General features: G+C 50.1%; 51 protein-coding genes (1 of these 51 running past the window's edge). 34 read left to right on the top strand and 17 right to left on the bottom strand.

Annotated features, from left to right (window positions below; genetic code table 11):
- Together AC6R1A_RS17190 and rnm are read right to left on the bottom strand one after the other, a co-directional pair.
- Window positions 1-427, bottom strand: the 5' portion of a protein-coding gene (locus AC6R1A_RS17190) for an L-threonylcarbamoyladenylate synthase (protein WP_334552436.1). 194 nt of this gene lie to the left of the window's left edge; only the first 427 of its 621 coding nucleotides appear in the window; the start codon lies at window positions 425-427; the stop codon falls past the left edge of the window.
- Window positions 428-472: 45 nt separating this feature from the next.
- A complete protein-coding gene (rnm, locus tag AC6R1A_RS17185; RefSeq protein WP_500628628.1) occupies window positions 473-1,336 on the bottom strand; it encodes an RNase RNM in 864 nt (287 codons plus the stop codon).
- Window positions 1,337-1,440: 104 nt separating this feature from the next.
- Here rnm and AC6R1A_RS17180 point away from each other — a divergent pair, with 104 nt between their 5' ends.
- From AC6R1A_RS17180 to AC6R1A_RS17145, 8 genes are all read left to right on the top strand, one after another.
- Window positions 1,441-1,605, top strand: a complete 165-nt coding sequence (locus tag AC6R1A_RS17180; RefSeq protein WP_500633792.1) for a hypothetical protein — start codon at window positions 1,441-1,443, stop codon at window positions 1,603-1,605.
- Window positions 1,606-1,770: 165 nt separating this feature from the next.
- Complete coding sequence (locus tag AC6R1A_RS17175; protein WP_500633791.1) at window positions 1,771-3,333, top strand: anthranilate synthase component 1; 1,563 nt, start codon at window positions 1,771-1,773, stop codon at window positions 3,331-3,333.
- A 4-nt stretch (window positions 3,334-3,337) separates the two neighbouring features.
- Complete coding sequence (locus AC6R1A_RS17170) at window positions 3,338-3,928, top strand: aminodeoxychorismate/anthranilate synthase component II (RefSeq protein ID WP_500633790.1); 591 nt, start codon at window positions 3,338-3,340, stop codon at window positions 3,926-3,928.
- A gap of 16 nt (window positions 3,929-3,944) precedes the next feature.
- Window positions 3,945-4,943: an anthranilate phosphoribosyltransferase gene (trpD, locus tag AC6R1A_RS17165; protein ID WP_500633789.1), complete on the top strand. Its 999-nt coding sequence runs from the start codon at window positions 3,945-3,947 to the stop codon at window positions 4,941-4,943.
- Window positions 4,944-4,955: 12 nt separating this feature from the next.
- Window positions 4,956-6,395: a bifunctional indole-3-glycerol-phosphate synthase TrpC/phosphoribosylanthranilate isomerase TrpF gene (gene trpCF, locus AC6R1A_RS17160; RefSeq protein ID WP_500633788.1), complete on the top strand. Its 1,440-nt coding sequence runs from the start codon at window positions 4,956-4,958 to the stop codon at window positions 6,393-6,395.
- 40 nt (window positions 6,396-6,435) lie between these two features.
- The gene (gene trpB / locus AC6R1A_RS17155) at window positions 6,436-7,626 is read left to right on the top strand and encodes a tryptophan synthase subunit beta (RefSeq protein ID WP_500633787.1); all 1,191 of its coding nucleotides are present in this window, start codon (window positions 6,436-6,438) and stop codon (window positions 7,624-7,626) included.
- Window positions 7,626-8,432 (top strand): tryptophan synthase subunit alpha, encoded by an 807-nt coding sequence (trpA, locus tag AC6R1A_RS17150; RefSeq protein ID WP_500628635.1) that lies wholly within the window; start codon window positions 7,626-7,628, stop codon window positions 8,430-8,432. The genes trpB and trpA overlap by 1 nt, the downstream gene beginning before the upstream one ends.
- A 338-nt stretch (window positions 8,433-8,770) precedes the next feature.
- Window positions 8,771-10,027 carry a dicarboxylate/amino acid:cation symporter gene (locus AC6R1A_RS17145; RefSeq protein ID WP_500633786.1) on the top strand — a complete coding sequence of 419 codons (1,257 nt, stop codon included), beginning with the start codon at window positions 8,771-8,773 and terminating at the stop codon, window positions 10,025-10,027.
- Window positions 10,028-10,080: 53 nt separating this feature from the next.
- Here the strand turns inward: AC6R1A_RS17145 and AC6R1A_RS17140 are convergent, their stop codons facing one another.
- The 5 genes from AC6R1A_RS17140 to AC6R1A_RS17120 form a co-directional block, all read right to left on the bottom strand.
- The gene (locus AC6R1A_RS17140; RefSeq protein ID WP_500633815.1) at window positions 10,081-10,647 is read right to left on the bottom strand and encodes an isochorismatase family protein; all 567 of its coding nucleotides are present in this window, start codon (window positions 10,645-10,647) and stop codon (window positions 10,081-10,083) included.
- Between the two features lie 194 nt (window positions 10,648-10,841).
- Complete coding sequence (katG, locus tag AC6R1A_RS17135) at window positions 10,842-13,016, bottom strand: catalase/peroxidase HPI (RefSeq protein WP_500633785.1); 2,175 nt, start codon at window positions 13,014-13,016, stop codon at window positions 10,842-10,844.
- 309 nt (window positions 13,017-13,325) lie between these two features.
- Window positions 13,326-13,808, bottom strand: coding sequence for an outer membrane beta-barrel protein (locus AC6R1A_RS17130; RefSeq protein WP_487901182.1), 483 nt, complete (start codon window positions 13,806-13,808; stop codon window positions 13,326-13,328).
- Between the two features lie 147 nt (window positions 13,809-13,955).
- Window positions 13,956-17,879, bottom strand: a complete 3,924-nt coding sequence (gene hrpA / locus AC6R1A_RS17125) for an ATP-dependent RNA helicase HrpA (protein WP_500633784.1) — start codon at window positions 17,877-17,879, stop codon at window positions 13,956-13,958.
- Between the two features lie 125 nt (window positions 17,880-18,004).
- On the bottom strand, window positions 18,005-19,348 hold the full coding sequence (locus AC6R1A_RS17120; RefSeq protein WP_500633783.1) for a MipA/OmpV family protein: 1,344 nt from the start codon (window positions 19,346-19,348) through the stop codon (window positions 18,005-18,007).
- 116 nt (window positions 19,349-19,464) lie between these two features.
- On the opposite strand from AC6R1A_RS17120, the gene AC6R1A_RS17115 reads away from it, so the two are divergent.
- The 3 genes from AC6R1A_RS17115 (at window position 19,465) to AC6R1A_RS17105 (ending at window position 22,325) form a co-directional block, all read left to right on the top strand.
- Entirely contained in the window at window positions 19,465-19,848 is a 384-nt protein-coding gene (locus AC6R1A_RS17115) for a VC1380 family protein (protein ID WP_500633782.1), read from the top strand.
- Window positions 19,841-21,745 carry an alkaline phosphatase D family protein gene (locus tag AC6R1A_RS17110; protein ID WP_500633781.1) on the top strand — a complete coding sequence of 635 codons (1,905 nt, stop codon included), beginning with the start codon at window positions 19,841-19,843 and terminating at the stop codon, window positions 21,743-21,745. The genes AC6R1A_RS17115 and AC6R1A_RS17110 overlap by 8 nt, the downstream gene beginning before the upstream one ends.
- 121 nt (window positions 21,746-21,866) lie before the next feature.
- Window positions 21,867-22,325 carry a tellurite resistance TerB family protein gene (locus AC6R1A_RS17105; RefSeq protein WP_500633780.1) on the top strand — a complete coding sequence of 153 codons (459 nt, stop codon included), beginning with the start codon at window positions 21,867-21,869 and terminating at the stop codon, window positions 22,323-22,325.
- Window positions 22,326-22,340: 15 nt separating this feature from the next.
- On the opposite strand, the gene AC6R1A_RS17100 is transcribed toward AC6R1A_RS17105, so the two are convergent.
- Window positions 22,341-23,750, bottom strand: coding sequence for a sigma-54-dependent transcriptional regulator (locus tag AC6R1A_RS17100; RefSeq protein WP_500633779.1), 1,410 nt, complete (start codon window positions 23,748-23,750; stop codon window positions 22,341-22,343).
- Window positions 23,747-25,633: a sensor histidine kinase gene (locus AC6R1A_RS17095; protein ID WP_500633778.1), complete on the bottom strand. Its 1,887-nt coding sequence runs from the start codon at window positions 25,631-25,633 to the stop codon at window positions 23,747-23,749. The genes AC6R1A_RS17100 and AC6R1A_RS17095 overlap by 4 nt, the downstream gene beginning before the upstream one ends.
- A gap of 460 nt (window positions 25,634-26,093) precedes the next feature.
- Here AC6R1A_RS17095 and dctP point away from each other — a divergent pair, with 460 nt between their 5' ends.
- From dctP to AC6R1A_RS17080, 3 genes are all read left to right on the top strand, one after another.
- Complete coding sequence (gene dctP, locus AC6R1A_RS17090; RefSeq protein ID WP_500630387.1) at window positions 26,094-27,101, top strand: TRAP transporter substrate-binding protein DctP; 1,008 nt, start codon at window positions 26,094-26,096, stop codon at window positions 27,099-27,101.
- Window positions 27,102-27,217: 116 nt separating this feature from the next.
- Complete coding sequence (locus AC6R1A_RS17085; protein WP_500630386.1) at window positions 27,218-27,832, top strand: TRAP transporter small permease subunit; 615 nt, start codon at window positions 27,218-27,220, stop codon at window positions 27,830-27,832.
- Between the two features lie 10 nt (window positions 27,833-27,842).
- Window positions 27,843-29,252 (top strand): TRAP transporter large permease, encoded by a 1,410-nt coding sequence (locus tag AC6R1A_RS17080; RefSeq protein WP_334552457.1) that lies wholly within the window; start codon window positions 27,843-27,845, stop codon window positions 29,250-29,252.
- An 80-nt stretch (window positions 29,253-29,332) separates the two neighbouring features.
- Here the strand turns inward: AC6R1A_RS17080 and AC6R1A_RS17075 are convergent, their stop codons facing one another.
- Complete coding sequence (locus AC6R1A_RS17075) at window positions 29,333-29,863, bottom strand: 3'-5' exonuclease (protein ID WP_487901174.1); 531 nt, start codon at window positions 29,861-29,863, stop codon at window positions 29,333-29,335.
- A gap of 349 nt (window positions 29,864-30,212) precedes the next feature.
- On the opposite strand from AC6R1A_RS17075, the gene AC6R1A_RS17070 reads away from it, so the two are divergent.
- The 10 genes from AC6R1A_RS17070 (at window position 30,213) to AC6R1A_RS17025 (ending at window position 39,196) form a co-directional block, all read left to right on the top strand.
- Entirely contained in the window at window positions 30,213-30,845 is a 633-nt protein-coding gene (locus AC6R1A_RS17070) for a DUF2760 domain-containing protein (RefSeq protein ID WP_500630384.1), read from the top strand.
- Entirely contained in the window at window positions 30,845-32,716 is a 1,872-nt protein-coding gene (locus AC6R1A_RS17065) for an Hsp70 family protein (protein WP_500633777.1), read from the top strand. The genes AC6R1A_RS17070 and AC6R1A_RS17065 overlap by 1 nt, the downstream gene beginning before the upstream one ends.
- Before the next feature lie 74 nt (window positions 32,717-32,790).
- On the top strand, window positions 32,791-35,610 hold the full coding sequence (locus tag AC6R1A_RS17060; RefSeq protein ID WP_500633776.1) for an Hsp70 family protein: 2,820 nt from the start codon (window positions 32,791-32,793) through the stop codon (window positions 35,608-35,610).
- A 45-nt stretch (window positions 35,611-35,655) separates the two neighbouring features.
- The gene (locus AC6R1A_RS17055) at window positions 35,656-36,342 is read left to right on the top strand and encodes a DNA-3-methyladenine glycosylase I (RefSeq protein WP_500633775.1); all 687 of its coding nucleotides are present in this window, start codon (window positions 35,656-35,658) and stop codon (window positions 36,340-36,342) included.
- A gap of 188 nt (window positions 36,343-36,530) precedes the next feature.
- On the top strand, window positions 36,531-36,758 hold the full coding sequence (locus tag AC6R1A_RS17050) for a hypothetical protein (RefSeq protein WP_500633774.1): 228 nt from the start codon (window positions 36,531-36,533) through the stop codon (window positions 36,756-36,758).
- A gap of 87 nt (window positions 36,759-36,845) precedes the next feature.
- Entirely contained in the window at window positions 36,846-37,394 is a 549-nt protein-coding gene (locus AC6R1A_RS17045; protein ID WP_500626151.1) for a septation protein A, read from the top strand.
- Window positions 37,395-37,489: 95 nt separating this feature from the next.
- Entirely contained in the window at window positions 37,490-37,885 is a 396-nt protein-coding gene (yciA, locus tag AC6R1A_RS17040; RefSeq protein ID WP_334552465.1) for an acyl-CoA thioester hydrolase YciA, read from the top strand.
- A gap of 90 nt (window positions 37,886-37,975) precedes the next feature.
- A complete protein-coding gene (locus AC6R1A_RS17035; protein ID WP_500633773.1) occupies window positions 37,976-38,272 on the top strand; it encodes a YciI family protein in 297 nt (98 codons plus the stop codon).
- A gap of 5 nt (window positions 38,273-38,277) precedes the next feature.
- The gene (locus AC6R1A_RS17030; protein WP_500633814.1) at window positions 38,278-38,676 is read left to right on the top strand and encodes a GspS/AspS pilotin family protein; all 399 of its coding nucleotides are present in this window, start codon (window positions 38,278-38,280) and stop codon (window positions 38,674-38,676) included.
- Between the two features lie 298 nt (window positions 38,677-38,974).
- The gene (locus AC6R1A_RS17025; RefSeq protein ID WP_500633772.1) at window positions 38,975-39,196 is read left to right on the top strand and encodes a hypothetical protein; all 222 of its coding nucleotides are present in this window, start codon (window positions 38,975-38,977) and stop codon (window positions 39,194-39,196) included.
- Here AC6R1A_RS17025 and AC6R1A_RS17020 read toward each other — a convergent pair.
- Window positions 39,188-39,436, bottom strand: a complete 249-nt coding sequence (locus tag AC6R1A_RS17020) for a DUF1289 domain-containing protein (protein WP_500628533.1) — start codon at window positions 39,434-39,436, stop codon at window positions 39,188-39,190. The two genes, AC6R1A_RS17025 and AC6R1A_RS17020, sit on opposite strands and share 9 nt — an antisense overlap.
- 171 nt (window positions 39,437-39,607) lie before the next feature.
- Between AC6R1A_RS17020 and AC6R1A_RS17015 the strand changes: the two genes are divergently transcribed.
- Complete coding sequence (locus AC6R1A_RS17015) at window positions 39,608-40,054, top strand: META domain-containing protein (RefSeq protein WP_500633771.1); 447 nt, start codon at window positions 39,608-39,610, stop codon at window positions 40,052-40,054.
- Window positions 40,055-40,176: 122 nt separating this feature from the next.
- Here the strand turns inward: AC6R1A_RS17015 and AC6R1A_RS17010 are convergent, their stop codons facing one another.
- Window positions 40,177-40,764: a TfoX/Sxy family DNA transformation protein gene (locus AC6R1A_RS17010; RefSeq protein ID WP_487901165.1), complete on the bottom strand. Its 588-nt coding sequence runs from the start codon at window positions 40,762-40,764 to the stop codon at window positions 40,177-40,179.
- Between the two features lie 374 nt (window positions 40,765-41,138).
- Between AC6R1A_RS17010 and AC6R1A_RS17005 the strand changes: the two genes are divergently transcribed.
- The 5 genes from AC6R1A_RS17005 (at window position 41,139) to AC6R1A_RS16985 (ending at window position 46,595) form a co-directional block, all read left to right on the top strand.
- Window positions 41,139-42,059, top strand: a complete 921-nt coding sequence (locus AC6R1A_RS17005; RefSeq protein ID WP_500626146.1) for an HDOD domain-containing protein — start codon at window positions 41,139-41,141, stop codon at window positions 42,057-42,059.
- Window positions 42,060-42,079: 20 nt separating this feature from the next.
- Complete coding sequence (locus AC6R1A_RS17000) at window positions 42,080-42,985, top strand: LysO family transporter (protein WP_500630379.1); 906 nt, start codon at window positions 42,080-42,082, stop codon at window positions 42,983-42,985.
- 153 nt (window positions 42,986-43,138) lie between these two features.
- Window positions 43,139-43,651, top strand: a complete 513-nt coding sequence (locus tag AC6R1A_RS16995) for a hypothetical protein (protein WP_334552474.1) — start codon at window positions 43,139-43,141, stop codon at window positions 43,649-43,651.
- A 160-nt stretch (window positions 43,652-43,811) separates the two neighbouring features.
- A complete protein-coding gene (panP, locus tag AC6R1A_RS16990) occupies window positions 43,812-45,458 on the top strand; it encodes a pyridoxal-dependent aspartate 1-decarboxylase PanP (RefSeq protein ID WP_500633770.1) in 1,647 nt (548 codons plus the stop codon).
- A 282-nt stretch (window positions 45,459-45,740) separates the two neighbouring features.
- Window positions 45,741-46,595 carry a MurR/RpiR family transcriptional regulator gene (locus AC6R1A_RS16985; RefSeq protein ID WP_334552476.1) on the top strand — a complete coding sequence of 285 codons (855 nt, stop codon included), beginning with the start codon at window positions 45,741-45,743 and terminating at the stop codon, window positions 46,593-46,595.
- 52 nt (window positions 46,596-46,647) lie between these two features.
- On the opposite strand, the gene AC6R1A_RS16980 is transcribed toward AC6R1A_RS16985, so the two are convergent.
- Entirely contained in the window at window positions 46,648-47,898 is a 1,251-nt protein-coding gene (locus AC6R1A_RS16980) for an iron-containing alcohol dehydrogenase (protein ID WP_334552477.1), read from the bottom strand.
- A gap of 264 nt (window positions 47,899-48,162) precedes the next feature.
- Between AC6R1A_RS16980 and AC6R1A_RS16975 the strand changes: the two genes are divergently transcribed.
- Entirely contained in the window at window positions 48,163-48,429 is a 267-nt protein-coding gene (locus AC6R1A_RS16975; protein ID WP_334552478.1) for a GrxA family glutaredoxin, read from the top strand.
- Between the two features lie 185 nt (window positions 48,430-48,614).
- On the top strand, window positions 48,615-50,297 hold the full coding sequence (locus AC6R1A_RS16970) for an aspartate:alanine antiporter (protein ID WP_334552479.1): 1,683 nt from the start codon (window positions 48,615-48,617) through the stop codon (window positions 50,295-50,297).
- 91 nt (window positions 50,298-50,388) lie between these two features.
- On the opposite strand, the gene AC6R1A_RS16965 is transcribed toward AC6R1A_RS16970, so the two are convergent.
- From AC6R1A_RS16965 to AC6R1A_RS16950, 4 genes are all read right to left on the bottom strand, one after another.
- Window positions 50,389-51,066: an ABC transporter permease gene (locus AC6R1A_RS16965; protein WP_500633769.1), complete on the bottom strand. Its 678-nt coding sequence runs from the start codon at window positions 51,064-51,066 to the stop codon at window positions 50,389-50,391.
- A 3-nt stretch (window positions 51,067-51,069) separates the two neighbouring features.
- The gene (locus AC6R1A_RS16960; RefSeq protein WP_334552481.1) at window positions 51,070-51,810 is read right to left on the bottom strand and encodes an ABC transporter permease; all 741 of its coding nucleotides are present in this window, start codon (window positions 51,808-51,810) and stop codon (window positions 51,070-51,072) included.
- Between the two features lie 118 nt (window positions 51,811-51,928).
- Complete coding sequence (locus AC6R1A_RS16955) at window positions 51,929-52,699, bottom strand: ABC transporter substrate-binding protein (protein WP_334552482.1); 771 nt, start codon at window positions 52,697-52,699, stop codon at window positions 51,929-51,931.
- A 77-nt stretch (window positions 52,700-52,776) separates the two neighbouring features.
- Window positions 52,777-53,547: an ABC transporter ATP-binding protein gene (locus AC6R1A_RS16950; RefSeq protein WP_500626141.1), complete on the bottom strand. Its 771-nt coding sequence runs from the start codon at window positions 53,545-53,547 to the stop codon at window positions 52,777-52,779.
- Window positions 53,548-54,327: 780 nt separating this feature from the next.
- Between AC6R1A_RS16950 and AC6R1A_RS16945 the strand changes: the two genes are divergently transcribed.
- Both AC6R1A_RS16945 and AC6R1A_RS16940 read left to right on the top strand, forming a co-directional pair.
- Window positions 54,328-55,875: a DUF3360 family protein gene (locus tag AC6R1A_RS16945; RefSeq protein ID WP_500633768.1), complete on the top strand. Its 1,548-nt coding sequence runs from the start codon at window positions 54,328-54,330 to the stop codon at window positions 55,873-55,875.
- 312 nt (window positions 55,876-56,187) lie between these two features.
- Window positions 56,188-57,671 (top strand): pyruvate formate lyase family protein (locus AC6R1A_RS16940; protein WP_500646209.1); only part of this gene is annotated, 1,484 nt, incomplete at its 3' end.

Genomic DNA, 57,671 nt, shown 5'->3' with positions numbered 1-57,671 from the left:
TCGACATCAAAGGCTCGCCTAACGCTTCGAGTAAATCCAGAGCAATGCGATTATCAGGGACACGGATACCGATGGTTTTTCGCTTTGCGTTCATCAAACGGCGTGGGACTTCTTTCGTGCCTTTGAAGATAAAGGTGTACGGACCTGGCGTATTGTTTTTCAACAAGCGGAAGGCGGTGTTATCCACTCGAGCATAGAGTGACAACTCAGAGAGATCTCGACACAGTAGTGTAAAGTTGTGCTTCTCGTCCAAACGACGAATTTGACATATACGTTCAAGTGCCTGTTTGTTTTCAAGTTGGCAGCCAAGCGCATAACCAGAATCGGTAGGGTAAACCACAACCCCGCCGTTACGAATGATGGCGACCGCTTGGGTAATCAAACGTGCTTGCGGGTTTTCTGGGTGAACATAAAAAAACTGGCTCATAATAATCCTCAATATCGAGCCTCACGACTCTATAACACATCATGTTTAGTCTTGGCCAGTAAGGTCATCAGTGAGCGATAAGCCCCACTCTTTCCATACTGGTTCGACGCCAGAAGGCAGCCATAGATTGCGCCCCAGTTCCATCCAAGGAGAAGGATAATGGAAGTCGCTGCCTTGGGAAGCTAATAGTTTGTATTGTATAGCATAATCGGCCAAATTGCGTCTTTCTTGTTGGCTTTGTTGTGGCTGAGCCACTTCCATTGCATCGCCGTTGGCTTCCACAAATGCCGCCAACAGCCGCTTCAACCATTTGGCGGTTAAGTCATAGCGACCGGGGTGAGCGAGTACCGCTTGACCACCCGCGGCGTGAATGGCCTCTACCGCCTCAGACATTGAGCACCAACTGGGCGGCACGTAGCCGGGATTACCGCGTGTTAGATATTTTTTAAACACCTGTTGCATCGTCTTCGCAAAACCATTATCCACTAACCACTTGGCAAAATGCGCGCGAGTGATGGGCGCGTCGCCCGCGATGGCACTCACCTCTTCAAATATGCCTTCGCGGGTCGCTTTTTCTAAACGCTGCGCAATGAGCTGCGCTCGACCGACACGGTGCTGCTGTTGCTGCTCAATCAACTGGGTTAGTGACGAGGCATCAGGATCAATATTCAACCCGACAATATGAATGTCTTTGTTCTGCCATACGGTAGAGATCTCGATTCCATTGATTAAGGTAATGGGCAGCGCTTGCTCTTGGATGTAGGCGCGGGCAGGTGCGAGCGCCTCAACCGTATCGTGGTCACTGATCGCCAATACGTCAATGTTAAAGCCTAGCGCTCGGTCGATCAGTTCAGTGACGCTGAGTCGACCGTCTGAGGCGGTGGTATGGCTGTGTAAATCAATTCTCATATTTTCATTTTTTGGTTGACTTTTTACCTTTGCACTAGTTAACTAGTACGCAAATTCAGAGTCGTTGAGTTAGCTCGCTAACCGGCAAAACGTTAAGGCACACTATGTTACAAGAAATTAACCTAAATCAGAATGTGAAAATGATCGCTACCGATGCGATTCGCGTTCTGGTGGATACGATTTTTTGTTTGCCAACCACGTTTGCAACGCACGTTATGGTGTGGTGGCGCACTTGGCTACAGGCTAAGTGGGCAGTTGCACGTAAGTAATCGATTCTTCATCGTGTCATAGCCCGCTCCAATGCGGGCTTTTTGTTGTTTACAATTCTGGTTTAAGTGTTTAAAGAGTAGGCATTTTTTGCCAAATCTCGATTGGGTAAACCGATGCTTTATGCCACTATGGCACCAGGATATAAGAATGAATAAGGAGGTCTTGTGAACAAGGCCATTGAAATTAAAAAGCTAGGTCAACTTGATATCATTCAAGACAGTGCGCCGTATGCCAAAGACCCGACGCAGCTTTTCCACACCTTGTGTGAGAACAAAACAGATAGCCTGCTGCTTGAATCGGCAGAAATCGACTCGAAGCAAAACCTGAAAAGCTTGCTGATTGTTGACTCGGCAGTGCGCATCGTCTGTATGGGCCACAGTGTTACCTTAACTGCTCTCACAGCCAACGGCGAGCACCTACTTAACCATCTTCGCCACAATATTCGTGACACGATTCAACACCAAGCGACCCCAACCACGCTGACGCTGCATTTTGAGGCGCCGTGCGACACACTCGATGAGGACTCTCGTCTGCGCGAAGCATCGTCGTTCGATGCGTTACGTTTGATCCAACATAGCTTCGATCTCAAAGCGCACGATCAGCACGCTCTGTTTCTTGGCGGTTTATTTGCCTATGACTTGGTCGCCAATTTTGAGCCACTCGGTGATGCAACCCAAGCCAACCAATGTCCTGACTACGTCTTCTATGTGGCTGAAACTCTGTTGGTTGTCGACCACCAACGCGAAAGCTGCGAACTTCAAGCGACCCTATTTGCCAACGAGAGTGAAGCGCCGACGCTGCGCGCTCGTCTCGAGGCGATCAAAAGCCAGTGCCAAGCACTAAAACCTTTGCCTGAGGCAAAAAAATTGGCTCAAGTCGATGCCGTACCAAGCGTCAGCGATGATGATTTCTGCCAGACCGTTCGCGATCTCAAAGAGTACGTCGTTAAAGGTGATGTGTTTCAAGTGGTGCCGTCACGCCGATTTACCTTGCCCTGCCCTTCACCACTGGCGGCGTACAAAGCACTCAAAGAGAGCAACCCAAGCCCTTACATGTTCTACATGCAAGATGAACTCTTCACTTTGTTTGGCGCCTCACCTGAAAGTGCATTGAAATACGAAACCCACACCAACCAGGTCGAGATTTACCCTATTGCCGGCACCCGCCGTCGCGGTAAACGTGCAAACGGCGAGATTGATTTTGACCTCGATAGCCGAATTGAACTGGAGCTGCGCACAGACAAAAAAGAGAACGCCGAACACATGATGTTGGTGGATCTGGCGCGCAACGATGTCGCTCGCATCAGTGCAGCGGGGACACGGCACGTCGCCGATCTCCTCAAAGTGGACCGTTACAGCCACGTGATGCACCTCGTCTCACGTGTCGTGGGCCAACTGCGCAGCGACCTTGATGCGCTGCATGCCTACCAAGCGTGCATGAACATGGGCACCCTCACTGGCGCGCCAAAAATTCGCGCTATGCAATTGATTCGCGATGTCGAAGGTGCCAGACGCGGCAGCTATGGCGGTGCCGTCGGCTATTTAACTGGCGAAGGGACGCTCGATACCTGTATCGTTATTCGCTCGGCCTACGTTGAGAATGGTATTGCACAAGTCCAAGCGGGGGCTGGTGTGGTGTTTGATTCCGACCCACAAGCTGAAGCTGACGAAACCCGTGGCAAAGCACAGGCGGTGATTGCCGCTATTCAAGCGGCTCATAAGGAGTAATCTCATGGCGAACATCGTATTTATTGATAACTTCGACTCCTTTACCTACAACTTGGTCGACCAATTTCGTTCACTAGGTCACTCCGTCAAAATTTATCGCAACCACATTGCGGCCGAGGTGATTGAGCAAGCCGTTCATCAACTCGACAACCCAGTGGTGTTGCTGTCACCGGGTCCGGGGGCGCCGTCCGAAGCAGGCTCAATGCCAGAACTGATTACACGCCTAAAAGGCCAAGTACCGATGATCGGCATTTGCCTAGGCCACCAAGCGATTGTTGAAGCCTATGGTGGCGTGGTGGAAGGTGCAGGAGACATCGTTCATGGCAAGGTCTCCATGATGTCACATCAAAAGCACGCGACCTACGCAAACTTACCGTCACCGCTCGCCATCGCTCGTTACCACTCTTTAGTGGCCACCAAGGTGCCTGAGACGTTAACGGTCACGGCAGAAGTGGATGGCTTAGTGATGTCAGTGGTTCAAGAAGACGATAAAGTGTGTGGATTCCAGTTCCACCCAGAGTCGATTATGACGACTTATGGCGCCACACTGCTCGCCAACGCGATTGACTGGGCACTTGAGAAACAACACGGATAAGAATTGGAGAAGCACAATGGAAGCCATCATCAACAAACTGTATGACCAAACCTCACTGACGCAAGCTGAAAGCCAACAGCTGTTTGATGTCATTATCCGTGGCGAACTGGATCCGATCTTAATGGCCGCAGCGCTAACGGCGCTAAAAATCAAAGGGGAAACACCCGATGAGATTGCTGGCGCGGCCAAAGCTCTGCTGGCGAACGCCAATCCGTTCCCACGTCCAGATTACGATTTTGCCGACATCGTCGGCACCGGTGGCGACGGTCACGACACCATCAATATATCGACCACCGCAGCATTCGTCGCCGCCGCGTGTGGGCTAAAAGTGGCCAAACACGGCAACCGCAGCGTATCGAGCAAATCTGGCTCATCAGATTTACTCGACTCGTTTGGTATCAATCTCGCGATGAGCGCAGAAGAGACCCGTAAAGCGGTGGATGAACTTGGCGTCGCCTTTCTGTTCGCGCCGCAATATCACGGCGGCGTTCGTCATGCGATGCCGGTGCGCCAAACGATGAAAACTCGCACCATCTTTAACATTTTAGGCCCACTGATTAACCCTGCCCGCCCTAACATCGAATTGATGGGGGTATACAGTGAAGAACTGGTTCGTCCTATCGCTGAAACCATGTTACAAATGGGAATGAAGCGCGCGGCCGTGGTGCACGGCAGTGGCTTGGATGAAGTAGCCATTCATGGCCCGACAACGGTGGCTGAGATCAAAGAGGGGCAAATCATCGAATACACCCTCACTCCTGCGGATTTTGGCTTAGGTGAACACCCGCTAGAGGCGATCAAAGGTGGCTCGCCACAAGAAAACCAAGCCATCATTACCGATATGCTCACCGGGAAAGGCACAGAGGCGCAACTCGGGGCGGTCGCGGCAAACGTTGCGTTGTTGATGCGCTTATTTGGCCACGACGATCTCAAAGCCAACACTCAACAAGCCATCGAGGCAATGAATTCCGGTAAAGCGTTTGAGCTTGTTCAACGCCTTGCCGCCCACGCTTAAGGAATAGAGACCATGACTGACGTCAACACACCTTCAACGGAGCAACTCTCCGAACACGTCTCACAGCAAGAAGCACAAATGGCGGAAGTGCTGGCCAAGATCGTACGTGATAAGTACCAATGGGTCGCAGAGCGCAAAGTCGCCGAGCCTCTGAGCACATTTCAGTCAGCACTCGAGCCTTCTGACCGTAGCTTTTATGACGCGTTAAGCAGTGAACAAACGGTGTTCATTACCGAATGCAAAAAGGCCTCGCCATCGAAAGGGCTGATCCGCGATGATTTCAATCTGGACTACATCGCCTCTGTCTACGACAAGCATGCCAACGCTATCTCGGTACTGACCGATGAGAAATACTTCCAAGGCAGCTTCGATTTTCTGCCTCAAGTGCGCCGCCAAATGAGACAACCCGTGTTGTGTAAAGACTTTATGGTCGACAGCTACCAAGTCTACTTAGCTCGCCATTACAGCGCGGATGCGGTTCTGCTGATGCTCTCGGTACTTAATGATGAGCAATACAAAACGTTAGAGTCGGCGGCTCATAGCCTCAACATGGGCGTTTTGACCGAGGTGAGCAACGAAGAAGAGTTGCACCGCGCTGTTCAGCTAGGCGCCCGTGTCATTGGCATAAATAACCGTAACTTGCGCGACCTGAGCACCGATCTTAGTCGCACGAAAGCACTGGCGCCAACGCTGCGCGAACTTGCGCCAGACGCCATTATCATCTCAGAATCAGGCATTTATACCCACCAGCAAGTCCGAGATCTGGCCCACTACGCCGATGGCTTTTTGATTGGCAGCTCCTTAATGGCTGAAGAAGATCTGGAGCTAGCGGTGCGCAAAGTCACCCTAGGTGAAAACAAGGTGTGTGGTCTCACTCACCCTGATGATGCCGCCAAAGCGTACCACGCTGGCGCCGTGTTTGGCGGGCTGATTTTTGTCGACGCGTCTCCACGTTATGTCGACCTTGAAACCGCGCGCTTAACCATGAGCGGCGCGCCTTTGCGCTATGTCGGCGTGTTTCAAAACCAGCCGCTTGATAGCGTCACTGAGCGCGTACAATCCCTCGGTTTAAGCGCGGTGCAGCTACACGGCGATGAAGATGAGAACTACGTGCGCGAGCTGAAAGCCGCACTACCTGAAGGGGTTGAGATTTGGAAAGCGTACGGCATTAAAGATTCGCTCCCGACGCTTATCGCACAGGGAGTGGATCGTCATCTGTTGGACACCAAAGTGGGTAGCCAGACAGGCGGCACCGGTCTGGTGTTCAACTGGTCACTGATTGACAACCCTGAGCGCATCATGCTCGCCGGTGGAATCACCCCATTTAACGCCCAAAAAGCGGCCTCACAGGGCTGCCTCGGATTGGATCTCAATTCAGGGGTAGAAAGCGAGCCGGGTAAAAAAGATCAAGATAAGCTGCAACAAGCGTTTGCAGCCATTAGACATTACTGATTGCGCGAGCAATCGCGACAACATAGATAGGAATTACATCATGGCAAAACTCGACGCCTACTTTGGTGAATATGGCGGTCAATATGTCCCTCAAATCCTAGTCCCTGCACTTGAACAACTTGAGCAAGCCTTTATTGACGCGCAGCAGGATGATGACTTTCGCAGTGAGTTTATGTCTCTGCTACAAGAGTATGCAGGACGCCCAACCGCACTCACCTTGACGCGCAACCTCACCAAAGGCACCAAGACAAAGCTGTACCTGAAACGTGAAGATTTACTTCACGGCGGCGCGCATAAAACCAACCAAGTGTTAGGTCAAGCTCTGCTCGCTAAACGCATGGGTAAAGACGAGATCATCGCCGAAACAGGCGCGGGTCAACATGGGGTCGCCACCGCGTTGGCCTGCGCACTGCTTGGCCTTAAATGTCGCGTCTACATGGGGGCAAAAGATGTCGAACGTCAAAGCCCAAACGTGTTTCGCATGAAATTGATGGGCGCAGAGGTGATTCCCGTCCATTCTGGTTCATCGACATTGAAAGATGCGTGTAATGAAGCGCTGCGTGACTGGTCGGGCTCTTACGAAACCGCGCATTACCTCTTGGGTACGGCGGCAGGCCCGCACCCCTTCCCGACCATTGTACGTGAATTCCAGCGCATTATTGGCGAAGAGACCAAGAACCAGATTCTTGCCCGCGAAGGGCGCTTGCCTGATGCCGTGATTGCCTGTGTAGGCGGCGGTTCAAACGCCATCGGCATGTTTGCAGATTTTATTGAAGAAGAGAGCGTTCGCCTCATCGGTGTGGAACCCGCAGGCAAAGGCATCGATACGGACCAACACGGCGCACCGCTCAAACACGGTAAAACCGGTATTTTCTTTGGCATGAAAGCACCTCTGATGCAAGACGAGCACGGACAAGTCGAAGAGTCCTACTCAGTATCGGCTGGCTTGGATTTCCCATCGGTTGGTCCTCAGCACGCGCACCTCAATGCGATTGGCCGAGCGGAGTACGACAACGTCACTGACGACGAAGCCCTTGAAGCTTTCCAAGAACTCGCTCGTCATGAAGGCATCATTCCCGCACTCGAGTCTTCGCATGCCCTCGCTCACGCGCTGCGAATGGCGCGAGAAAATCCAGAAAAAGAGCAGTTGTTGGTCGTCAACCTATCCGGTCGTGGGGATAAAGACATTTTCACTGTGCACGCCCTATTAGAAGAAAAAGGAGTGATCTAATGAGCCGTTATCAAAACATGTTTGCGCGACTCGCTGAACGTAACCAAGGCGCATTTGTCCCCTTCGTCACTGTGTGTGATCCAAACCCAGACCAATCCCTGCGCATAATGCAGACCCTTGTCGAATCGGGTGCGGATGCGCTAGAGCTTGGCTTTCCGTTTTCAGATCCGCTGGCAGATGGCCCGACCATTCAAGGGGCCAACATTCGTGCCCTTGATGCCGGTGCGACACCCGATCTCTGTTTTGAGCAAATCGGCAAAATTCGCGCGCAATACCCTGAGCTACCGATCGGTCTGTTGATGTATGCCAACCTCGTCTACGCACGCGGTATTGAGCATTTTTACCAACGCTGTGCCCAAGTAGGCATTGATTCGGTATTGATCGCCGACGTTCCCACCAATGAAAGTGCCGAGTTTGTCGCCGCCGCGGAGAAATTTGGTGTACACCCGATTTTCATCGCCCCGCCGACCGCCAGTGACGAAACGTTGAAGCAGGTGGCTAGCCTAGGTGGTGGTTATACCTATTTGCTCTCACGTGCCGGGGTCACCGGTGCAGAAACCAAAGCGAATATGCCCGTTGATCATATGCTGGATAAACTGCGCCAGTTCGATGCGCCACCGGCGTTACTCGGTTTCGGTATTTCGCAGCCTAGTCAGGTCAAACAAGCGCTCGATGCCGGTGCAGCAGGCGCGATCTCTGGGTCGGCCGTGGTAAAAATCATCGAAACAAACCGCGAAGATTGTGAAAAAATGTTAACGGAACTCGCCACTTTCACTCGCGAGATGAAAGCGGCCACACAACGCTAACCCCTTTCCGTTTTACTTTCTATGAAGTCGGTTTCTCATTTTCGTGAGAAACCGAACATTTCATTAACAAAACAAACAACCCCTCCAATCAATCATTCCAGACCAAGTTATTCGCCAAGTCATTATATTTACCATTAAACCGAAACAAGCAAACGTTTGCTTTGTTGTGAAAACTTGTCGTTTATCAATAAATTTGTATTTTATTCCTCCGATCACTCCCTCCGACTATTGCCAATTGTAAAAATTACGTGTAAAAAACCTCACGATATTATTATCCAAAGATAAGTTTTCACTTAGAGGGTAATTCTAGGATTTTATAATTTATTAGCACAGAGGTTATGGAAGTGTTAAAAGAAAAGAGTTTGCTAAGCAACATCGGCGTGCAAGTCGTGATTGCAATGATCGTTGGTACTGCCGTTGGTGCCATGATGGGTGATGGCGCGACAGTATTTGCGCCTCTTGGTGCCATCTTTATCAACCTAATCAAGATGCTCGTGATTCCATTGGTCGCTGTGGCATTGATCTCAGGGGCTGCGGGTCTGGGCAACAGCTCAAATGCGGGTAAAGTGGGCATCACTACACTGGCCTACTTCGGCCTGACCTCTGCCGCTGCCGTTGCGCTTGCTTTGGTCATGGGTGAAGTCTTCAAACCGGGTCTAGGTATTGATGTCTCTGGTGTTGAAGGCATGTTCTCAGCTGAGTACGCTTCAAAGGGTGAACTTCCAACTTTCTGGGCAACCGTCACTGGTATGATCCCAACCAACGTTTTCCAATCACTCAATGATGCGAACATCCTTCAGATCCTTGTGTTCTGTCTGTTCTTTGGTATTGCGATTTCGAAGCAAGCGAAAGAACGCCGCGAACCTATCATCAACGGCGTAAACTGCATTGTTGACGCGATGGTTTGGATGATCAACAAAGTGATGATCATCGCTCCTATCGGTGTATTTGGCCTGATGGCTGAAGCAGTCGGTACGTTTGGATTTGGCGCACTCATGGTGGTATTCAAACTGTTCGTTGTCTACGTTGCCGCGATTCTTATCTTCGGTTTCATTGCCTACCCGCTGATGGTTCACATCTTCACGAAGACATCTGCGAAGAAGTTCCTAGTTGCAATGAAGAAGCCACAAGCGGTAGCACTGTCGACTGCCTCTTCAATGGCGACACTACCCGTCACCATGGACACCGTGGAGCACGAGCTGGGTGTGAAAAACTCAACGGCATCATTCGTACTGCCGCTAGGTGCGACCATCAACATGTCTGGTAACGCCATTTACTACGGCTTGGTAGCCATCTTCTTCGCACAACTGTTCAATATTGACCTATCGATGGGTGCATACATTGCGATCATCGTCACGTCGACTTTGGGTGCAGTGGGCCAAGCGGGCGTACCGGGTCCATCATTCCTTGTGGTTGCTGTCCTGCTTGCGGCGGGTATTCCAATCGAAGGTCTACCACTGCTGTTCGCTCTAGACCGTATTTTTGACATGATTCGTACTGCGCTTAACATCACAGGTGACGCAGCGTGTGCGGTTATCGTTGATGCATTGGTTGAAGAAGAGAAACAGCAAGAGCTGCAAAAGCAAGAAGCTTAATCGCAAGCCACTCGCTATTCATTGTCCAACGGCCTCATTACGAGGCCGTTTTGTTATCTTGGAGATTGCCGGGTGGAGAGTGATTTCACCAGGTTTAATAGCGCTTTAAAGTCAGGGTCTCGGCAATCTTTCACCAGTTCATAGAGCGCCATTTCCACGCTAGTCAGCGCTATACCGCTTCGCGCTATCTTCTCTAACGCCAACTGCTTGTTGCTCATCGTTCGCGATGATGTTGCGTCCACCACAAGATGAGGCTCCCATCCCAATCGCTTAAGTCCCAGCACAGTTTGATAGACGCAAATGTGCGTCTCTATGCCACACACTAACCACTGGGTTCGAGCGCTTTGATTGAGAGCCTCCACCACCGCTGGCTCAGCATTGGCGTCAAATGTCCATTTTGCCAATGGTTGATGCGGGGTTAAGGCGGCTTGAAGCTCAGGCGTGGTCGTACCCAATTTATCTGGGTGTTGCTCGACCCAGACAATAGGCAGCGCTAGCGTTTTCGCCGCTTCCACTAAGGCGAGACAATGCGCTATCAGCGCATCACTCTCTTGTACAAGACGCGCTAACTCACCTTGCACATCGATGATCAGCAACCCCGTGGTCTCCTTGTTCAACATCAGCGGTGGTTGGTTAGTCATGCCTGTTCCTTATTGGTTCGAGTCTCTCACATGGCAACACTGTGACCTATTTTGCTCATGATTGGAAACCTCTTTGATCACACTATTCACTACCCTCAACCTCTCACAAAAAATCCGCCACAAAAAAACCGCTCCGAAGAGCGGTTTGTGAAACTTAGACTAGGTAACAAGAGTTACGCTAAATCAAAACGATCCGCGTTCATAACTTTGGTCCACGCCGCGACGAAATCCTTAACCAATTTCTCTTGGTTATCGTCTTGTGCGTACACCTCAGCGTAAGCGCGCAGGATAGAGTTAGAACCAAAGACTAAGTCAACGCGTGTGGCTGTCCACTTAGTTTCGCCTGTCTTACGGTCATTGATGTGGTACAGGTTGCGACCTTTCGGCTCCCAACTGTACGCCATATCCGTTAGATTAACGAAGAAGTCGTTGGTCAGTACTCCGACACGGTCAGTAAACACACCATGCTCAGTACTAGCGTGATTAGTGCCAATAACGCGCAGACCGCCAAGCAGTACTGTCATTTCTGGCGCCGTTAGGCCCATCAACTGAGCTCGGTCGAGCAGCATTTCTTCTGGGTTCACCACGTAGTGTTTCTTCTGCCAGTTACGGAAACCATCCGCCAAAGGCTCCAGAACGTCGAAAGACTCCACGTCCGTCATCGCATCGGTCGCATCACCTCGACCCGGCACGAATGGAACAGGTAGATTGAACCCAGCCGCTTTAATCGCTTTTTCAACACCGACATTACCGGCAAGTACGATGGTATCCGCAACACTAGCGCCGAACTGCGCAGCAAGCGGTTCTAGCACCGCCAGTACCTTGGCTAAACGCTCAGGCTCGTTGCCTTCCCAGTTATTTTGTGGAGCAAGACGGATACGCGCACCGTTTGCACCGCCACGGTTATCCGAACCACGGAAGGTACGAGCGCTATCCCAAGCCGTTGTCACCAGTTCACTGACGCTCAAGCTGCTTGCTTCGATTGCCGCTTTCAAACCCGCAACATCGTAGTCGGATTTGCCTGCTGGGATTGGGTCTTGCCAAATTAAATCTTCCGCTGGAACATCAGGGCCAAAGTAACGTGCTTTCGGGCCAAGATCGCGGTGGGTTAACTTGAACCATGCTCTAGCAAATACTTCATCGAAATAGGCAGGATCTTTGTGGAAACGTTCAGAAATCTTACGGTACTCAGGATCCACTTTCAGCGCCATGTCAGCGTCTGTCATCATTGGATTGTAACGTTTTGATGAGTCTTCCACATCAACCGGCTTATCTTCTTCTGCGATATCCACCGGCTCCCACTGCCACGCGCCAGCTGGGCTCTTGGTGAGCTGCCACTCATACTTAAACAGCAAATCGAAGTAGCCGTCATCCCATTGGGTTGGGTTGGTTGTCCAGGCGCCTTCGATACCACTGGTCACTGTGTTGCGACCGATGCCCCGCGACTTGTGGTTCATCCAGCCCATGCCTTGCTCTTCAAGACCTGCGGCTTCTGGATCTGGACCAAGCTCGCCAGCGTCGCCGTTACCATGCGCTTTACCGACGGTGTGTCCACCTGCCGTCAGTGCCACTGTCTCTTCATCATTCATCGCCATACGCGCAAACGTCACGCGCATATCTTGAGCGGTTTTCAGTGGGTCTGGGTTACCATCGACCCCTTCTGGGTTAACGTAAATAAGACCCATCATAACCGCAGCCAATGGGTTTTCAAGATCACGCTCACCGGAGTAACGGCTATTCTCTGAGCCAGATGGCGCTAGCCACTCTTGCTCGCTACCCCAATAGATGTCTTTTTCTGGGTGCCAAATGTCTTCACGACCAAAGGCAAAACCAAAGGTCTTAAAGCCCATTGATTCATACGCCATATTACCGGCAAGAATCATCAAATCCGCCCAGCTGATTTTGTTGCCGTATTTGCGTTTGATTGGCCAAAGTAAGCGACGTGCTTTGTCTAGGTTGGCGTTATCTGGCCAAGAGTTGAGTGGTGCAAAGCGCTGATTACCGGTCGAACCGCCCCCGCGACCGTCCTCAGTACGGTAGCTACCTGCTGAGTGCCACGCCATACGAATCATCAAGCCACCATAGTGTCCCCAGTCTGCAGGCCACCACTCTTGGCTGTTGGTCATCAACGCTTTTAAATCTTGTTTAAGCGCGTCTACGTCGAGTTTTTTGAGCTCTTCTCTATAGTTGAAATCCGCGCCGAGAGGATTCGTTTTGCTGTCATGTTGATGCAAGATGTCTAGGTTCAACGCCTTTGGCCACCACGCGACATTGGATGAACTGGCATCGGTATGGCTACCGTGCATTACCGGGCATTGACCAGCCCCTTGAGTGCTTTGATCTTTCATTGCTTATCCCTTTCTTGCTCTTATGTATTTGTTCCTAAACCACATCTATGTTGGCAGGGGCACTGAAAACCCTATTTGATCTAAATCAAAAACACAGCCTGACGTTGTGTAGGAATTGCTTGAATTGACACAGGAAGCATAGAAAAGATTTGTCTATTTCACGAGGTTATTTCGCCTATATATTCAATCGTCAAAACCTATGGCTTAAGGTTTAGCCGGCTTACGCGAGGATTACGTTAAGGCTGGATGGGAAGGTATAAAACCCAAAAGCGGCCAATTTGGCCGCTTAAGAAATTTGGTAACCAAAGATTACAGGAAGTTCAATGACGCCGTTAGCGAGAACACACCCATGTCTTCTTTGTCCATTTTGTAGTTCTCATATTTGGCACCGACAGTGAGCGGGCCAAAGATTTGGTAGTCTGCACCCACACCAAGCATGATGTCGTAGCCATCATCTTCTAGTGCTGCGTTGCTTGAAGATTGCTCCCAAGAGTGCACGCCAGCTTTACCATACACTTGAAGGGGACCAAGGTTGATGCTTGGTTTTGCCGCAAAGTAAACGTTGTCTAGTTTGACCTTTGAAGTACCCGTCTCAAACTCACCAAGATTGTTATAGCCCGCCTCAAGGCCAATAAAAGGCAAAATACCCGTACCGACATGAACATTGTACGCCGTTGAACTATCTCCTAAGAAATCCGAGTTACCGACTGAAGCGCCCCCGTAAATCCATGAGTCTGCTGACGCGGTCGCTGATGCCCCAATCAAAGCGAGCGCTAGTAGTGTTTTTTTCATAATTAACCTTCTCTCGTTTAAAAAGGTAATGGAGAGTAGCAAGCGGCAATCCATTACCTGTCAATCGTCAAAATACCGTACCGTGATTAAACCTAAGCAAGTATTATGCCTACCTATTCACTGCTTAATCGTACTCGGTAAGTAACCTTAGATATCATCTATCGCATTCTTCACCCGTTTGTCTGACACCGGGTAAGGCGTACCCAATTGCTGAGCAAAGTAACTGACACGCAGCTCCTCTATCATCCAGCGGATCTCTTTAACGGACTCAGGAATCGCCATCCCTTTAGGGATCTTATTGAGCAGCTCCTTGTAATCATTGGTCACTGACTCAATTTTCAGCATATGCAGCCTATCTTTATTCGGGTCGATGGGTAGTTTTTCCATCCGTCGTTCAATCGCTTTCATGTAACGCAAGATGTCTGGTAATCGCTTCCAGCCGCATTCCGTCGCAAACCCTTTGAAGATCAACCCCTCGATTTGCGCTTTGATGTCTGATAAGGCGAACGCCATCGTAAAGTCGATTTTGCCTTTGAGCTTTTTGTTGATGCTAAACGCGGTCGTTAATATTGTTTCGACTTGCTTGGCGATATCCACGACCGTGTCGCCAAGCTCGCCGCGTACATGCTCTTTCAGCTGCTCAAACTTTTCAGGCTGCCACACCAAGCCGCCCTGCTCTTCAATGAGCTTATCGACGCCACACGCGATACAGTCGTCAATCAAGTCCATCACTTTGCCATACGGGTTAAAGTAGAGACCGAGTTTCGATTTGTTGGGCAGATTGGCGTGCAGATACTTAATCGGCGATGGCACATTGAGCAAAATCAAACGGCGCTGACCCGCTTGCATTGCTTGAATCTGCTCTTGCTCGGTTTCAAATAGCTTGATTTCTACGCTGTCTTTGCTATCAATGATGGCAGGGTAAGCTTTGACATCATACCCACCCCGCTTCTGCTGGTAGACTTTTGGCAGTTCACCAAAACTCCACGTGTGCAGACCTTGCTGTTCGATATCATCATCGGCCACTTTCGATAACGTCTCTTGCACCTGCTCTTTCAGGCTCTCTTTGAGCGCATGCAAATCGCTGTTCTCTTTCAGTTTACGGTTGCGATGATCAACCGCGCGGAACGTCACTTTCAAATGATCAGGGAGCTGAGCAAGATTCCAATCTTCACGTAACACTTCCACACCCGTCATGCGGCGCAGCTCTTTTTCCAATGCATCGAGCAGTGGCAGCGCCATCGGCGTCACACGGGCAAGAAAGGCATCCGCGTAGTTGGGCGCGGGGACAAAGTTTTTCCGCACCGTTTTGGGCAAGGATTTAATCAGGCTGACAACCAACTCATGGCGCAGGCCAGGTATTTGCCAGTCAAACCCCACGGGTTCCACTTGGTTCAAAATCGGCAGTGGAATGTGCACAGTGACGCCGTCACTATTCTCACCGGGCTCGAACTGATAGCTCAATTTGAGTTTGAGACCATTTTGATACCAGAAATTTGGGTAATCGAGCTCAGTCACATGGCTCGCATCACCTTTGAACAGCATCTTTTTTTCGAAGTTGAGCAGCTCAGAGTTCTCTTTTTCCGCCGCTTTCCACCAAGTATCGAAATGGCGCCCAGAAACGACGTCCGTCCCCACACGCTGATCGTAAAAATCAAACAGCTCATCATCATCGACCAAAATATCTCGTCGACGTGACTTGTGTTCGAGCTCTTCCACTTCTTGGAGTAGCTTACGGTTTTGCTTGAAGAAAGCGTGTTTGGTTTCCCACTCTCCCTCAACCAATGCGCTGCGAATGAAGATTTCGCGGCTGACCGCAGCATCAATCGTTCCGTAGTTGACTAAGCGCTTGGGTACAATAGGGATGCCATACAGCATCACTTTTTCATACGCCATGACCGCTGCGCGTTTCTTCGACCAATGAGGCTCACTGTGGCTTCGTTTGATTAGGTGCTTCGCTAGAGGTTCCACCCACTCAGGCTGAATCTTGGCAATAATGCGGCCCCAAAGTTTGGATGTTTCCACCAGCTCGGCAGAGACAATCCACTTAGGTTGCTTTTTGAATAGGCCAGAGGCAGGAAAGATATGAAAACGCGCATTGCGCGCCCCTTGGTACTCATTCTTCTCCTGATCTTTCATACCGATATGAGACAATAGCCCCACTAGCAGTGCACTGTGCACCCCTTGGTAACTCGCAGGCTCATCATTGAGTTTGGCATCCATCTCTCGCATTGACTGATGCAGTTGGAAATAGACATCTTGCCACTCACGAATTCGCAAGTAGTTGAGATAGTCCTCTTTACACTGCTTACGGAACTGGTTGCCTGTCAATTTTTTCTGCTGCTTTTGGATGTAATCCCATAGGTTAACGAAGGTCAGAAAGTCCGACTCTTCATGGAAAAAGCGGCGATGTTTATCATCGGACGATTGCTGTTTGTCGCTTGGGCGCTCCCTCGGATCCTGAATAGAGAGCGCAGAGGCAATCACCATCACCTCGTTGAGTGCGCCATACTTCGGCGCTTCCAACACCATACGCGCCAAACGTGGGTCAATCGGTAAGCGAGCCAATTGACGCCCAGTCGGAGTAAGACGTTTTTTCGGATCTTTGGCTTTTTCGTTGATCGCCCCAAGCTCTTCGAGCAAACGCACACCGTCTTGGATGTTGCGCTTATCAGGCGCTTCAACAAATGGGAAAGCTTCGATGTCACCAAGACCCAGAGCCGTCATCTGCAAAATGACCGACGCTAAGTTGGTGCGTAAGATCTCAGGATCGGTAAACTCTGGGCGAGAGTTAAAATCCTCTTCTGAGTAGAGGCGAATACAGATCCCCTCTTCCACACGTCCACAACGACCCTTACGCTGATTGGCGCTGGCTTGTGAAATGGGCTCAATCGGTAAGCGCTGAACTTTGGTGCGGTAACTATAACGACTGATGCGCGCCGTACCAGGATCAATCACGTATTTGATTCCCGGTACCGTTAGCGAGGTTTCCGCGACGTTGGTCGCGAGCACAATTCGACGCCCTGCGTGAGGTTGGAAAATTTTGTTCTGCTCACCTGCAGACAATCGCGCGTACAAAGGCACAATTTCGGTACTTTTCAGGTTGCGCTTAGCGAGTGCGTCCGCGGTGTCGCGAATTTCACGCTCACCGTTCATGAAGATCAAAATGTCGCCGAGCCCTTCATCGCACAGCTCATCCACCGCATCAAAAATACCTTCAAGCTGATCACGATCGCTTTCGTCTTCACCGCTCAGTGGGCGATAGCGCGTCTCCACTGGGTAGGTTCTACCAGAAACTTCAATGATCGGAGCCTGGTTGAAGTGCTTTGAAAAACGTTCTGGATCGATGGTCGCCGAGGTAATGATGATTTTCAGATCAGGGCGCTTTGGCAACAGCTCTTTCAGATAGCCGAGGATGAAATCAATGTTCAGACTGCGCTCGTGCGCTTCATCGATAATGATGGTGTCGTATTGATTGAGAAAACGATCGTGTTGAATTTCAGCCAGCAAAATACCGTCTGTCATCAACTTGATCTGGGTGTTGTCAGAAATCTGATCGTTAAAACGCACTTTGTAGCCGACAAACTCGCCGAGCGGCGTTTCCATCTCTTCAGCAATACGGTTCGCTACTGAGCGCGCTGCAAGACGACGGGGCTGGGTATGGCCAATCAAGCCATACTGACCACGGCCAAGCTCGGCACAAATTTTAGGCAACTGAGTCGTTTTACCTGAGCCGGTTTCACCGGCCACAATCACGACCTGATGCTCAGCAATCGCCTTCGCGATGTCGTCTTTCTTTTGACTGACCGGCAGCTGCGCTGGGTAGTCGATAGTCGGCGTGTGTTGCCCTCGCAGCTCGGCCTGCATGATAGACTTGGCCATATCGAGTGCGATGTCATCAAACGCGGCATGACGCGCCGCGTCCTTTTTGATTTTACTTGCCCCGCTGATGCGTTTACTGAAACGAAAGCGATCGCGAAGCATACACTGCTCCAGCGCCTTACGTAATTGAGCGGGTGAATTCACTTGCGCGGCTGGCGCGCTCTTTTTATCTGGCTGTGACGAGGTCAAAGCATGTCCTATTTTGTTACTGTCGATAAAACTGCGCGGATTGTATCACAACTGTGTCGCGACGCGCCCGTCGCAAACATACTGGGCGCGTGACAGGGAAAAGGAGGCGCTAATACGCCGACTCATTAGAACTCGTATTGCAGATACACGGTATTGTAATTGCTGCCACCTTTAATACGACCATACTGAGAGGCTTTTTCGAAAATGGCGCTGCGATGATGCAGAGAGTAGCCAAACCAGAGACGTTTCAGGTCGGTATTGCCGAGCAATGACCCCACATTGACATCAAATGAGAAATCAAGATAGTTGAGAAGCTTGCTGGGTTCTCTATCTTTACGTTCCATTTCTGTCCCCTCAATATGGGTGATGCTGTCAATGTACGACATCCCCTCCGCGACGCCAAAGCGCCATTGCGTTGGCCAGTTGAACGTGTAGTAGGCTTTGATCGCCGCGACGTATTCGGTTGACGCCGATTGTACGTCCGATGACCAGTGGTGAACGATCCCTGGCGTCAAATAAATATCCAGCGGCAAGCCAAACAACTCATCCGTTAAGGGATGGCCATAGAACAGCGACGTCAACTGGTTGTTATCAGGATCTTTTTCCGCATCAAAACGGAAGATTTCACCGATATTCGATGGTGTCGCCCAACCGTGTGCGACACGAAGATAACGATGGTTATTCAGCTCAGAATTTGGCAAGCGTGCTTGATCATTAAAAAAGCCAAAGCCGAGAAACAGCTCGCCTTGATAGCGGTCTTGGACAATGTTGGCCTGATAGGCATTGTCATCAAGGCGCGTCACACTGGTCTCACCCAAAAGATAGAGATTTGAGATCACATGATAACGGGCACTCATTCCCACATTCACATCAACGCCTGCCCCGACTGTCTCGCCGCTAAACTCGGACATCGCGTAGTAGTAGCTGTTGAAGTCAGCGTCTTTGTAGCGCACTTTGGCATACGGTGACCATTGCCAATCACCCGACTGATATTCCCCTTTAAACGTCAGGTTGGCGTGAAAGCGAAAATCCGAATCCGCCATTAACTCGGTATTCATTCGCCATTCATCATTGATCTTATATTGTGCTTGTAATCCGGCGTCTAGCGTGTCGGTGATAAGCTGGTTTTGCTTTGAGGCAGGGACGTCGACAAATCGCAAGCGCATCAACGCATTAAGTTGCCATTGTTCGCTGTCGTCACGCCAAAGATGCGCCCCGCCTTCAGTGCCATCGATGTAAAAGGTGTCGCCGCTAAAAAACAGCATAGGAATGAAGGTGTTGACCGATTGATCGCCAGTCGTCGTATCAAATGGGATGGACGCAGTACGCACCATGGCTGCAATGCCCCACTGCTGCTCACTTTGCGTAACCGGTTGAGAGACGTCTGCGTGAGCAGTACTGACGCCGGCTAAAGTGAGCGCTGCGGTGCAGGAAAACGAGCGCCAATGAAGAGATGAGATTGTTGCCATTTTGTATCCAATATTGATTGAACCACACAATTTGTCGCCAATCAGTGTGCTTAGTACTTATGTTTGAGCGCGGTTAGCCGCTAGAATAGCTATATGATCTCTTAAATCGAACCATTGTGAAAGCATCTGAACTAAAGAAACTTCTAAGCGCGTTACCTCAAGGTGACGACCCAGACATCGTCACCGGCGATGAGTGGTTACCCGAGCAACTCCTCGACACTCACGTTGACGGTGATCTGCTGTTTATGCATTTTGATACTGCACCTGATGAATCCTCCGGAGAGGAAGAAGGGCGAGGCTTTGTCGAGCACGAAATTGAGCTCATTCGACAACGCTTAGGCTCGCTACTCAATGAGCCTAGTGATAGCGAAAGCAAAATCGATGCACTGCTGGCTTTGGTCTTGATGGCGCATGAGCAATCCAGTTCAGAAGTGATAGAGCGACTCGAAGGCCCCGACCTGGCACTTGAGCCATCAAACCCCAAAGAGAGTAATGAGTAAAGAAACGACGCTACCGTACCTCATTGCAGGCCCTATCCTGCGCAAAGCGACGCCTGAACACCTAGTGTTTTGGTTGGTCACCTCTGCCCCTTTGCGCGGCTCTTTTGAGCTCTACCAGCAAGGGCAACCGCTATTGAAGGATTCACTCAGTCAGTGTTCATCGATTCAGATAGGCGAACACGCGTACGTGACCTTGGCACATTTTCGCGGCCATTTCCCAGCCAACGAAACACTGAGTTACGACTTTGTCACCCCTCACGGTGGCCTGGCTGAACTGGCGCCTTATTTGCTCTATCCCGGTGAGACCCGCTTACACTTTCACCTGTCGACCCAAGCAAACTACGTTGTGCATGGGTCGTGCCGCAACCCACATCACCCCAGCGGTGATGCACTGGTGGCGATGGAAGCGAAGGTGTCCGCCCAATCACCTGAAGAGCGGCCAGATTTGCTGATGATGGCCGGTGACCAAATCTACGCCGATCATGTTGCAGGGCCGACATTAGATGCCATTGATCAAGTTATCGTTCTGCTCGGTCTGAGAGGAGAGATGTTTGAAGGGGCCTGTGTTGACAATGACAAAGCGCTGCGCCGACACACTCATCACCTTTATGGCCGAGAGCACATTTTGCCCACCTACCACCCAGACAAGCGCTGGTGGCACGCCTTTTTTAAGCCCTCTGAGCAGCCTGTTTTCAGCGCCACGGGGGCAGAGAACCACCTGATTGCCTGCGCGGAATTTATCGCGATGTATCTATTGGTGTGGTCGCCCGTCTTATGGCGACATGTGGATCGAGAACGCCTCAACAAGCCTAACACTGAGACGGAACTACCGACCATTCCCGAGCAATGGCAAACCACATTTGAGCACGAAGCCAACGTCATGGAGGCGTTTGTGGTGGGCTTGCCCAAGGTAGCACGGTTGTTGGCTCATATTCCCACTTACATGATTTTCGACGACCACGATGTCACCGATGATTGGAATTTAACCGTCGGCTGGGAATATCAGGTCTATCAGCACCCCTTTTCCAAACGGATTATTGGCAACGCGCTGATCGGCTACTGGTTGTGTCAGGGGTGGGGCAATGAGCCCGACCATTTTGACGCCGAGTTTATCAGTCTAGCGCAGCGCTATTTTGAAGACCCCGTCCCCCAGCATCACGATGTTTTTATCGCGCATTTGCTCAGTTTTGAGCAGTGGCATTACACCATTGACACCTCGCCTAAGGTGGTGGTGCTCGATACCCGTACCCGCCGCTGGCGCTCGGAATCTAGGATGAACAAACCGTCAGGTTTGATGGATTGGGAAGCGTTGATGGAACTGCAACAAGCCTTGCTCCATCAAGAAAAAGTGATCATCGTTTCTCCTGCACCTATGTTTGGCGTTAAATTTATCGAAACGCTGCAACGCATTGTTACCCTATTAGGTAAACCTTTGATGGTGGATGCAGAAAACTGGATGGCGCACCCGGGCAGTGCCAACACCTTACTGAGTATTTTCACTCATACCCAGACGCCGACCAACTTTGTTATTCTCTCTGGCGATGTGCACTACTCTTTCGCTTATGACATAGAGTTGCGCTTTCGTAAAAATAGCCCACACCTTTACCAGTTCACCTGCAGTGGCTTTAAGAGCCAGTTCCCAGAACCCTTATTGGCGATCTGCGATCACGCGGACAGACTGCTCTATTCACCGCGATCGCCACTCAACTGGTTTACCAAACGTAAGCGTTTGAAGGTTCGTAAACGTGATCCTGATAGCCAGAGACTGCGCAGACTGATTAATGCCAGCGCGATTGGTGAGCTCCACCTCGATGAAAAAGGCGCCCCCAAATCGATCGAAATTTTGACGTCTGAAGGCAAGCGCATCGCTTTTCCACCCATAAAGAGTTCCCGTTAGACCCGACTTCATCCACTAGGTGCTCTTAGGTGGCGTTAAGTAAGGATTGTGTAAAGAGGCTTGTGATCGCCGTCAATCATCACTATGTATATATCATATCGAATGTATTGAGGTCATAACGATGATGAATGCGCTATCTAAACTCTTTAAGCAATTGGTGGAAGGCAAAGACTTAGGAGAGCAATCAAGCCAAGATCCGCATCTGGCGATCGCCTGTTTGCTGTCCGAAGTGGCCGGTGCCGATCACCAAGTGAGCGCAGAAGAGGCCCAAGCCAAACAGCAATTGCTGTCGCGTCTAGTCGGGGTTGATCACCAACAAGCAACCCACCTCCTATCCCGAGCAAAAGAGACGACGCAGCACTCTGCCTCGCTGTATGATTTTACCTCCCAACTTCGTTCACTCAGTCAAGAGACGCGTTTTGAGTTGATTCAAGCCATGTGGCAAGTCGCACACGCCGATGGCAACATCGACCCACTTGAAGACGCCGTGATCAGAAAAACCGCTGAACTCTTGTATGTGGGTCACAGCGAGTTTATCCGCGCCAAATTGTCAGTCATTGAGGACAATGACGGCAAATAACCTAGCGGCTCGTTTTTAATCCACAAAGTCACGGCGCTGGATATCGTATTGCGTCATTTTGTTGTTAAGTGTGCGTCGTGGCAGTTCCAATTCGTCCATCACTGCTTGCACGTTACCTTTATGGCGTTTAAACGCTTGAACAATCACCTGCCGTTCAAAGCTGTGCACGCGATCCGCGAGGTTGTTTGAGCTCGGGCTCGGCGTTAGGGGCTCCGTCCCCAGTACGCTGGCCAAATTGACGCCCTGGCCGATACCCAATACATACCGCTCGGCACTGTTTTTCAACTGTCGCACATTGCCGGGCCACTCTTGTTCACACAGTAGCAAACTCTCTTGGTCGCTGAGTGGCTGATAATCACGTTGGTATTGCATCGCGGCTTTGCGTGCAAAAAATTCGAACAAGAGCGGAATGTCTTCACGGCGATCGGCCAAATCTGGCAAATGCAGTTCCATGACATTGAATCGGTAATAGAGGTCCTCACGAAACTCGCCCCGCTCAGACGCCTGTTTGAGATCGACTTTACTCGCCGCGATCACCCACAAATCCAATGCGATCTCTTGGTTAGAACCGACTCTTTCCACTTTCCTCTCTTGCAACACACGCAGCAGCTTAATTTGAAAACTGATCGGCATACTCTCTATTTCATCAAGAAACAGCGTCCCTTTGTTCGAGTGCTCAATTTTCCCGATGCGCTTAGACTGAGCGCCGGTAAACGCGCCCTTCTCATGGCCAAACAGCTCACTTTCAAACAAATTGTCCGGTATGGCGCCGCAGTTGACCGCCACAAAGGGATGATCACCCCGTGCGCTCACCTCATGTAAACATCGCGCCACCAGCTCTTTACCGGTCCCGGTCGAGCCATTGATCACTGTATCCACGGGAGTTTGGCCGAGCATTAAGATCTGCTGACGAAGGGCATTCATTACTGGCGACTCGCCAATCATTCTGCTTTCAAGCGTGGGGCGCTGACTGAGTAAGCGCTGCAAGTTCCGGTTTTCCAACACAAGCCGCCGTTTCTCGCCTGCGCGCTGAATTCTATCAATCAACAAATCTGGCTCTACCGGTTTTTCAATGAAGTCATACACACCACCGCGCATCGCGTCGACCGCCATTTTGACATCCCCATGCGCCGTGACCAACAGCACCGGAATATCACTGTCGATGGTTTGTACTGCCTTGGCAAACGCTAGGCCATCCATTTTTGGCATTCGGATGTCAGACACCACCACACAATGGCTTTGAGCATCAATGGTGGCCAAGGCGCTCTGCGCATCGGCGAAATCTCGCACGCTCAATCCGGCCAGCTGCAACCACTGTTTGGTCGCTCGGCGGATTGCACTTTCATCATCAACCAAGATGACTTCGGGCGGCAAAGAGTGACCAAACGTCGCCAACTCGTCTGACGGGGGAAAAGGGTGTGTCATGAGGAACTCCTTAATTCTGCTTCAGGCGATTCGGCGCACTGGAGTTTCAACTGAAACTCGCAGCCCCTATCGGCTGCAATCACCTCCAACCGCCCACCAAACTCTTCCACAATCGTGCGAGAGACGGAGAGCCCTAAGCCCACCCCCTTCCCTGCCGGTTTGGTGGTAAAAAATGGCTCAAACAGACTCGCCAAGTGTTCCGCCGCGATGCCGGCGCCATTGTCGGTCACCGAGAGCAACACCTCGCTGCCCTGCTGCCAAGTGCGAATCTGAATCTTACCGTGCTCTCGATGCCCGTTTGCATCGTCTTCTTTTGCGGTATTGGCGTCTTCAGCAATCGCATCGGCGGCATTGCGTAGCAGATTCACTAACACTTGCTCCAACTTGATCTCCTCCGCGCGCACAAGCAGCGCTGACTCTGGCGGCTGCCAATCGAGCACAATGCGATGTTTGTCTAACCTAGGTTGAACCACCACCAGCGCGTTGCGCACAGACTGTGCGATATCAACGGGCGATAGCGCGCTGACCGACTTGCTGGCAAAGTGCTTCAAGCGTGAGATGATTTTTGTCACGCGGCGAATAAGGTGGTCGATCTCGTCAAGATTCTCTTGCGCCATCTCATAGCCACCGCGCTCAACCAATAATTGGGTACTGGCCAAATAGGTCAACGTGGCTTGCAATGGCTGACTGATTTCGTGCACCAACTCCGCAGACAGTTGACCCAACGCGGCCAATTTTTCTGCCTGAATCAACTCTTCGTTGGTTTGCCGCAAGATATTTTCCGTACGGATACGCTCTTCGATCTCTCGTTTGAGTTGCGAGTTACTCTGCCTGAGGGCGTTGGTGCGCTGCGCCACCCGCCATTCGAGCTGCTGCTGATGGCGAAAACGGCTCATCAAATAGAGCGCCACCAGCGCTAACACCGTCGCTAGCAAGGCGGCAACGATCATCGCGTTGTATTTGCTTTGGGTAAGGTCTTGCAGATCACTGAGGTAGACCAATCGCCAACCGAGCGCACGAATATCGCGTTGATGGAGAACGTAGCGTGTCGCGACGCCCTCCTCGCCGCGAAGATCCAACACCGTTTTTCCTTGTGGTGAGCTGGGCAAAGCCGTATAGCTCAGCGGTTCAATCGGGTGATTGGCGTACTTTTGTGCTTGGCGTAATGCCTCTCGGACTTGGTCAGAAATCGCGCCCAAGGTGCGGTATCGCCAATGCGGCTGACTGGCCAAAAAGATCACACCGTCAGCATCACTGACCCAAACCCCTTCGCCACCTGCACGCCAACTCGCTTCCAATTGCGACATGTCCACTTTGAGGACAGTGACACCAACAATCTGGTTTTCGACGCGAACAGGACGAGAGAGAAACAGACCCGGTTCACCTGTGGTCACGCCGATGGCAAAAAAGCGACCATTGCGGCCCGCCATCGCCTCGGTAAAGTAAGGGCGAAAGTGGTAATCATGGCCGACAAAGCTGCCCTCTTGGTTCCAGTTGCTACTGGCAAGGACTCGCCCTGATTTGTCCATTAGATACAGTGCATCCGCACCCGATTCACTTTGCCACTGAGCCAGTTTTTGGTTCACTTCGTCAATCAACGGCGTTTTCTCTGGCGTTGCCAGTAGCTGATGCACGTCATCATCTTGCGCGGCAATAAACGGAAGATAGTGAAAGCGTTGATACTCAGCCTCAACGGTCGAGGCGTAGAGATTCAGCCTCTCTTCACCGACGGTATCAAGCTGCGCAAAATGTCGTGTCTCGATACTCTCGATCCATAACCGAGCCATAACAATAGCCAGTACCGTTGCAATCACCACGATCCAGACCGTGACTTTTCTACTGCTCTCGAGGTGCAGCGCCCACCACGCCGGTTTACTGACCATGATTTCCCTTATCTGTTGTACGACGACGATTGTGCCTTTCACTGAGCTTGAGCAATTCAAAAACCGCGCCAGCCTGCGCCCTCTACCGCTTAGCGATAAGCCTGATGGACGCGCGACGGCGCGACTCTTAATAGGTACACAAATAGCACTCGCTGCCATCGGCCAAATTTGGCGCATCCAATGACTCACCTCCCACAAGGATGAGCCAATTTTGGCCGATTTTCTTGTTGCTGCGTCTAAATTGCGCCGTTCATCACGCCAAGTCGGCTCGCTCAGCCCTTTCATCACCGGGCGGGGCGCAAACAGTTAACATTATCACAACAAGTTGGCAAACCCCTTGCTATACCCAATGGGTCACAACAAAAAACGGAGCGCCATGTTAAGCAGGCTAAACCTGTCGCGCCCACTTCAACCCTACACGACTGGTGACCAGTCAAATCAATACAACAAGGATGAAAGAATGAAAACTCTCAACGCCACGTTAATCACCGCCCTCGCGTTAAGTGGGTTTGTCGCAACGGAAGTCAGAGCCGCTACCGAGTGGAACGTCTCTCTGTGGGGCAAACGCCGCGCTTTTACCGAAAACGTCGAAAAGCTGGCTGAGCTGGTCGAGGCGAAAACCAACGGCGAGTTCAAGCTCAATATTTCTTACGGTGGCTTATCAAAAGCAAGAGAAAATCTCGATGGCATCTCTTTTGGCGCGTTTGAAATGGCGCAGTTTTGTGCCTTCTACCACGCTGACAAAAACCCCACCATCACGGTGGCAGAATTACCCTTCTCTCAAGATGTATCGCTTGGCCGCGTGAGCGAAATCTACATGGAACTGTTCAAGCATCCGGCCGTGGTTAAGGACCTCGCTCGCTGGAATGCCACGCTCCTTATGCCTACACCAATGCCGCAATACAACATCGCCAGTAAAGGCGATCCGCTAACTTCACTGGAAGACTTTGACGGTCTGCGTGTCCGCGGCCCGGGCGGTATTATGGGTGTGTTGAGTAAACTGGGCGCGATCAAAACCGGTGTTCCGTTTGCCGAAGTTCGTCAGTCCATGGACTCCAATGTTATCGATGCGGCTTCATTTGCGCCGCACGCGCATCTCGCCACCAACTCCTACAAAGTGGCGACGTGGGGCACCACCAACCTCAACTTAGGTTCTGCTAACTGTCCGGTGGTGGTCAACACCGAAGCGCTAGAGATGCTCAAACCCAGTCACCGCGAAGCGCTGATTGGTTCTGTGGACGAAGCGCTCGATTTCTACGTTCAAAACTACGAACAGAACACCACTGCAAAATACGAAACCGCAGTTAAAGCGCAAGGTTTGACCATGGTGACGTTCAACGCCGAACAAACCGAGCAGTTGAACACGCTCTCTGAGTCCGTACGTCAAGAGTGGGTGGCGCAGTACAAAGATCAGTTTGACTCTCAAGCGGTCCTTGATTTCACCGCCGGGTTATTCGCACAAAAGTAACTGAACACTAAGCTCGTTGGGCTCAATCTGAGCCCAACGTTTCCTGCTTCACCTTGATTTTATTTTGATGACGTAAATCGCTATTCGATGAATGTCTGAGACAAAAGGAGGCCGAAATGTCGGCTGCTGCGTCCGTACGAGAAGATCACTCTCTGCTCAGTCGAGTGGATCGCTGGTTGTTCCGTTTTGAATCGCTACTGAACTTACTCGGTGGCATCACCATATTTTTATTGGTTTTTCTTGCCACTGTGAACATCTTGGGCCGTTGGCTGTTGAGTGCCCCTATCAGCGGTTATGTGGATTGGGTGGAACAAGCGATGGCGTTTATTGCCTTTCTTGGCATTGCCTACACTCAGCGAATGGGTGGCCACATTCGCATGGATATTGTTGTCGGCCAGTTTCGCGGTCGATGGCTGTGGTTTACTGAACTGCTGACGACCGCGCTGATGCTGTTGGTCACTGTCGTACTGATCTACGGCTCTTACCTGCATTTCTGGCGCGCTTACTCGATTGGCGACTCCTCACTCGACATCAATCTCCCCACGTGGCCAGCCAAATTAGTCGTCACTGCGGCGCTGTCGATTCTCGCCTTGCGTCTCTGTTTACAACTCTGGGGTTATGCACGTGCGCTAAGGCAAGGCGGCGACTCGCCAGTAGCCGTGCCTTTGATTGAGTCCGCTGCGGAAGTGGCGGCAAAAGAAGCTGAAAGTGTCAGCGGTCACGACAACTAGGAGCCTTATCTTGTCTGATTTATTTACTACGATGGGCAACATGGACAGTATCGAAATCGGTCTGTGGGTGTCCGGAGCCATGCTCCTGTTTGTTCTTCTCGGTGTGCGCGTCGCCTTTGCCGCTGCGATTGCGGGGTTTTTAGGTCTGGTTTGGATCTTTAGTGCCAAACTGGGTTTTGAGCGCGGCTTTATGGTTGCGATCAAAATGGCTGGCACCATCCCTCACTCTAAAGTGTCATCGCTGGCGCTCTCATTGATCCCAACCTTTATTCTGATCGGTTTTCTCGCGTATCACGCAGGTCTCACCAAATCATTGTTTGAGGCGGCGAAGCGTTGGGTGGGCTGGCTCCCAGGCGGCATGGGGGTGGCGACGGTTTTCTCTACCGCAGGTTTTGCCGCGGTGTCGGGAGCGTCTGTAGCCACCTCTGCAGTGTTTGCGCGTATCGCGGTCCCTGAAATGCTCAAACTCGGATACGACAAGCGCTTTGCTGCAGGCGTGGTCGCCGCAGGTGGCACACTCGCTTCCTTGATCCCCCCTTCGGCTATTTTGGTAATTTACGCCATCATTGTTGAGCAAGATGTCGGCGCGCTGCTGATGGCGGGCTTTATTCCCGGATTGGTCTCGGCACTCATCTATGGCGGCTTAGTCATCTTCCTTGCGATGACGCGCAAAAACTTCGGTCCACCAGTGCGCGGCTACACTTGGAAACAGCGCATGGAGTCACTGCCTGCGGCTGCACCGATCTTCTTTGTTGTCGCCATCATCATGATCTGTATCTATGGTGGTGTGGGTACGCCCACCGAAGCAGGCGCGCTTGGCGCGACCGCCATTCTGTTTGTCGCACTCTATCACGGCAGTCGCTGGCAAGAGCTGAAAAGCTCAATGATGGAGACCGCGAAACTGTCGGCGATGATCTTCGCCATCATTTGGGGCGTGTTGATTTACGTGCGTTTTCTTGGCTTTGCCGATTTGCCGAGCGCCTTCTCAGACTGGATTGTCAGCCTTGAACAAAGCCCGATGTTGACACTGCTGCTTATCCTCTGCGCCTACGCCGTCCTTGGCATGTTTATGGACGCCATCGGCATGCTTTTGCTGACGTTACCTGTGGTCTATCCTGCCATTATTGCCTTAAACGGCGGAATGGATGTCGCCGCGGCAGACTCCGCCTTCGGTGTGTCTGGCATTGGCTGCGCAATCTGGTTTGGCATTATCGTGGTGAAAATGGCAGAGCTGTGTCTCATTACTCCACCGATTGGCTTGAACTGCTTTGTGGTGGCTGGCGTGCGCCCCGAGTGCTCAGTACAAGATGTCTTTCGCGGATGTACGCCATTTTTTGTCGCCGATGTCATTACCATCGCGGTATTGATCGCCTTCCCGAGCATCGTTCTTTGGTTACCGGAGTTGATTGGCTACGCGTAATCAACGCAAACAGGGAGCCTCGGCTCCCTGTTTGTTTCTCTCTATCGAATTGAATCTCGACACACGCTCAATCTCGCTATCTAGAGCATGGTCAACGCCAATTTGGCAAGGTTGTAGGCATCGACATAGCCTGAGTGCTGGCGCCCTTCCCAGTCAATGCCTTGACTTTCTTGTGCCGCGCGATGCCCAATACGTTTGTCTTTCAGGCGATGCTGAATTCGATACAGGGTCGCAAGGTTAATGAACTCTCTAAACGGCATCTCAATGCCTTTCTCTGCGCACTCTTTCGCAAGGATCTGGTCGTCTCGCCCCCATGAGGCATAAATCTTATTGCTACCGCCAAAGTTTTTAATCATCGACTTGATCACCTCGGCTAAAGGGCGACCTTGCTTATCAATTTTGCGCGGTGTGATGCCTGTCAGTTCCGCGCAAAACAGTGAAACTTCATCACGCTCGGGTTTGACATAGTATTGCGCTCGCTTAACCACCTCGCCTTTGGCCAAATCGATTTCCGCCAGACCAATTTCAATGATCTCGCCCGTGGTGCCGACACCGTTCTCATTCCAGCAACACATTTCCAAATCGAAACAGACTACTCGGTTGTGGTTCATGACTCGCCTTTAGGTTCGCTATTGTGACAGTAACAAAGCGCCGAATTTTACCCTAACTGGGCGCAAAACTCGACCTCGCGCTGACTAGCATTGCATCGCTTAAACCGATTTGGCGCGATTTTATTTGCCGTTTCTGCGCCCGTTTTCACCATTCATTACGTTGGCATGGTTAAAAAGAGAGCAAATACATCGCCAAATCTGGTGCGAGTTTGCTTTGACACAAGCGGTTTCACTTGAATGTGTTATATTTGCCCCAATTTCATGTCAAATGATTGTGCCGCTGCCAAGGCAGCCAACACAGGCAGCCGTGTTTAGCTCGGCGCAAAATTTAGTTTCCAAGAGAATGATTATGACTTTCGATTTACAAATGATTCCTCAAACCTTCGACATGCTTCATGCCGGATTAACCGCCTCAAGCGTTCTACTGTTACTTGTTGCGGTTTCACGCAAGTCTAAGGTGATTGAGAAAGTGGTTGAAAAGCCCGTTGAGAAAATTGTCGAGATAGAAAAGCCGGTCGAGAAAATCGTCGAAGTTGAAAAAGTCGTTGAAGTCGAAAAGATCGTTGAGAAAGTGGTGGAAGTGGAGTCAAAACTGGCCACGGCGTCAACCGATTCCGCGATGCAGTTGCTTTCATTGTTACAACAAGAAGCGCGTTTAATTGACTTCCTCAAAGAAGACGTCAGTGCGTTTTCTGATGAAGAAGTTGGCGCTGCTGCGCGCGTCATTCATAGCGGCGGGCAAAAAGTACTCACAGAGTACGTGACGCTTGAGCCGATTCGTCAAGAAGAGGAAGAGAGCCGTATTACTGTGGAAGACGGCTTTGATCCGCAAAAGGTTCGTCTAACGGGCAACGTGACCGGCCAAGCGCCGTTCCATGGCACTTTGGTCCACAAAGGCTGGAAAGCCAGCGCGATGACGCTGCCTAAGTTGGCGGATCACTATGATGCGTCGATCATTGCACCAGCAGAGGTGGAGCTGTAATGGAACAGACAACAAACGCACCGACCTTCAGTGTCGGTATTGACTTAGGCACGACTCACTGTGTCATGTCGTTTGTTGATACGCGCATCGAAGACGCGCGTGTTGAGGTGATGGCCATTCCACAATTGACTGCCCCGGGCACGGTAGAATCCCATACTCAACTGGGTTCGTTTCTCTATCAGCCCCATGAGCATGAGATGAACCCTGCTGCGCGCGTTCTTCCTTGGTCTTCAGAACCTAAAGCCTTGGTTGGTGCTATTGCTCGTAACCTCGGTGCCAAAACCCCGATTCGCTTAGTGGCCAGTGCCAAATCTTGGCTTTGTCACGGCGGCGTAAACCGTCGCGACGCGTTTTTGCCCGCAGGTAGCCCAGAAGAGGTCGAGAAAGTCTCGCCTTTGCGTGCGACTGAGCTCTACCTTGAGCACCTCAAAGCGGCGTGGAATCATCGCCATCCTCAGTACCCGCTAGAAGAGCAAGACGTAACCTTAACGGTGCCCGCCTCGTTTGACCCTGCCGCGCGCGATTTAACGGCGGAAGCGGCGCGTCATGTGGGCCTCACACACCTCACACTGCTTGAGGAGCCTCAAGCGGCGCTCTACAACTGGATAGACAACAGCCAAGACGCTTGGCGTGATGAAGTCGAAGTCGGTGATGTGGTTCTGGTGGTCGATATTGGCGGCGGTACCACGGATTTGTCTCTGGTTGAAGTGACCGAAGAAGAGGGTAACCTCGCGCTAAACCGCATCGCGGTGGGCGAGCATATCCTCCTCGGCGGTGACAACATGGATCTGGCCCTCGCCTATCGATTAAAGATGAAACTTGCCCAAGAAGGCAAAGAGCTGCAACCTTGGCAAGTTCAAGCCATGACTCACGCCTGTCGTGATGCGAAAGAAGCGTTGCTCAACGATGCGGATCTGGCGAGCATGCCGATTGTCGTGCCGAGTCGAGGCTCAAAACTATTGGGCGCGACACTCAAAACAGAACTCACTCAGCAAGAAGTGCAGCAAACACTGGTGGATGGCTTCTTCCCGCAAGTAGGGATTGATGAGCACCCGGTTCAACGTGCGCGCGGCGCATTGACCCAAATGGGTCTGCCGTACGCCCAAGATGCGGGTATCACTCGTCACATTGCGGCTTTTCTCGTCAAACAAGCAGGCGCACAAAGTGGCCAACATGAGTCAGAGAGTGCCATGCCATTTGCTGGTATTCCGGGTATGGCCCCTGCTCCGCTCAGCTTTATCAAACCTACGGCGCTGCTGTTCAACGGTGGTGTATTGAAGTCGCCTCTCTTGGCTGAACGTCTTGAGAGCACACTCAATAATTGGCTCACTGAGGCCAATGCCCCTGCGGCCAAGCGATTAACCGGTGTCGACCTTGATCTGGCGGTTGCCAGCGGCGCAGCCTACTATGGCGCAGTGCGTCGTGGTCAAGGCGTGCGTATTCGCGGTGGTATCGCCTCAAGCTTTTATGTCGGTATCGAAAGTGCCATGCCAGCTATACCAGGGATGGCACCGCCGATGGAAGCACTGTGTGTGGCACCTTTTGGTATGGAAGAAGGCTCAAGCGTGGATGTACCTAGCCAAGCCTTTGGTTTGATCATTGGCCAGCCGGTCAACTTCCAGTTCTTCGGTTCTACCGTGCGTCGAGACGATCTGGCCGGTACTCACCTTGACCATTGGGGGCCCGATGAGCTCGAAGAGCTGCCGGAGATTCAGGTCACGCTGCCCGTCTCTGAAGGTCGTAGAGAAGGCGAAGTGGTGCCCGTCACCCTCTCTTCACGGGTCACTGAGCTCGGTACTTTTTACCTTGAAGCCATTGCCAATGATAACGGCCAAAAATGGCACGTTGAATTTGACGTACGCGAAGAATAATCCCATAACGGCATCCCTTGGATGCCGTTTTTACTCTGATTTCAACCTATCTGCACATTGAAAAGGTTTTCAACATGACCACGGCTCGTTATTTAGTGGGTATCGATCTTGGCACCACCAATACTGTGGTGGCGTATTGTGAGATCACCGCGGATCTCAACGCCTCCCCAGTGGCGCTGTTCGATATAGACCAGTTGATTGGTCCCGGTGAGGTGGTGCGTAAACCGCTGCTGCCCTCTTTTCGCTATCATCCCGCGAAGGGGCAGATTGGCGAGCGCGATTTGACGTTACCATGGGAACATCAGCCAGTCTCTGGCGATATGGATCAGGTCATTATTGGCGAATGGGCGCGTGAGCTTGGCGCGAAAGTGGAAGGTCGCCAAGTGGCCAGCGCTAAAAGCTGGCTCTCTCATCAAGGCGTCGACCGCCGCTCTGACATATTACCTTGGGCAGGCGCCAATGACGTCACCAAAGTGTCCCCCTTAATTGCCAGCGCCAGTTACCTCAATCATATACGTCAAGCTTGGAATCACCGCCATCCGAGTGACCCGCTTGAAGCGCAAGATGTGGTGATCACCGTACCGGCCTCCTTTGATGAAACTGCGCGGAAATTGACTCTCGAAGCCGCCGAACTCGCAGGGTTAGACAAGGTGGTACTCCTCGAAGAGCCGCAAGCGGTTTGCTATGACTGGTATGCACGTCATCAAGAAAACGCCGCCGACGCGCTATCGAACGTACCTTTGATTCTCGTCTGTGATGTCGGTGGTGGCACCACGGATATGAGTTTAATCTCCGCACAAGTCAGTGACGACCATGCGCTGACATTAAACCGCATTGGTGTGGGCGAGCACTTGATGCTCGGCGGAGATAACCTCGATCTCGCCCTAGCCCATTTGGCGGAGCAGCGTCTAAACAGCGGTAAAAAACTCAATGCGGCGTCGCTGTCCAAATTAATTCAGCAGACGCGCAGAGCCAAAGAGCAGTTGCTGAGTCGCCAAGCGCCCAATGATGTCAAAATCACCATGCTAGGCAGTGGCTCTAAGCTGCTTGGCGGCACTAAAAGTGTGGCGCTTGGCAAAGATGAAGTACACCAAATTGCGCTGGAAGGTTTTTTTCCACTCAGTGACATCAACGAGGGCCCAGACAAACGCCGCAGCGCTGTCGTCGAGTTCGGCCTGCCCTATGTTTCCGATCCTGCAGTGAGTAAACATGTCGCCGCTTTCTTGCAGCAACATCAAAGTGTCGCTCTTGACGCACTCAAGCACACATCCAGCACAGCACCAGACAACACGTCGGTCGTCCCCGTTGGCTTGCTACTCAATGGCGGTGTTTTTAACAGTGAACTTATCAGCGAACGATTAGAGACGCTGCTTAGCCAATGGCGAGGCGAGCCAGTCCGACTGCTGGACAACCCACACCCCGATTGGGCAGTGGCGCTGGGCGCCGTGGCATTTGGTAAAGCGCGCCGCGGTGCACAACTTAAGATCGGCGGCGGAGTCGCACGTTCCTATTTCCTCCATTTACCAGACAAACAACGTTTGGGCCATGCACTGTGCTTATTGGCCAAGGGCTCAGAGGAAGGCCAGGAAATCCGACTCACAGGACGTCGCTTTTCCCTGACTCTTGGCGAGCCGGTACGCTTCAATCTTCTGACTTCAACCCATGATCGCATTCGCGACGATCAAGCGTTGCAAAATGGAGTGATGGTTGACGTTGACCCTGACAAGCTTTCGCCTTTGCCTCCTTATGTCGTGACACTCGACAGTCAAGGGGCACAGTTGCACGCCAATCAAAAAGAGCGGGTCGAAGTTCAACTGGCGTGCCAACTGACCGAAGTCGGTACATTGAAGATGGAGTGTGTGAGCGTCGCAGACGAGCAGCAACGCTGGGCAGTGGAATTTGAAGTTCGTCATCAAAAAGAAGAACAGAAATCACACAGCCTGCACCCGAACTTACCGCACTGCCAAGCACTGATCAGCAAACTCTACAGCGCGAATAAAAAAAGTGCGGAGGAGGCGGACATTCGCACCTTGAGTAAATCCCTTGAACGTCAACTGGGCAAACGCGATGAGTGGGACTTCACCACGCTTCGGCAGCTGTTTGACACCTTGGCTCAAGGAAGAAAGCGTCGCCGCCGCTCAGAAGCACACGAGAAACAGTGGTTACGTTTGGCTGGCTATACGCTACGCCCCGGCTTTGGCGATGTCACCGATGATTGGCGGATCGAGCAAGTGTGGGGGCTCTACTCGCAAGCGATTCAATTTAAAAATCACCAAGGCTGGACGGATTGGTGGGTGTTCTGGCGCCGAGTGGCTGGCGGACTCAATCTAGAGCAGCAAGAGCAACTGCTCGCCGATATTGCTAAGTACCTGCATCCCGGTGCGATGAAAAACCCGCAATCGGCCAAAACCGCGCAAGAGATGGGGTATGAGTCGATGGTGAGACTGGCCGCCTCTTTGGAACATTTAGAGGTGGAAGATAAGACGCTACTGGCCAGCTGGTTTTTAAGCAAAGCGCTCAATCAGAGCCAATTCAACGATGCCCACTGGTGGGCGCTTGGCCGCCTTGCTTCCCGTACTCCGCTCTATGGCAGTGCGCACAATGTGATTGCTCGGGAGCAGATTCAACAATGGCTGCCCACCTTGCTTGACCAGCCGTGGCAACAAGACCGCATGGTGGCCTTTGCAGCCGTGATGATGTGCCGTAAAACCGGCGATCGCCAGATCGACATCTCAGACGAATTTCGCGCCGAGGTCGTCGCGAAACTCAAACAAAGTAAGCTGCCTGAAGCTTGGATAACCCTGGTTGAGCACGTTAGCGAACTGTCAGACACGGAGTCAAAACGCGTGTTTGGTGACGCACTGCCGCACGGGTTAACGCTGATTAAATCGTGATCGCTGAGCGTCATTGGCCCAGCGCTAAACACAAGGAATCATGGTATGACGATTGAAAAATTCACCCACATTGAGGCGCGAGCAGCAGCGCGAAAAGGCGGCATCGCGCAGTTGGAATCTCTGCTCTCTGACCCGCTTTCTCGTGGCGAAATTGCCGCGATACCCAACGATCGTTGGCTTTCCGCCTTTAGCATGAAGGTGTTTCAAAGTGGCATCAGTTGGAAAGTCGTGCGCAACAAGTGGCCAAACTTTGAAGAGGTCTTCTTTGGGTTCAACATAGAACGGCTATTGATGCTAGGTGATGAGCATTGGGATGCAAAGTCTGAGGATGCGCGTATCATTCGCCATCACGCGAAAGTGAAATCGATACAAGCCAACGCACAAATGATCTACGAGGCTTCATTGCAACACGGATCGTTTGGTCAGATGGTCGCGCAGTGGCCAAGTGAGCGTATCACCGAGCTTTGGGGGTACTTAAAAACTCATGGACAGCGTCTAGGCGGCAACACTGGTCCTTACACCCTGCGCCAAATGGGGGTTGACACCTTCATTCTCTCCAGCGATGTAGAAGCCTATTTGCGCCAATGCAAAATCATTGAAGGTGGCAAAGACACTAAGCGCTCGTTACAGGCCGCCAGTGACGCATTCACTCAATGGCAGCAAGAGAGCGGACGCAGCCTCACACAAATCAGTCAGATCATCGCATTCAGCACCGGCGACAACCGAATTTAATCTCAATTTGGTTCGCAATTTGAGACGTGCCAGTTTTATGACATATGCACTCTGGCACTCATCTTATAATTCAAAGAGATAGACCTCATCGACAAGTTGGCACTCTCTATGCTTCGTCTCTACTAGTTCTAGACAAGGTTGAGTGAGGCATGGCCACACTGTGACCAGAGTGAAAAACGAGGTCTGTTATGGAACATCATCGCCACACCTATTATCGCTTAATCCACCACGGTATTAAGACCCTAGTTCAAGACCGATTCGGCCACTACAGCGAACTCGAATATCACGAGTACCTTAATGTGATGACCGGTAAATCGAGCTGCTTTGTCATGAGTGACGAGGAGTTGCTGTTTACGGTCGAGAGCCTTCGCGAAGAGGGCTATTTAGAGGACTTCAAACGTCAGCTACCCCACTGAGTTGTTTCAGATTGTCACTAAGCCCTATGTCCGACGCTTGAATTTGGTTAGACTTAGGGCAATTTTATCCAATCATAGAATTTAGATATGAAACAATTGCTCGACTTCATTCCGCTGATCATCTTTTTTGCGCTGTATAAAATGGTCGACATTTACGCCGCCACCGGCGCTTTGATTGTCGCGACCGCTATCCAGATTGCCATTACTTATTTCGTCTACAAAAAAGTCGAGAAAATGCAGTTGATCACCTTTGTGATGGTTGCGGTATTCGGCGGCATGACCATCTTCCTGCACGATGACAATTTTATTAAATGGAAGGTGACGATTGTCTACGCCGTTTTCGCGATTGGACTCGCGGTGAGCCACGCCATGGGTAAATCAGCGATCAAAGGCATGCTTGGTAAAGAGATCACTCTGCCCGACAGCGTGTGGGCTAAAGTCACATGGGCTTGGGTCGGCTTCTTTGCTTTCTGCGCCGCACTCAATATCTACGTCGCCTATGAGCTGCCGCTTGATGTCTGGGTTAACTTCAAGGTGTTCGGCCTTTTGGCGGCCACCTTTGGCTTTACGCTGCTTACAGGCGTCTACATCTACAAACAAATGCCTAAAGATGAGTCAAACACCAGCAACTCATAAGCTGACTTCACAGCGCAAAGTTTGCTAAACTGTTGACTTTCCAATTTAACAGCGGCCTCCCCGGTCGCTGTTTTGTTTGTCGATGTCCGCAAAATATGAACAACACCTACAATGCCCCAAAGGGCCAACTACTCCTAAGAACGTTAGCTATGCCAGCCGACACCAACGCCAACGGTGATATTTTTGGCGGTTGGATCATGTCTCAACTCGACCTTGCAGGTGGGATCCTCGCAAAAGAGATTTCCAGTGGCCGAATTGTGACGGTCTCGGTCTCTAGCATCACCTTTAAAAAGCCCGTCCGCGTCGGTGACGTGGTCTGCTGCTACGGCGAATGTAAGAAGATTGGCCGCAGTTCGATGAGCATTGATTTGCAAGTGTGGGTCAAACCCGTCAAAGAGCACGGCGTTGAAGACAGATACATGGTCTGTGATGCCACATTCAACTATGTAGCGATTGATAGCGAAGGGCGACCTCGTGCAATAGAGCGATGATTCGCTTCACAAATTGTTAGTGTCGGCGCGTCGTTTTCGCCACACTTAAGGTACATTAATTCCCTATTCCACACGATAAGGATTTTGACTATGTGGTACGTCATTTTTTCTCAAGACGTTGAAGATTCACTCGAAAAACGCTTAAGTGCCCGTCCTGCGCATTTAGAACGTTTGCAAGCGCTGCAAGACGAAGGCCGACTGTTAACCGCCGGTCCTATGCCTGCCATCGATTCAGAGAACCCAGGCGAAGCTGGCTTTACAGGTTCAACCGTCATCGCCGAATTTGACAGTTTAGAGCAAGCGCAATCCTGGGCGGATGCCGACCCTTACGTTGCCGCTGGGGTCTATCAGTCTGTTATCGTTAAACCCTTTAAGAAAGTGTTTTAGTGGTCATGGCGATCCTGCGCCGCTCGGCGGCTTTGCTCGGGCTAATGGTAATGACGCTCGCGGGCTGTTCATCCAATGCGGAAAAGCAACGTAACCTCGAATTGCTTGCAGAAAACCGCGCGAGCGTGCTCTCTGCCGAACTGCCGATTGAGGCGGGGCCACTCTCCATCTTGCGAGCAAGCGCAAGTGGGACGACGATTGAAATCATGATGGTCTACAATACGGATGCTCGAGGCGCAAAACCCGCTTCACAACTGCTCAACCAAAGTATCAATGTCTACTGCACTAACCCAGACACCAAAGCCAATATGGAAGTCGGACTGAGTTATCGCATCAAGATTCGTAATACTCGCGGTCAGTTAATGATCGATGAATTGATTACGTCGCAGCGTTGCCAATCCTAACAACAACGCCTATCCAACGCCTTGCTTATCGCAAGGCGTTTTTGATTGCCCCTCACCCAAAAGTTGATTGCGTTAAGCAAAATAAATTATGAACTTTTTATTTCAATCACGGAGACTCAAGCGAGAAACAGAAGGCTAACTATTCCCGATGGTTACCTCATGATGTCTCTCTTTTGACCCACTCTAAAACACATTTTTTTTGAGAAATTTCCTCGATTCATCCCTTCGGCGCATTGACGTTTTTTTAACCAGTAACTAATTTTTCATATTAGTGTCATAACCGTGGAGGATCGCCCAAATGAAACGTGCTAGTAACTCGTACCGTCTGCAACTGATTAAAGAAGTCGCAACTCGGCAAGAACGCTTACACAGCGGCGATCCCATGGTGAGCCATATCCAGCACATGTTAGATGCAAAACCCAAAGCCGATGCCTCCCCTGAGACAAATCGACGCTTTATCGGCTGTCATTTTGACGAACATGCTGGTGGTTGGGTGAGTGACCAGTGGGGACTAAAATAACGATTGTTGCGGATCGACAGGAGGCTCAGGTGGTGATGCGTCTGAGCCCTGTTTCTTGATTTTTCGCAGGTAGCGCTGACGGCAGAGCTTGATCACATGCAACTGCTGAGCGGGCGACATCGACAACCAGTTGAAACGTTCCTCACGCTTTCTCATGCACCCCTGACAATAGCCACGTTCGTCCACGGTACACACACCAACGCAAGGACTGGGGACTTGAAAAAACTCTAGCTGCTCCATAGTACGCCTTAATTCACTCTGTCCGCTGCAACTTGGCTTGTTGATCGCAAAGATAGTGAACAACCGCCGCTAAACTATGACTCACTTCTGACATTAACCGCTTGGTTTGCATTATACTTTCGCCAAGCACCGTCGCGTTTTGCGACACGTTTGATTTTTGGAGTTGATATCATGAAGCTTAGTCTAAAAACGCTATTTGCCGCAACCGCACTGCCCTTCGTCGTGACAGCGTGTGCAAGCAGTCAAGACGCCCCTACCCCAATAACAACGCAAGATCTTCAGCACCACAACTGGGAACTGCTCGCTATCGACGGTCAAGCCATCAGCCTTGAAGAAGGTGAATCTACACCGCGTCTTGAAATCGGTGAGAAAATGACAGCGAACGGCCATGCTGGATGTAACAACTTCTTTGGTCAAGGTGAGTTAAAAGACAACCAGTTCCGCATTGAAAAAATGGGGATGACAATGAAGATGTGTGGTGATGACGCCATGCAAGTTGAGCAAGCCTTCTCACAAACACTGTCGGATTGGAGTGAAATGACTCTCACCAACCAAGGACTGGAGTTAAAAGGGGCTGCGCATACGCTCACATTCAAGCTCAATGACTGGAAAAACTGACCGAGTGTCGGTCTAGACATCGTTTGAACAGCAGATACATGAACGCCCCTCCAATTAGGAGGGGCGTTTTGTTTGGCTAATGTCTGAAACTGACTGCTATCCGCTCTTCAAGGCATCATGCGCTAACGGCAACTCTCCAACAGTTGCTGTTTGCGCGGCTCTTGAATGAGTTTCCAATGAATGCCGTCGATAGCGCCAGCAAACTTCCACAGCAGTTTCACATCCACATCGCTGCCGTACGCTTTCTTCACTTTGGCGTAGACCGTCGGCGCGCCGAGCTTGACGAAAGTATCCACATCATCGATGCCGGCTTTTTTCACCATTCGCTCCAACGTCAATTGCATGTTGGGCAAATCACGCAAGCGTTTATTGGTGGGAGACAATCTCAATTTTCTTGCCGCCAGCGCACCGTCGAGTGAACGATGAATTAATCGGTCAAGCTGAGGGTGCTCGCTCTCGAACAATCCAGTGATGTCGTAATAATTGACCGTCGCGGTGGTTTGCTTTTTCACATGAACGTATTTTTCACAGCCCAATGACATGAGACGTTGGTCAAGTGATGAACCACCACGCAAATAGATGGTGTTATCGCTGATCAGCACGAACATGGCGTCATCTTTAAACAGCCCTACGCCGCCAAACATTGCACGCTTATAGTAGTCGCCAAACTTAGCGATATATTGAATGAACAATTGCTCTGTCATATCCATTGATCCTTAATCTAAAAACCCCGATTAGTAGTGATCACCAGATAGCAGCAGAAGAAAGCGAAAAAAGGAGTGTCAATCAAACGTTAGAGCTATATTTGTATTTGTTTGACTCACGACACTTAATCAGATGATAGTTAACGACGCAAAATAAGTCCGTGCCCAGTTCACATTTTTTAAATGTAACTAGGCGCATAATCGGTTTTGGGGTGGTCAAAAGCTATTCAGAGTGAGGGCAACATCGCTTTTTGTGCAAGATCACTGCGCAGCGAAAACAAACCGCGCTCCCAGTTCAATAGAAAAACGCAGTTCAGCAATTGCTAATCCAGACGCATCAACGGTAAACTGTGACGAGCGAACAAAAATAATGACAACGTATGAACCACTTATCTTTCTATTGGCTTCCAGAAAATAAAGAGCTCCTCATTCAAGGGATTGAATCTGAGTTTTCTGAGATGATCGAAAAAGCGATCAAATCGCGCAAAATTGCTCTGCCTCCGATCCCAGACGTTGTGCTCAAAATTCAGAAGCTCTGTACGTCAGACACCACAACGGTACTCAATATCGCCGACGCACTACTCGAAGACCCAGGCCTTGCCGCTGTGGTTATCCGCGTGGCGAACTCTGTGATCTTTAATCGGCGTAACATCACGTGCACCGATATTGTTACCGCCGTGTCACGTTTAGGGATATTTCGCGTTCGCGATATTGTCACTGCACAAGCCATTGAACAACTCAAGCACAACGTCAACCTAAGTAAAAACTGTAAGCGCATGTTGGTCAATAGCGCCGCCAACTCCCGTGAATTAGCCGCGACTATGGTTATGGTCGTTAAAGGCTTTCAGGAATCAGGCGAAAACTACTACGCCCACTTAGAGAGCGACAAAGCACTTCTCGCCGGTTTGCTTGCAGACATTGGCTTGTTCTGCATCGTAAATGAGTACCATCACTACCTTGAGCAAGGCAACTACCTTAACGAGCAGATCGCATTTCAGATTTTCGACAACCAGTGCGCCAATGCCAGTAAATTGGTGCTCGAGACTTGGGGGTTTGACAACGACTTCCTCGAAGTCTCAGCGAATCATAAAATCGCTCAAGTGACTCATGCCGTGAGTTATCTCGATGTAGCGAGAATGGCCAATCATATATTAATGTTCCGCAGGCAAGATGAAAACCTAGATGAACATGTGGTCGAATTTGATATTACCGGCGCAGATATACTGTACAAGTTGACTAATATGAGTGATAGTGAGTTCAATACTCAAATAGGCGAATTGATGAACGCCAGCGGCTTATAAAGTTCAACACAGGAAGTACCATGTTCTCAGGGATGTTATTTATTTTTACCCCACTTTTTGTGGGGTATTTCATTTCTATTTCTAATCCTGCTCGACTGCAAACCATTAATACCACTACGTCCAATCTGATTTACGTCATATTAAGTCTGATGGGGCTGAGCTTAGCAGCGCTGGATAATTTGGGAACCAATCTACAAATTATCCTGAAATTCACTGCGGTCTTTTTTTGTAGCCTGAGCGCCGCTAATCTTTGCGTGTTGCCATTGATCGATAAACTGATGCCACTAAAAACAGACAGCGCATCGCATAAAGTGCCGCTGCTGCAAATGGCGCTCGAATCCGCAAAATTGATCCTTGTAGTGGGGGGTGGACTATTAGTTGGATTAGTGGTGTCGATGGATCTCAGCTGGGTGGATACCGCAAGCGAGTGGATCCTCTTTTTGCTGCTGTTTTTTATTGGCATTCAACTGCGCAATAGCGGCTTGACCCTGCGCCAAATCCTGTTGAACAAGCACGGCATGTTGATCGCTTGTGCCATCATCTCCAGCTCTATGGTGGGCGGTCTGATTGCCGCTTGGATTCTCGAGATTGATTGGTATCGAGGTCTCGCTATGGCGTCCGGCTTTGGCTGGTACTCTTTAGCCGGCATCTTGATGGGGGACGCCTTTGGCCCTATCTACGGCGGCGCGTCCTTTATGATTGAGTTGCTGCGAGAATTGATTGCATTGGTGCTGATCCCCCTCTTTATTCGTACTAAACCTTGTACGGCAATCGGCTACGCGGGTGCAACGGCGATGGACTTCACCTTGCCAGTCATCCAAACCACCGGCGGCGTGCGCTGCGTGCCTGTAGCGATTGTCAGTGGCTTTATTCTTAGCCTATTAGTCCCGGTCATGATGCTGTTCTTTGTCTCACTTGCAGGTTAGATCGCAGGAATGCCAGAAACAATCCACTATATTGTCCCTTTGCTTCGTCCATCCGAGTGAAGGAAACCCGTTCGGCACCTAATGATGACGATGCCGAGATGAAAGGCCAATCAAAGAAGTTGGCCCAAAGAATACGTCTTTAAAGGAATGCTTATGAAACGCACCATTGTCGCCCTCGCACTCGCTGCTACCTCCCATTTCGCGTTGGCAGCAGACAACGCTTGCCTAGAAAAAAAATACGACGCTTATATCGATGCGTCTTTGCATTGGTATGAAGATTTGTCTCAGCTTACCTCAGAGCAATACCCAGAGTTGACCGAAGTCAGTGAGTGGTTCCTACAAGGGCGCCAGCATCACTTTGAGCTTAATCGCGCTGCGGTGAAATACTATCTAGAGCATGACGCCTCAAAAGTGGCGACTGCGCAGCCAGTAGAAGCGTGGTTGCAGCTTGATCAAAAAGACATCAAGGTACTGACCTCGCGCAGTGACGAGCTAGGCCAATTAGCGAGCGTGACGTTTAATGATCGCCAAGCCAAGCCGCACGAGAAAAACTACGAGCTACGCTCTGCGTTTGCCGATTTACTGAGCCACCCAACCAAAATTGATGCAGCGCTCAAGCGCTACAATCAATCGATTCAAGCGCTTGAATCGATTGATTGTCAGTAAACCGAATCTCGTCTGTACTCACTCGTTAACATTCACGCTATTACCGGCATCTGTGACTGAGTGATGCAAACTGAGATCCATCAATTAAAACGGGACTTTGTGCCCGTTTTCGTTTAGATTGTCGCGCTTGCAACAAAAAATATTAGAGCAATGTAGCTGTATGGTATCGGAACACAAAACGGCAGATGTGAGTTTCGAAAGCTTACTTCGAATCTTTACAGTACCTGAAGGGCCAGACTCAACACTCACCAAGATAGAAGAGGAACTATCGCGAAACTTGAACAAGTTTTTGCGAGAGCACATCGTTGCGGAAGAAAAACCTCTACTCGACATAGAGAAAGACTTCTCCAACGCCTCTATCCCAGAGCAACCTGAGTTTGTCTCAGACCACACACAGCATTTGCTCGACACGCTCGTCTCTCAATCTGTTCATACATCAGCACCGAGCTTTATTGGTCATATGACCTCTGCTCTGCCCTATTTCCTGATGCCACTCTCCAAGATCATGATTGCACTCAATCAGAACTTGGTCAAAATCGAGACGTCCAAAGCATTTACGCCCCTTGAGAGGCAAGTGCTCGGCATGCTCCATCGCCTGATTTACCATCGCAGTGACGACTTTTATGCGACTTGGATGCACAGCGCAAACCACTCTCTAGGTGCGTTTTGCTCGGGCGGCACCGTCGCGAACATCACCGCGCTGTGGGTGGCGAGAAACAATGCGCTACGCCCTGACGGTGCCTTCACTGGCGTCGAAAAAGAAGGCCTATTTAAAGCCATGAAGCACTATGGCTATGAAGGGCTCGCAATTTTGGTTTCTGAACGAGGCCACTACTCGTTGAAAAAAGCGGCGGATGTCCTCGGGATTGGTCAAGATGGTTTGGTCTCGGTGAAGACTGGGCCGGATAACAAGATCTGCCCACAAGATTTGAAACATCAAATTGCTGAGCTCAAAGCTAAACGCATCAAGCCATTTGCCGTTGTCGGCGTTGCAGGCACCACAGAAACGGGCAATATCGATCCTCTACGTGAAGTGGCGCTGATCTGCCAAGAAGAAGGCTGTCATTTCCATGTCGATGCCGCTTGGGGCGGTGCAACATTGATGTCGAACAACCATCGTAACCTACTCGATGGTATTGAGTTGGCCGACTCAGTCACCATAGATGCACATAAACAGCTCTACATTCCAATGGGCGCGGGCATGGTGCTGTTTAAGCAGCCAGATGCGATGAAATCCATCGAGCACCACGCACAGTACATACTGCGCAAGGGCTCCAAAGATCTCGGTAGCCATACATTAGAAGGTTCACGCTCAGGTATGGCCATGCTCGTTTATGCGGCTATGCATATTATCAGCCGTCCCGGTTATGAACTGCTGATCGATCAAAGCATCGAGAAAGCGAAATTCTTTGCGGACTTAATTCAGCAGCAACGTGATTTCGAATTAGTCTCTGAACCTGAGCTGTGCTTACTCACCTACCGTTATCTACCTGAGAAGGTGCGCGCGGCGCTAGAACAAGCCAATGACGCTCAAACCCATGAGCTGAATAATTTGCTTAACGAGCTCACTAAGTTTATCCAGAAGCGCCAGCGTGAAACCGGCAAATCCTTCGTTTCACGAACACGACTCAATCCTGAGCGTTGGAATCGTGAGCACACCATCGTATTTCGTGTGGTTCTGGCGAACCCGCTCACGCATTGTGATATTCTGAAATCCGTGTTGGAAGAGCAGCGTCATATCGCAACACAAGCGCCAAACTTAATGGCGCAAATCGATGCCCTTGCCGAAAACATTCTCACCAGATGAAATTTTCTTTCTGAAAAGCTGTAATTCATTTATCAACACCCGATCGAAAATGCGATTTTTGGTCGGGGTTTAAGCGTATTTCCGTAGTTTAAACAAAATTTAGTTTGAGGCTTGTCATATTCTCATCATTTGTATGACGGAAACACTGCCTTAAACGTTCGGCTTAGGTTTATACTGAGCTTATGGCGCTGGATTGTCATTACCTTTAGCGAACAAGTTGTTCTCTACACTACGAAAATCAGGTATATCCAGTTAGATGTTCTACATACCCTCGTGAACACTATGAACACATTAGAAAAAATTCAGAAGAACCTGGAAAATTTTAGCAAGTCTGAACGCAAAGTCGCCGAAGTCATCATGGCTTCCCCTCAGACAGCGATTCATTCCAGCATCGCGACGTTGGCCAAAATGGCCGATGTCAGTGAGCCGACCGTCAACCGCTTCTGCCGCCGCCTGGACACCAAAGGTTTCCCCGACTTTAAACTGCACTTGGCTCAGAGCCTTGCGAACGGTACACCTTATGTCAATCGCAACGTCGAAGAAGACGACGGCCCAGATGCCTACACGCACAAAATTTTTGAGTCCACGATGGCCTGTTTGGATGTCGCTAAAAACAGCCTTGACGCTATGCAGGTCAATCGTGCCGTCGACCTTCTGACACAAGCGAAGCGCATCTCTTTCTTTGGTTTAGGGGCATCGTCTGCTGTGGCGAAAGATGCTCAAAACAAATTCATCCGTTTCAACATCCCGATCACCTGCTTTGAAGATATCGTGATGCAACGCATGAGCTGCATCAACTGTACAGACAACGACGTCATCGTGTTGATTTCACACACTGGCCGTACAAAAAGTCAGGTAGAGATCGCCAACCTAGCGCGCGAAAACGGTGCGACGGTCATCGCGATTACCGCGAAAGACTCCCCGCTTGATAAAGCCAGCTCACTCTCTATCACGCTCGACATCCCTGAAGACACCGACGTGTACATGCCAATGGCTAGCCGCGTGGTTCAAATGACTGTGATTGACGTCCTTGCGACTGGCTTTACGTTGCGCCGCGGTACCGGATTTAGAGAAAACCTACGTCGCGTCAAAGACGTATTGAAAGACTCTCGCTACGACAAGCTTTCTCAGTTCTAGAGATCTTCCACTGGCAAGAATCCATAACGGCGCTCAATGAGCGCCGTTATTATTAGGATTTTTGTAGCCGCGATGGTTCTATATCATGACTGGTAAAGACGATAGAAGCCCGCGCGTCCTCGCCCACCGAACTGTGCTCGGTACACTCACCTTGGCATTGGCACACTTGGCCTAAAATCGCCATCAGTCGCTCTTTGGTCAGTGGTAGCGGATTGCCTTTGATTGACGTTGATTTCAGCGCATCCGCCGCGACCACATCAAACGCTGTCGAGCAAACCCCAAATTGACTCAACTCTGGGATGTTCAATTTTTCGAGCATCATATTGACCCATAAGATCGCGTCTTCTCGATGCGCATTCACTCGCCCCGTCAGCAATTGCGCGACTTTGGTGAACCTTTCGAGTACGTCTGTACGCTGGGATTCCATCGCGGCTTGAATGTTTTCCGCCATCACATAAGGAGCCAAGCGCGCGGTTATCACGCTGTGTGGCGCATCCAGTTTGCCTCCAAGCGCTGACGCCAATCCGTGCGCTGCACCGAGCTTGGCATTGGTACTGGCCATACCGCCGAGCATCGCGGCAAACGAGATGTCGGCTCGCGCTTTATGGTCGTCCTCCAAACACGCCGGCAGCACAGAGTGGCTCAACCGTCTTAACCCCTCTTCACAGATCATATCGGTGAGCGGGTTAGGCATGCCACACACATAGGCTTCCATCAGATGCGTGAACGCATCCATTGCACCTCGCCCAGAGCGGTAAGGGTCCATCCCATAGGTTAAAGTCGGATCGACAATCGCGACATCCGCCAGCATATCGGGGCTGCGTAGACTCACTTTCACTTGTTCTTGACCTGAGCGCAGTACGGCATTACGCGTCACTTCAGAGCCGGTACTCGCTGTGGTTGGGATCGCAATAAAAGGTAAAGGCTTGGTTTTGAGCGGAACGTTTCGGCCCACCACCTCGACATAATCATACACATCGCCTTGATTTGGAATCACCGCCGCCAGCGCTTTGCCGACATCAATCACACTGCCACCGCCCATCGCCACCACCAAATCAGGTTTAAAACGGCGGCCGACCGTCGCGGTTTCTTCAATCATGGTGATGTTGGGTTCGCCGCTCACGGCAACGTGTTGGTAGCGAAGTTTTTGACTTTTGAGGTGATGCAGTAGCGGCCCGCACCGATTGAGGTTTTTACCGGTGACCAGAAGCACGCTGTAGCCAAACTGGTTGATAAGCGAAAGCGACGACTCAAACGCCCCTTCACCAAACACGATCCGTGTTGAAGTCATAAACTGAAACATTGGCCGACTCCTTGATTCATTCCATTACTGGATACAGAGTGCACCGTCTCCCCAGAAATAACGTTGAGCTAGTGCAAACTTGCTTATTTAACCTTAAATTAATCATGGTTTTCTCGATAAAGACCACACCTTGTACGTCGCAAAAAAGTAAAATGTTTAAAACACAATCAATAGGTCTGCCCTATTAACCCAAGAGGTAAATGCCACTTTATTTCCTATAACGATTCGGGCATAGTGGCACTATTAAAATCAAAGGAGAAAGATATGTTCGTCGTTATTTTTGGTCGCCCAGCTTGCCCATACTGTGTTCGTGCAAAAGAACACGCAGAAACGCTAAAAGCAAAGCGTGACGACTTCAACTACCGCTACGTGGATATTCACGCAGAAGGCATTTCCAAAGCTGACCTAGAGAAAACCGTCGGCAAGCCAGTGGAAACTGTGCCACAGATCTTTATCGATCAAGAGCACATCGGTGGTTGCGATGATTTCGAAGCATACGCAAAAGAGCACTTGGGTTTGTTTGACGCTTAAACGTCACCCACTCACACTGTTGTACGAAAACCGCGAATATCGCGGTTTTTTTGTGCGTGCGTTTTACATTACTTTGTCTAATGTCAACGATGAGTAAACTCTCAAAAAATTCACTTATCTTTTTGAAATATTTCGCTACAATTCGCACACTTAACTTACTCCTCGGCAGCGCACAGATATAGCCCGTGAACATTGACGTCGTACTCTTGTTAGAACAAAACCCTATCTTATTGATTTTCGTCGTATTAGCGATCGGTTTAGCGATTGGTAAAATTCGATTTGGCAACTTCCACCTTGGTAACTCGATTGGCGTTTTGATTACCTCTTTGATCATGGGTCATTTAGGTTTCATGTTTAATGCTGACGCACTGACCATCGGCTTTATGTTGTTTATCTACTGTGTAGGTATTGAGGCAGGCCCCAATTTCTTCGGCATATTCTTTCGCGACGGCAAGCACTACTTCATCTTAAGTATGGTGGTGTTGTCAGCCGCGCTCAGTATTACCTATTTTGCTAGCCACTATATGGGCCTCAACTATGGCTTGGCCGCCGGCATGATGGCAGGTGCGCTAACCTCAACACCCGTATTGGTCGGTGCGCAAGATGCGCTCAATTCAGGATTGGCGGAATTACCCAAGAATATGGATTTCGCCTTGGTGCTAGAAAACCTCTCCGTCGGTTATGCGATGGCCTATTTGATTGGCCTTATCAGCATGATCTTCTTTGCCAAGCTACTGCCGAAGCTGCAAAAACAGAATCTGTCTGACTCTGCTCAGCAAATCGCACAAGAGCGCGGATTGGGCGGTTCTGGGCAACGAAAAGTGTACCTGCCGATTATTCGCGCCTACCGAGTCGGCCCGGAGCTGATTGATTGGACCGATGGCAAGAACTTGCGTGAGTTGGGTATCTATCGCCAAACGGGTTGTTACATCGAGCGCATTCGTCGCAATGGCATCCTTGCCCACCCTGATGGGGATGCGATTCTGCAAGAGGGCGATGAGATTGCACTGGTTGGCTTTCCCGATAGTCACGCACGTCTTGATCCTAGTTTCCGCCATGGTAAAGAAGTGTTTGATCGTAACTTGCTCGATCTGCGCATCGTTGAAGAAGAGATCGTAGTCAAAAGCGATGCGATTGCGGGGAAGCGTCTCTCTGACCTCAATCTTTCTGAGTATGGCTGTTTCCTAAACCGAGTGGTTCGCGCTCAAATTGAGATGCCGATGGATTTGGATATTGTGCTTGCTAAAGGTGACATTATCCAAGTCAGTGGTGAGCGCAGCCGCGTCCAAGGGCTGGCGGAAAAAATCGGCTTTATCTCTATTCATAGCCAAATGGCGGATTTGCTCGCGTTTTGTAGCTTCTTCATTCTTGGCATTATGTTTGGTTTGGTCACCATGACCTTTGGCCAAGTGTCGTTCGGCTTGGGGAATGCCGTTGGCTTGCTGCTTTCGGGGATCACTCTCGGCTTTTTGCGTGCCAACCACCCAACGTTTGGCTACGTTCCGCAAGGCGCACTCAACATGGTCAAAGACTTGGGACTGATGATCTTTATGGTGGGGATTGGCCTCAGTGCCGGTAGCAAAATGTTTGATCACCTCACGCAAGTGGGTCCTCAAGTGCTCGGTTTGGCGTTTTTAGTCAGCGTAGTGCCGGTGGCTTTGGCGTATCTGGTTGGCGCCTATATCTTGAAAATGAACCGTGCGCTGCTGTTTGGCGCCATCATCGGCGCGCGTACCTGTGCGCCAGCGATGGACATCGTGAATGACTACGCCAAATCAACTATCCCTGCACTGGGCTACGCAGGTACCTACGCCATCGCCAATATCTTGATGACGCTGGCCGGCACGGTGCTTATCATTTTGTCTTAGTACCCAGAGTTCGATTTTGCGTTGATTCGATTTTGCGTTGAATACAAAAATGGCTTCCAGATGGAAGCCATTTTTTCATTTACAAGATAGGTTAACTCAGCGGTCTCAGGTACGCTAAGAAACGTTTTTCTGCCATTTTGAAAACCCAAAGAATCACGAAGGTCAGTGCCATGTAGAACAGGCCAGCCGTGAGGAAGGATTCAAACGGCGCGTAGTAGCGAGAATTCACCAGACGCGCAGCGCCCGTCAAATCTAAGATGGTGACAATACCGGCCACAGCGCTTCCATGCAGCATAAAGATCACTTCGTTACTGTAGGCTGGCAGAGCTCGGCGCAATGCGCTCGGCAGAATGATACGACGGTAAGTCAAAAAGGTGCCCATACCATACGCTTTAGCCGCTTCCACCTCGCCTTTCGGCAGCCCGTTGATTGCACCGCGAATGATTTCAGCGGTGTACGCCGAAGTATTGAGCACAAAGGCAACCAACGCACAAAACCAAGCATTTTCCCATAGAGTATCTTTCACTGGGAAAAACTGATCCATACCGTAATAAATTAGGTAGAGCTGAACCAACAGCGGCGTGCCACGGAAGAAATAAATAAACGCCCAACTTGGCCCGACCAACCAATAATGTTGGCTATTTCGCGCAATACCCAGCGGGATAGCGACACACAAACCAATAACGAGAGCGAGTCCCACCAACCACGTTGTCGTCCACAAACCATCTAGGTAGATAGGCAAGCTATCAATAATCAATGAAAAATCCATGCCCTACCTCGTATGAATACTGAATTTGCGCTCGACGACTTTAAGTAGCCCAGTCGACACACTGGTGAAAAAGAGAAAAATCACCGCGACCGCCATGTAAAAAGTGAACGGCATTTTGGTTGAGCCTGCGGCGAGCGAGCTCACGCGCACCATATCTTCCAGGCCGATAATAGAAACCAAGGCTGTGGTTTTAAGCAATACCAGCCAGTTGTTACCAAAGCCCGGTAAAGCGTGGCGTATCATCTGAGGGAGTAAGATCCGGCGAAAGGCGAGCACCGAGCTCATGCCGTATGCTTTTGCCGCTTCCATCTCGCCCTTATCTACCGCCATGATGGCGCCACGAAATGTCTCCGCCATGTAAGCACCGAAGATGAAGCCTATGGTCATCACGCCAGCGATAAACGGGCTAACGTCGATGTAATCAGGTAAATAAGACGTCCACTCGTGGTTTGGATCACTCGCGGCAAACCAACCATTCAAGGTTTCGTTGATCGAGTAGAGACTGTTGTTTAATAGAATCTGTCCGCCGAAGAAAATCAGCATCATTAAGACTAAATCGGGAATACCACGGATAACCGTTGTATAGAGAGTGGCGATAGCTCTTGCCCAGCGATAAGGGGCGAGTTTCGCCAAAGCACCCAGCATGCCTAAAATCATGGCAAGAAGCAGTGACAATAAGGCGACCTCGATGGTCACCACGGCCCCTTTCAATATAGAGGCTTCGTATCCTTGTAAATCCAGCATAGGTGAGTTCCTGATCCCTAAACTCAATTTCCTACATCAATAGAATCATTGAGCTGGCTATAGAAAGAGATCGACCGCTGGCTACATCAAGGAACGAGCACCAGCGGTCGAAGGAGAATTACTGACCGTAAACGTCGTAGTTAAAGTACTTAGCCGCAATCTCTTGGTACACACCTTTCTCACGTAGAGACAGGATAGCTGCGTCGAGTTTTTGCGTTAGATCTTTATCTTGTTTACGAACGGCAATGCCCATGCCGTCACCAAACCATTTTGGATCAGTCAAAGAAGGACCAACGAATTCGTAGCCTTCGCCACCCGCTTTATTCAGAACGCCTTCTTCCAATGCTGAAGCATCACCTAGTACTGCAACGATACGGCCGTTGGCAAGATCAAGGTACGCTTCATCAAATGAACCGTAACGCACGATTTCGACTTGGTCACCGTAGTTGTCTGTCAGGTACTTGTCGTGCGTTGTTGCACGCTGAACACCGATTTTAGCGCCGCTTAGGCTATCGAAATCAAGACCTGCGCCTTTCTTAGCGATAAATTTGTTTGGGATTTGTGCGTATTTGCCAGTGAAGTCCACTTTCTTTTTACGCTCTTCTGTAATCGACATCGCAGCGATGATCGCATCGTATTTACGTGCTAGCAGAGATGGGATAATGCCGTCCCAGTCTTGCGGTACGATCTTACACTCAACTTTCATCTCTTCACACAGCGCGTTGGCCATATCAACGTCGAAGCCTTTGAGAGAACCATCAGATTCTGTCCAGCTAAACGGAGGATAGGCACCCTCAATACCAAAACGAACGGTTTTCCATTCTTTTGCCTGAGCCACACCAGTTGCTGCTGTCGCAGCCAATGCTGCAACGACTAACCACTTTTTCATTTCCATACTCCTGTGATTTTGTATGTTGTGTTTATTGTTGTGTCCTTATAATAAAGACTGTTTTGATTAAAGAAGCCTTAATAGATAGACGAGATAAACTGCTTTAGACGTTTTGAGTCTGGGTTGGTAAACAGTTTAGCTGGGTCTCCTTGTTCTTCCACCAATCCTTGATGCAAAAACATGACATGATTTGATACATCGCGAGCAAACGCCATTTCGTGAGTAACAACTAACATGGTGCGCCCTTCTTCTGCCAAATCTCTCATAACCCCGAGAACTTCACCAACAAGCTCGGGATCGAGTGCTGACGTCGGTTCGTCAAATAGCATCACTTCCGGATCAACGGCCAATGCACGGGCAATCGCCGCACGTTGCTGCTGGCCGCCAGATAAGTGACCTGGGTAATAGTCCTTTCGCTCGTAAAGACCCACTTTCTTTAGCAGCATTTCTGCGTTTTCAATCGCTTGAGCTTTAGGGACACCAAGGACGTGCACTGGCGCTTCAATTACGTTTTCCAGTACCGTCATATGAGACCACAGATTGAACCCTTGGAAGACCATGGCGAGACGAGATCGAATACGTTGCACTTGCTTTTCGTTGGCGGGAACGGCTTCCCCCTGACGATTGTGCTTCATCTGAATCAGTTCACCATTTACCCATATCTCGCCAGCGGTAGGCGTTTCTAACAGGTTGATACAACGTAGGAAGGTACTCTTTCCTGAACCGGAAGAGCCAATGATGGAAATCACATCCCCTTTGTGTGCCTCAAGCGAAATGCCTTTTAGGACCTCATTTTGTCCAAATGTTTTGTGCAGTTCTTTAATATCCAGCGCGGGTACATCTTTCATGCGCGCAAACTCCCTGTATTCTTTTTCTTGTCCGAATGACGATTCCGAGTCGGCGCTCGCGCAGCTATGGCTCATCTGTGTTGATAAAAACCATTCAGCGGCGAAATTGAGAACGACACTTGCCTCTGTGAAAGCAAAAACTGTGCCCCCTAAACGAAAACGTTCACGTCAATCCGGTTGACTGCTCGGGCTATGGCCCACATTCGCTACAAACTAGCACTAGTCCGGACAACATGCAACAAATTATTAACCTGACATTGTGGGATATTAAGTTACAAAATATGACTTTTTATTCAACTTTTAGATTATTCACCTTGTTTATACGCATAAATGAAATATCTCGCCATCACTATATCCAACCCGACCCTTTAACAATTTTATAAAAAGAAGATCCACTTCAAGTAATTGATAATTTTATCTGAAACATACACGACGCAAATGGTTGTATATCTAGTAAAAATAGCAATGTGAAATTAATTTTCAGGCGTATGAACAGTAACTTACGTGCATATGCGGCGTTGTGTAGTTTTCTTTCACATTCTTTCTTAAAGTGATCTAAATCAATCACTCTAAGGGGTTAGCACGTTAAACTCGCCTCATCCATAAAAGCCTAATTTGACTGACTTACTGCCTTTTCTTTTGTCTATGCTTAGGCACATAATGTTCGAGCTACAAGGTAAGAGCAGCGCAGCAAGCCAAATTGCAAGATTATGAGCTATCGACAATCATCACTATCGAGTAGCTTTTGGAATTATCAACATTTTGAAATATGAGGAATCTATGTCAGACGCAGTGAACAAACCGCACTCTGATTCGGATATCGAAAACAAGAGCTACCAGGAGCTGCACCGCCCTGCCTCTGAGTTTGCAACCCGTTCAGATTATCTAGACCACGAGCTTCAAATTATGAAGCCTCGTCGTTTTGGTCTTAACCTTCCGGGTCGCGACTTCCGTTTCGAGCTGGAAGACTTAGTCCCTGCACTTGCAGGTACCATTGGCATTATTGCAATGTACTCAGCGGTAATGATGTCTTGGGCAGACGGCCTATCCGCCGCATGGGAGCACGTGAACCTAGGTAAAGAGTTCGCCATCGAAGTGGCTCGTGTGGAAATGCTCATCCCAGCCCTACTGTTCTGTATTATTTCATCCGGCTTCTTAAACCCACGAGCGAACCTTGCGGGTAACCACGGTCCGATGATTCCATTGATCGGTTCGATTGCCCTTGCCGGTGCTCACCCTCTTGCACTTGCGATTCTTTTAGGTGTATTCGGCTTGCTACTCAGCTACTTTAAAGGTGGCTCCAAGCTCGTCAACCTCACCTCAGAAGGCACCGCCGGCGGCTTGCTTATCTTCTTGGGCTTTACCGGTACCATGAGCCAGATCGGTTCCATTCAGTCGTGGGCAACAGGGCTCCAATCTGCTGATGTTGCGGCAGGTAGCATGGGCTATGTGGGTCTGATTGTATTGGGTATCACCATCGGTATTTACGCTTTCCTAGCAAAAATCAACATGCGCTGGTTGGCGATTCCCGTGTGTGCCTTTACCGGGCTTTTGATTGCTCTAGGTCTGGGCGCGGGCTTCGACTTAACCTTTGAAACCGAGATGGGTCTGCCAAACCTTAACCCTGTTTACTGGTGGGGCAGCACTGAGCAAGGTTGGATGCTAGGTCTACCAAATCTTGAACACTTTATCGCGTCTCTGCCTTTTGCGATTTTGGCTGTCGCGATGTGGTCGCCTGACTTCCTTGGTCACCGTATCTTCCAAGAGCTGAACTACCCTCGTAAGACAGAAAAAGTCTTAATGGATGTGGACGACACCATGACCATGTGTTCAGTCCGCCAGATGGTCGGTACTGCCGTTGGTGGTGGTAACATTACCTCTTCTTGGGGTACCTACATGATCCCAGCAGCGATCGCTAAGCGTCCTATCCCAGGGGGTGCCATCTTGCTTGGATCACTGTGTATCATCGTTGCGATTCTTGGTTTCCCAATGGACGTCGCGGTGTGGCCACCGGTGATGCGTGTTGCACTATTAGTGGGCGTATTCTTGCCACTTCTTGAAGCAGGCATGCAGATGGTTAAAGACACTAAAGATTCACAAGCAGCCGGTATCTGTATCTTCGCGTCTGTTGTCGCTAACCCTGTGTTGGCATGGGCACTGACTATGTTCCTAGATAACAACGGTCTCATTGGTGATAAAGAGCGTGCGTCTCGTTTGTCGTTCGCAGACAAAATTATTATCCCAGTAGGCGTGTTTGTTATCTGTCTTGTTGCTATGCTAGCAGTAGGTATGTTGGAAGCTCAGTACGGAATTCCAGCCTGGCTATAAAGATTCAACATTTGTGTGGGTGGCTTAAAAAGCCACCCCATTTTTATCAACTTTTTTTAGCATTTATTGATTTAGTTTAAGGTTTGTAAGATTTTTTTAAGTTAACCTTGAAACTACAGTAAGAAATAACCATATTACTTTTAGTGACAATAGTTATAGTTTTCCTGTCCTTTGCGTTCCTTTGGTTTAAGACTATACCTATTGTTATTCATTAGAGTGTACTGCCTCAGTAATGAGGATGCTGAAAGGTCAACACGTTGACTATTAATTCAGAACAGTACGTGTTTTTACTACTAAAAAGGTAGGTATGTCATGGCAGAGCAATTTGCTAAAGCTTGGGAAGGTTTTGCAGCGGGTGACTGGCAAAACGAAGTAAACGTTCGTGATTTCATTCAGAAAAACTATGCCCCATACGAAGGCGACGAATCTTTCCTAGTTTCTGAAGGTACTGAAGCGACAAACAAGCTTTGGGCTAAAGTAATGGAAGGTATCAAGATCGAAAACTCAACGCACGCTCCTGTTGATTTCGATACTGACGTTATCTCTACCATCACTGCTCACGACGCAGGCTACATCGAAAAAGATCTTGAAACTATCGTTGGTCTTCAAACTGACGCTCCTCTTAAGCGCGCTATCATCCCTAACGGTGGTATCCGCATGGTTGAAGGTTCTTGTAAAGTTTACGGTCGTGAACTCGATCCAGCAATCTCAAAAATCTACACTGAATACCGTAAAACACACAACGCAGGTGTTTTCGATATCTACACGCCTGACATCCTAAAATGTCGTAAATCAGGTGTTCTGACTGGTCTTCCTGACGCATACGGCCGTGGTCGTATCATCGGTGACTACCGTCGCGTTGCGCTATACGGTATCGACTTCCTAATGAAAGACAAGCTAGCTCAATTTGCTTCTCTACAAGAGAAGTTCGAGAATGGCGAAGATCTTCAAATGACAATGCAGCTTCGCGAAGAGATCGCAGAGCAACACCGTGCACTTGGCCAAATGAAAGAAATGGCTGCTAAGTACGGTTACGATATCTCTCGCCCAGCAGAAACTGCACAAGAAGCGGTACAGTGGACTTACTTCGGCTACCTAGCAGCGGTTAAGTCTCAAAACGGCGCAGCGATGTCTCTAGGTCGTACTTCGACGTTCCTAGACATCTTCATTGAGCGTGATATTGCTGCAGGTAAGATCACTGAAGAACAAGCTCAGGAAATGATCGACCACTTCGTAATGAAACTACGTATGGTTCGTTTCCTACGTACTCCTGAGTACGATGACCTATTCTCTGGCGACCCAATCTGGGCAACAGAATCTATGGGTGGTATGGGTCTTGACGGCCGTACGCTAGTAACACGTACGAACTTCCGTTTCCTTAACTCTCTATACACTATGGGTCCTTCTCCAGAGCCAAACATCACGGTTCTTTGGTCTGAGCAGCTACCTGAAGGCTTCAAGAAGTTCTGTGCGAAAGTGTCTATCGATACCTCTTCAATCCAGTACGAAAACGACGACCTAATGCGTCCAGACATGGAATCAGATGACTACGCAATCGCATGTTGTGTATCTCCAATGGTTGTTGGTAAGCAAATGCAGTTCTTCGGCGCTCGTGCAAACCTTGCAAAAACCATGCTTTACGCAATCAACGGTGGTGTTGATGAGAAGCTGAAAATGCAAGTTGGTCCAGTCATGCCGAAGATCACTTCAGAAGTCCTAAGCTTCGACGAAGTGTGGAACAGCCTAGACCACTTCATGGATTGGCTAGCTAAGCAGTATGTAGCTGCACTAAACGC

This window comes from Vibrio sp. R10-SG3-ISO3 (genome assembly GCF_059834225.1).
Note: the sequence above shows the minus strand (reverse complement) of the source record. Positions and strands in the feature narration are given on the sequence as shown.

Excerpts from the sequence above, each read along its gene's own strand:
- rnm (WP_500628628.1), bottom strand. The coding sequence starts at position 1,336 with ATGAGAATTGATTTACACAGCCATACCACCGCCTCAGACGGTCGACTC.
- AC6R1A_RS17180 (WP_500633792.1), top strand. The coding sequence starts at position 1,441 with ATGTTACAAGAAATTAACCTAAATCAGAATGTGAAAATGATCGCTACC.
- AC6R1A_RS17170 (WP_500633790.1), top strand. The coding sequence starts at position 3,338 with ATGGCGAACATCGTATTTATTGATAACTTCGACTCCTTTACCTACAAC.
- trpD (WP_500633789.1), top strand. The coding sequence starts at position 3,945 with ATGGAAGCCATCATCAACAAACTGTATGACCAAACCTCACTGACGCAA.
- trpCF (WP_500633788.1), top strand. The coding sequence starts at position 4,956 with ATGACTGACGTCAACACACCTTCAACGGAGCAACTCTCCGAACACGTC.
- trpB (WP_500633787.1), top strand. The coding sequence starts at position 6,436 with ATGGCAAAACTCGACGCCTACTTTGGTGAATATGGCGGTCAATATGTC.
- trpA (WP_500628635.1), top strand. The coding sequence starts at position 7,626 with ATGAGCCGTTATCAAAACATGTTTGCGCGACTCGCTGAACGTAACCAA.
- AC6R1A_RS17145 (WP_500633786.1), top strand. The coding sequence starts at position 8,771 with ATGGAAGTGTTAAAAGAAAAGAGTTTGCTAAGCAACATCGGCGTGCAA.
- AC6R1A_RS17140 (WP_500633815.1), bottom strand. The coding sequence starts at position 10,647 with ATGTTGAACAAGGAGACCACGGGGTTGCTGATCATCGATGTGCAAGGT.
- katG (WP_500633785.1), bottom strand. The coding sequence starts at position 13,016 with ATGAAAGATCAAAGCACTCAAGGGGCTGGTCAATGCCCGGTAATGCAC.
- AC6R1A_RS17130 (WP_487901182.1), bottom strand. The coding sequence starts at position 13,808 with ATGAAAAAAACACTACTAGCGCTCGCTTTGATTGGGGCATCAGCGACC.
- AC6R1A_RS17120 (WP_500633783.1), bottom strand. The coding sequence starts at position 19,348 with ATGGCAACAATCTCATCTCTTCATTGGCGCTCGTTTTCCTGCACCGCA.
- AC6R1A_RS17110 (WP_500633781.1), top strand. The coding sequence starts at position 19,841 with ATGAGTAAAGAAACGACGCTACCGTACCTCATTGCAGGCCCTATCCTG.
- AC6R1A_RS17105 (WP_500633780.1), top strand. The coding sequence starts at position 21,867 with ATGATGAATGCGCTATCTAAACTCTTTAAGCAATTGGTGGAAGGCAAA.
- AC6R1A_RS17100 (WP_500633779.1), bottom strand. The coding sequence starts at position 23,750 with ATGACACACCCTTTTCCCCCGTCAGACGAGTTGGCGACGTTTGGTCAC.
- AC6R1A_RS17095 (WP_500633778.1), bottom strand. The coding sequence starts at position 25,633 with ATGGTCAGTAAACCGGCGTGGTGGGCGCTGCACCTCGAGAGCAGTAGA.
- dctP (WP_500630387.1), top strand. The coding sequence starts at position 26,094 with ATGAAAACTCTCAACGCCACGTTAATCACCGCCCTCGCGTTAAGTGGG.
- AC6R1A_RS17085 (WP_500630386.1), top strand. The coding sequence starts at position 27,218 with ATGTCGGCTGCTGCGTCCGTACGAGAAGATCACTCTCTGCTCAGTCGA.
- AC6R1A_RS17075 (WP_487901174.1), bottom strand. The coding sequence starts at position 29,863 with ATGAACCACAACCGAGTAGTCTGTTTCGATTTGGAAATGTGTTGCTGG.
- AC6R1A_RS17070 (WP_500630384.1), top strand. The coding sequence starts at position 30,213 with ATGACTTTCGATTTACAAATGATTCCTCAAACCTTCGACATGCTTCAT.
- AC6R1A_RS17065 (WP_500633777.1), top strand. The coding sequence starts at position 30,845 with ATGGAACAGACAACAAACGCACCGACCTTCAGTGTCGGTATTGACTTA.
- AC6R1A_RS17060 (WP_500633776.1), top strand. The coding sequence starts at position 32,791 with ATGACCACGGCTCGTTATTTAGTGGGTATCGATCTTGGCACCACCAAT.
- AC6R1A_RS17055 (WP_500633775.1), top strand. The coding sequence starts at position 35,656 with ATGACGATTGAAAAATTCACCCACATTGAGGCGCGAGCAGCAGCGCGA.
- AC6R1A_RS17050 (WP_500633774.1), top strand. The coding sequence starts at position 36,531 with ATGGAACATCATCGCCACACCTATTATCGCTTAATCCACCACGGTATT.
- AC6R1A_RS17045 (WP_500626151.1), top strand. The coding sequence starts at position 36,846 with ATGAAACAATTGCTCGACTTCATTCCGCTGATCATCTTTTTTGCGCTG.
- yciA (WP_334552465.1), top strand. The coding sequence starts at position 37,490 with ATGAACAACACCTACAATGCCCCAAAGGGCCAACTACTCCTAAGAACG.
- AC6R1A_RS17035 (WP_500633773.1), top strand. The coding sequence starts at position 37,976 with ATGTGGTACGTCATTTTTTCTCAAGACGTTGAAGATTCACTCGAAAAA.
- AC6R1A_RS17030 (WP_500633814.1), top strand. The coding sequence starts at position 38,278 with ATGGCGATCCTGCGCCGCTCGGCGGCTTTGCTCGGGCTAATGGTAATG.
- AC6R1A_RS17025 (WP_500633772.1), top strand. The coding sequence starts at position 38,975 with ATGAAACGTGCTAGTAACTCGTACCGTCTGCAACTGATTAAAGAAGTC.
- AC6R1A_RS17020 (WP_500628533.1), bottom strand. The coding sequence starts at position 39,436 with ATGGAGCAGCTAGAGTTTTTTCAAGTCCCCAGTCCTTGCGTTGGTGTG.
- AC6R1A_RS17015 (WP_500633771.1), top strand. The coding sequence starts at position 39,608 with ATGAAGCTTAGTCTAAAAACGCTATTTGCCGCAACCGCACTGCCCTTC.
- AC6R1A_RS17010 (WP_487901165.1), bottom strand. The coding sequence starts at position 40,764 with ATGGATATGACAGAGCAATTGTTCATTCAATATATCGCTAAGTTTGGC.
- AC6R1A_RS17005 (WP_500626146.1), top strand. The coding sequence starts at position 41,139 with ATGAACCACTTATCTTTCTATTGGCTTCCAGAAAATAAAGAGCTCCTC.
- AC6R1A_RS17000 (WP_500630379.1), top strand. The coding sequence starts at position 42,080 with ATGTTCTCAGGGATGTTATTTATTTTTACCCCACTTTTTGTGGGGTAT.
- AC6R1A_RS16995 (WP_334552474.1), top strand. The coding sequence starts at position 43,139 with ATGAAACGCACCATTGTCGCCCTCGCACTCGCTGCTACCTCCCATTTC.
- panP (WP_500633770.1), top strand. The coding sequence starts at position 43,812 with ATGGTATCGGAACACAAAACGGCAGATGTGAGTTTCGAAAGCTTACTT.
- AC6R1A_RS16985 (WP_334552476.1), top strand. The coding sequence starts at position 45,741 with ATGAACACATTAGAAAAAATTCAGAAGAACCTGGAAAATTTTAGCAAG.
- AC6R1A_RS16980 (WP_334552477.1), bottom strand. The coding sequence starts at position 47,898 with ATGTTTCAGTTTATGACTTCAACACGGATCGTGTTTGGTGAAGGGGCG.
- AC6R1A_RS16975 (WP_334552478.1), top strand. The coding sequence starts at position 48,163 with ATGTTCGTCGTTATTTTTGGTCGCCCAGCTTGCCCATACTGTGTTCGT.
- AC6R1A_RS16965 (WP_500633769.1), bottom strand. The coding sequence starts at position 51,066 with ATGGATTTTTCATTGATTATTGATAGCTTGCCTATCTACCTAGATGGT.
- AC6R1A_RS16960 (WP_334552481.1), bottom strand. The coding sequence starts at position 51,810 with ATGCTGGATTTACAAGGATACGAAGCCTCTATATTGAAAGGGGCCGTG.
- AC6R1A_RS16955 (WP_334552482.1), bottom strand. The coding sequence starts at position 52,699 with ATGAAAAAGTGGTTAGTCGTTGCAGCATTGGCTGCGACAGCAGCAACT.
- AC6R1A_RS16950 (WP_500626141.1), bottom strand. The coding sequence starts at position 53,547 with ATGAAAGATGTACCCGCGCTGGATATTAAAGAACTGCACAAAACATTT.
- AC6R1A_RS16945 (WP_500633768.1), top strand. The coding sequence starts at position 54,328 with ATGTCAGACGCAGTGAACAAACCGCACTCTGATTCGGATATCGAAAAC.